This is a genomic window from Candidatus Deferrimicrobiaceae bacterium, from assembly GCA_036504035.1.
Taxonomy (GTDB): Bacteria; Desulfobacterota; Deferrimicrobia; order Deferrimicrobiales; family Deferrimicrobiaceae; genus JANXPS01.
The window spans coordinates 115344-172844 of the sequence record DASXVV010000009.1 but is presented as its reverse complement, the minus strand read 5'-3'; the positions used below and the strand labels follow the sequence as shown (position 1 = coordinate 172844).

Here is a 57501-nt window from a genome sequence, read left to right as displayed (position 1 = left end):
AGCCGCCCCCCGGATCATCCGGGGGGCGGCTTGCCGATCTCGGTCGTTTTCCCCGTTACGGAGTCGACACGACCAGGAGTTGCGTCTGGCTGCTCGAGCTGTTCTTCCAGCGGTAAGGCGTGTTGCTCCGCAGGTAGAGGCTGTCGCCCGCCTCGAGCTTCTCTTCCCGGCCCATCATCTCGACCACGAGCGAACCGTCCACGACGTAGAAGAAATCTTCGCCGCGGTGGTTGATGTAGTCGGTGCCGCTGCCGGCGCCGGGCTTCAGCACGCTGAGCATGGGCTGGAACCGCTGCCCGGGGATGCCGGAAGCGAGGCTGCTGAAGTCGACGTCCCGGATCTCGGTCGCCAGCCGTTCACGCTGGTTTCCGCGGGTCACGACGTACTCGATGTCGCTCTCGCCGAGAAGCGAGGAGAGCGATTCGCCGAGCGCCCGCCCGATGCCTGCGAGCGTCGTCACGGTCGGCGAGGACACGTTCCGCTCGATGGCGCTGATGGCCGTTGCGGAGATTCCGCTCTTCTCTGCAAGTTCCTGTAGCGTAAGGCCCTTGCGTTTCCGGATGCTCTTGATTCTCTTGCCGACGTCAATATTTTCCAAAGTTATATCTCCTTTTCTCTTGTTGGCAAAAGAATACCGCGATTACTCGGGGACTGTAAAGGGAAAATACACTATAGTGAAATAAGTAATACAATAAGGCAAAGCATAACCTTTTGATGTAGTCCAATAACTTATAAAAATGTAGGAAATAACCTTCATGTGCGGTTTTCTGCGCTGCACTGATGTCCTCTTGCCGTCGCCTTATGCGCCTGTTTTATCCCCGGTGCATCGGATTGTTGATTTGATCCGGCATGGCGCTTAAAATACCGTGTCCCGATATCAGACAAGGAGGCTTTATGCCGTCGACCCTGACCCCGAGTGAAAGCTACAGCATCACGATGCGCGTGGAGATCGAGAACAAGCCCGGCATGCTTGGCAAGCTGACGACGGCCATCGGCGAAGTCGGGGGCGATATCGGCGCAGTCGACCTTTCGGGACACGGCAAGGGAACGCTCACCCGCGACATCACGGTGCGCGCCCGCGACGTCGAACACGCCCAGGAGATCATCGAGGGAGTCAAGGCCGTCGAGCACGTCAAGATCATCAACGTTTCCGATCGCACCTTCCTTAAACATCTCGGCGGCAAGATCGCCATCGTCAACAAGATTCCGGTCAAGACGCGCGCCGACCTTTCTATCGCCTACACCCCCGGCGTCGCACGCGTCTGCATGGCGATCCACCACGATGTCAAAAAGGCCCAAAACCTGACGATCAAGGGCAACACGGTCGCGATCGTCTCCGACGGCACTGCCGTTCTCGGCCTGGGCGACATCGGCCCCGAGGCGGCCATGCCCGTCATGGAAGGCAAGGCGATGCTGTTCAAGGAATTCGGCGACATCGATGCCTGGCCGATCTGCATCAACACGAAGGACCCCGAAGAGATCATCAAGATCGTCAAGGCGCTCGAGCCCACGTTCGGCGGCATCAACCTCGAGGACATCTCCGCCCCCCGCTGTTTCGAGATCGAAGAACGCCTCAAGAAGGAGATGGGCATCCCCGTCTTCCACGACGACCAGCACGGCACCGCGGTGGTCGTCCTCGCGGCGTTGCTCAACGCGCTCAAGATCGTCAAGAAGCGGCTCGAAGACATGAAGATCGTCGTGGCCGGCGTCGGCGCCTCGGGTGTCGCCTGCTCCAAGATCATCATGAACGCCGGGGCGAAGAACATCATCGGTGTCGACCGGACGGGCGCGATCTACAAGGGCCGCAAGACGCACATGAACTTCATGAAGGACTGGTACGCCGAGCACACCAATCCCAACAACGAGCAGGGGCGGCTCTCCGACGTTATCAAGGGCGCCGATATGTTCATGGGACTGGCCGGCCCGGGACTCATCAGCGTCGCCGACCTCAAGAAGATGGCGAAGGACCCGATTGTCTTCGCCATGGCCAATCCCGATCCCGAGATCATGCCCGAGGAGGCGGCGCCCTACGTCCGCATCATGGCGACCGGTCGCTCCGACTACCCGAACCAGATCAACAACGTCCTCGCGTTCCCCGGCATCTTCCGCGGGGCGCTCGATTCCCACGCGGTGTCGATCAACGAGGAAATGAAACTGGCGGCCGCCTACGCGATCGCTGCCTGCGTCGGCAAGGAAGAACTGTCCGAGGACTACATCATCCCGTCGGTGTTCAATCGCAAGGTTGCGCCCGCCGTCGCGAGGGAAGTTGCCAAGGCGGCCCAGCGTACCAAGGTCGCGCGCCGTGCCGCCAAGGAATACGCCGAGATCAACCTCGACTAAGGGACATGGTAAGGACCAAAATGCCATCTCGCATCCCGTCTTCGGGCCATCTTTCGCCGCGCTTCGATCGCCAAATCCTCGACGTAGCGCTGCTACGCCTCCGGTTTGGCTCAATCGTTGCGGCAAAATCTGACCCAAATCCGGGCGCGATCCCGGCATCATGGTCCTTACCATGTCCCTGCCAATGGGAGCGGATATGATCAATCCTCACATCTTTCGGGAATACGACGTCCGGGGGCTGGTCGGCACAGACCTCACCCCCGAGACCGTGACGCTGCTCGGAAAAGGGTTCGGCACTTATGCCTTGCGGCAGGGAATCCGTTCGATCACCCTGGGGCGCGACTGCCGGCTGAGCTCCCCGGGCTTTCGCGACGCGATGGTCGAAGGGCTGCTGTCGACGGGGCTAGACGTCATCGACGTGGGGGTCGTCCCGACGCCGCTTCTTTACTACTCCATCCACAAGACCGGCGCCGGCGGCGGCGTGATGATCACCGGAAGCCACAACCCGCCCGACTTCAACGGCTTCAAGCTTTGCATCGGGCCGTCGTCGATCTACGGCGAGACGATCCAGGAGCTTCGTCGGCTGATCGAGCGTGGCGAATTCGCCACTGGGGAAGGCAAGGTCACGGAACTGTCCGTCGAACAGGACTACAAGGACTATGTCCTGTCCGTGCTGCACGTTCCCCGCAAGCTCAAGGTGGTCGTCGATGCCGGCAACGGCACCGCCAGCCGCGTCGCGCCCGACCTGTTCCGGGCGCTGGGGATCGAGGTGGTCGAACTGTTCTGCGAGATGGACGGCCGCTTTCCCAACCACTTCCCCGACCCGACCGTCCCCGAGAATCTCCGCGCCCTGATCCAGACGGTCAAGGACAACGGCGCCGACCTCGGCGTCGGCTTCGACGGCGACGCCGATCGCATCGGGGCGGTCGACGAGCTGGGCAACGTCATCTACGGCGATTACCTCCTGGTGCTGTTCGCCCGCGAGATCCTTTCCCGGAAGCCGGGCTCGGCCGTCATCTCCGAGGTCAAGGCGTCGCAGAACCTGTACGACGACGTGGCACGTCGGGGCGGAAGGCCCGTCATGTGGAAGGCGGGTCATTCCCTCATCAAGCAGAAGATGAAGGAGGAGCATGCCGAGATCGCCGGCGAGATGAGCGGCCACATCTTCTTCAAGGACCGCTTCCTCGGGTTCGATGACGCGATCTACGCGTCGGGGCGGCTGTTCGAAATCGTCGCGTCGGCCGACCGGCCGCTTTCCGCGCTGCTCGCCGACTTGCCGCCCGTGGTCTCGACGCCCGAGATCCGGGTCGATTGCCCCGACGACCGGAAGTTCGACGTCGTCACGCGGGTCGCGGCGATCGTCGCCCCGAAAGCGAACGAGGTGATCTCCGTCGACGGCGTCCGGGCGCTGTTCGACGGCGGATGGGGGCTCGTGCGCGCCTCCAACACGCAGCCGGTCCTGGTGCTCCGGTTCGAGGGGAAGGACCAGGCCACGGTCGACGGGATCCGGGCCATCATGGAAGCCGCGGTACGGGCTTCGATATGACGATCCTGCAGGCGATCATCCTGGGGCTCCTTCAGGGGGCGACCGAATTCCTTCCCGTCAGCAGCTCCGGGCACCTGTTCCTCACCCAGAAGCTGCTCGGGCTCAACGAACCCGAACTGGCCTTCGATACCCTCCTGCACCTGGGGACTCTCGGAGCGGTCCTCTTCTTCCTCCGCCGAGAGATCGCCGACATGGCGGGATCGCTCTTCGACCGTCGAAAATTCTTCCCGAAGCGCGCGTGGGGGCGGCGCGAGATCGGCCTTATCCTGCTCGCTACCCTCCCGACCGGCATCATCGGCCTCGCCTTTCACAAAGTGGTCGAGACGCAACTCACGGTTTTGGGGATCGGCCTTCGCTACCTGGTGCTGACCGGATTGCTGATCGTCAGCGGAATGCGGCTCCGCGACAAGTGGGATCCCGAGCGGATCGACTGGTGGGAGGCCCTCGCGATCGGCACCCTCCAGGGACTCGCCGTCTTCCCCGGCCTTTCCCGGTCCGGGTCCACGATCGTGCTGGCGCTCCTGCTGGGCATCGGCTCCGTGCGCGCCGCCCGATTTTCCTTCCTCATCTCGCTTCCCGCCATCTTGGGCGCCGCGCTGATGAATCTTCGCAAGGGGGCGGGTGTGTCCGTGCTTCCCGACATGATCCCTTCCGTCATCGGATTCGGGCTGGCGCTGGTGGTGGGCTACCTGTCGTTGCTTTTGGTCGAGCGGCTGGTCGTCCAGGGCCGCTTCAAATGGTTCGCGCCCTATACCGCGTTTCTTGCCGTACTCTGTTTCTACCTATATCGGCAAGGCTGACCCATTGTCCGCGATCGCCTGGAACGACTGGGGGGCGGAAGCCTTCGCGCGCGCCGGCTCCGAGGGAAAGCTGCTGTTCCTCCTGATCTCGGCCGGGTGGTGTCCCGGATGCCGCGATCTCGAGGGCGTTTCGCTCTCCGATCCACGTATCCGGGCGCGGCTTTCGGAGTCCTACGTCTGCATCCGGGTCGATTCCGACCTGCGACCCGACCTCAACGACCGCTACAACCAGGGAGGATGGCCGAGCGTGGCGGTTCTGTTCCCCGATGGCCGGATCCTGACCGGGGCAACCCGCCTTCCGCCCGACCCGCTGCTCGCCGTGCTCGACCGCTGCGCTGCGTTCTATCGAAATGACCGGGAACGGATCGATGCCTGGCTGGCGATTCCCCCAAGGGTTCCCGAGGCATCCGATTCGACGGATTCGTCTGCATCCGATTCCGGCGACGTTCCCGGCGAAGATCTGCTCCCGCTGGTCCGGCAGGCCGTGATCTCGCAGGTCGACCCTGTGCACCCCGGCTTTTTCGGCGAGCCGAAGCACCTGATGGTCGACGCGCTCGCGTTCCTGCGCGACCTCTGGTTGTTCGAGCCCGGGGCCGAGCCGGGGGAGACGTTCCTTTCCATCCTGCGCCGCATGGTGCAATCCGAGGTGCACGACACGGACGGCGGGGGCTTCTTCCGCTATGCCGAGCGGCGAGACTGGACCGGGGCCGTTCCCGAGAAAAGGCTGGAAGACAACGCCGGCATGCTGTCGCTTTGCGCTTCGGCCTTCGAACTTTCCGGTGATCCGCTTTTTGCCGACGCGGCCCGCGGAACGCTTCGATTTCTGTTGCTTTCGCTGCGCGACGCGGAAAGCGGCGCCTTCTTTTCCGGCCCGGATGCCGATGCTGCGACTGGTCGGCGGATCATCGTCTCCGAATACAATGCTCTCGCCGTCTCTGCGTTGATCGTCGCGGCCCGGGCCTTCCCCGAGAGCGGAGAGGGTACTTCGGGAGACGGCCTCTTGCAGCGCGCCATCCAGGTGGGGCGCTTCCTTTCGGAGAAGCTGTACCCGGGATATCTCGCCGATCAGGTGGCGGCGGTTACCGCTTACCTCGACCTTCGGGATGCCACGCAGGATTCGGGTTGGCTCGACCGGGCGACGGATGTGATCGACCGGGTGCGGCTGACGCTGTTCGACCCCCGCGTCGGCCTGTTTTCCGATCGGGTCGGGAGGCCCGACGACCAGGGACTGCTCCGGGTTCCCCGATATCCCTTCGGGGCAAATTCAGGGGCCGCGGCGGCTTTGATCCGTTGTGCGGAGCTGACGGGACGGGAAGATCTTCTAGTGGCGGGGAGGCGATTGCTGGTCCGGCTTTCGGAAGTATTCGACGAGCGGAGCGGGCCCTTCAACGCGTCCTACGGGAGCGCCCTGTTGCGTGACCGGCACGGGAAGGCCGGGAAGGAAGCCCTCCCCGGCGATCCCGCCTGATCGTCTTTCAGTCTCGGGCGAGCTTCGTGGCGATCGAGGCCACGTGTTTGCCCTGGAACCGTGCCGCCGCGAGCTCGTTGGCCGAGGGAAGCCGCTCTCCCTGCGTGCCCGCGATCGTCGAGGCGCCGTAGGGCGACCCCCCGGTAATCTCGTCGTTCCGCATCTGCCCCTGAAACGCATAGGGCAGCCCCACTACGACAAAACCCTGGTGAAGCAGCGTGATGTGGAAGCTCAGGATGGTCGATTCCTGGCCGCCGTGCTGCGTGGCGCTGCTTGCGAAAACGCTGCCGACTTTCCCGACGAGGGCGCCCGTGGCCCAGAGCCCGCCCGTGGCGTCGAGGAACTGGCGCATCTGGCCGCACATGTTTCCGAAGCGGGTCGGGGTTCCGAACAGGATCGCATCGTAGCCGGGCAGCTCGTCGACCGTGACGATCGGGACGTGCGCAAACGCCTTCCGGGCCTCGAGGGCGCCCATCTTGGCGAGGATCTCGTCGCTCAATGTCTCGGGGACGCGCCGGAGGACGACTTCGGCGCCCGGAACCTCCCGGGCTCCTTCCGCAACGGCTTCCGCCATCCGGTAAACGTGGCCGTAAGTCGAGTGGAACAGGACGAGAACCTTCATGTCGTACCTCCTGATTGAGCGATTGAATTGCCGGCTCGCGGTTAGATGCCAATTCGGAGGAATGGTTATGGGGGGGAACCCAGGTTGATGCTCAAGCGTCTTTGCGCCGTGAGGACGGCGCCCCGGACCGCTTCGCCCCGCCCCAGGACGGCTCCGGGCCAGACGACCGCATCGGAGACGCGCGCCCCGGTCTCGATCGAGGCGTCGGCCTCGATCACGGCGTTGGGGCCGATCGTCGCCCCGGACGCGATGCGCGCCCGGGGAGAAATCCAGGCCGGCTGGATGACCTCGACCCCGGGGGCCGAGAAGACGGGGGCGGGATCGCGTTCGGCCGGCTCGCCGAGCAGGGCGAGCGTCTCGCGAAGATAATCGGACGGCGTTCCGAACTCGCGGAACGATCCCTTGGTCAGGAAGCCGTGGATCGGTGCGCCCCGCGCGATCAGCGGGATGTAGATGTCGCGGATGATGCATGACGGCTTGCCTTGCGGGATCAGGTCGAGCAGCTCGGGCTCGATGATCTGGACGCCGGTGTAGAAGCCGGAGAGACGCCCGTCGCCGGCGTCGGTCCCGAAGCCGGCGAGCCGGCCGTGGGGTCGGATCCAGACCGGCGTGTACCGCTTGTCGCGATTGGGAAAGAGGACCAGCGTGGCCAGCGATTTCTTTCGCCGGTGGTATGCGAGCGCCTGCGCAAAGTTGAAGTTCACGATCGTGTCGCCGTTGGCGGTGACGAAAGTGCCGCCCTTGAGGTGGTTGCGGGCGTTGCCGATGCCGCCGCCCGTGCCCAGGATATCGGGCTCGATCGTGAACTGGACCGGCGTGCGTTTCCCTGCCCAGCCCAGGACGGCCTGCTGGATCAGGCGCGGATGCTGGTGCAGGTTGAGCACGAACGATTTCACGCCGCTGCGGGCGAGAAACGCCATCGTCCAGGCGCACAGGGGCCGACCGAGCACCGGCACGACCGGTTTCGGCATTTCGTAGGAGAGCGGATGCAACCGGGTTCCGAGCCCCGCAGCCAGGATCATCCCTTTCATGCCGATGCCTCGCCGGATGCTTTTTGTGACAAAGCGGTCAGGATCGGGAGCAGGCGCCCGGCCAGGGTGCGCAGCTCGGGGTTGCGCGCGAAATTGCGCGCAAGGTGGGCGACCGTCGGCGGAATGAACTGCAGGTAGAGACGCTTGCCGCGAACGTGCGCCTGGTTGCCGAAGGTGCCGATCGCCTTGATGTTGCGCTGGAGCGCCATAAGGTCGAGAAGGTAGCCGAAGGCTGACGGATCGCCGGCTGCGCGCCGGAGGTCGGCGGATGCGGCGCTCTGCCATCCGTAAACGAGATCAGCCTCCATCGTCTCCGGAAGGGTGACGTAGGAATCGCGCAGCAGCGACGCCAGGTCGTAATAAACGTTGCCCATCCGGGCATCCTGGAAATCGAGCAGGACGAGATCGCCGTTCTCCCGCACCATGAAGTTTCGACTGTGGAAATCCCGGTGCGTGAGGACCCGGGGGAGCGCGGCCAACCGTTCGAGGTGCGGAAGCAGCAGGTCCTCGATCGCACGCTCATCGCGCACGGATAGCGGGATGCCTCCGAAGCCGCGGACGGCATGCTCGAAGAAGAAGTCGATCTCCCAGGCGAATTTCGGAACGTTGAAGGCGAGGCCGGCCGGGATGGCGTCGCGGTCGAGGATTCGCGTCCCGTCGGACTGGATCCGGACGAGGATCTCGATGCATCGCTCGTAAAACGGAAGACACGCGGCGACCCCGTCGGCCTTGACCTGGTCCTCGAGCATCGTGTCGCCGAGATCCTCGAGCCAGAGCGCCCGGTCCTCGGGAAAATGGGCCAGGACGGCGGGGACGGGGATGTTCGCTTTCACGAAGTAACGGCGGACGTTGAGGAAGGGAAGCTCGGTCCCGGCGGGAATCTCGTCGGGATATCGCATGAGGATGACGGAGTCGCGGCCGGATTCGGGAGGGAGGAGGACACGGTAGTATCGACGGGTCGAAGCATCGCCTGCCAGCGCCCGGATTTCGCGAGGCCGGACCGGGCGGCGGAAGATCGCGGAAAGGGCGTGCTCGACTGCGGGCAGGTCGGCGTCGGCGGTCATCGGGCCTCCCCGAACAGCCGGTCGAGTGCGGACCGGCACTCGGTCAGCAGCGCTTCGAAGGAGCGATACGGGGCGTCATCGCCGATCGTGTAGTCGCGCAGCTCCAGCGTGAACATCCCGTCGAACGCAACCTCCCCGAGGGCCGAGAGGACCGGCTCCCACGCGATGGTCCCCTTGCCGGGCACCAGGTGATCGTCGTGGACACCGTGATTGTCGGAGGCATGCACATGGATAAGCCTGGGGCCTGCGGTCCGGATCGCGTTCAGCACACTTCCCTGCATGTGGGCATGCGCAAGGTCAAGACAGATTCCAACCCGTTCGGCGGGATAGCGGTCGACGAGCTCGAGTATCCGCTCCGTGCGGGTGGACTCGCCGGGGGTGTTCTCGACCGCGAAGCGCACGGTGTCGGGAAGGGCCGCGCTGAGCGCATCGAGCGAGGAAAGGAACGCTTTCCACCGGTGCGGATACCAGTGCTCGGCCGGGAAGCCGGTGTGCAGGACGAGGACTCCACCGCCGTGACGGGCCAGGTAATCGGCGGACCGAAGCGTCGCCGCAACCGATTCCGCGCGGTGCGCCCCGTCTTCGGTGCTGAGGGAATACCACCGTTCCTTCCGGTAATTCCGCACATCGGGATAAAGCGGAGAATGGACGCTGGCGGCCGTGACACCGTGTCGTTCGAGCAGGCTTGCCAGGGCGTCGCCGGCGACGGGATCGCCCGCCGGGAAATGGGGCGGCATCCCCCAGAGTTCGGCCTTCGAGAACCCGAACTGCGGAAACAGGCGGATGATCCGCTCCGCGAGCGGGTGAAACACGAACAGATGCGTAGACAACGAGAGTTCCATGGGCCCCGCTTGCCTTGAGTCGTAAAAGTTCCCGTGATAATATCATGACTTAGCCGTTCCTGTTGAGCGCCTACCGGAGATTGTCTTTTGAAGATCAACATCACTTTTGCCTCGTTCGTCCTGCTTTCCTGCATCCTTTTCGTGGTCCCCGCGTCCGCCGAGCGCACGCTTTCCCCCCCCGACCAGGCGCTCCGCGAGGGTTGGAAGCTGCTCCTGGCCGAAAAATACCCGCTCGCCCGCGAAAAGTTCAGGGAAGTGCCGATGGAGGGCTACGGATTATCCGATTACGCGGTCCTCTTCACCGGGATGTCCTATGCCCGGGAAGGCCGCCTCCCCGAGGCGGTCGCGTCGTACGACAACCTGGCGACCCATGATCCCGCATCGCCGCTGCTCCCGCTCCTGGCGGTCGACCTGGCGTTCCTGTCCACCGTGGAGGACAACCTGGTGGTCGCGGCACGCTGGCTGGCCCTCGCCGAGCGGGGGCGCGTTCCGGACGCGGTGCGAAAGGCGAGGGAAGGATACGTCAAGGCGCGGCTGCTGGAAGCCGGCGATCCCGTTGGCGCCGCCGAGACGCATCTGGGCAATTTCGTTTCCTATAGCGCCCAGGAGGGCGGAACGCTTTCCGCGGAACGGCTGTCGGCCCGCCATGCGGACGGCAGCTTCAGCACATGGAACCTGCCGGTCTCGTTCTATTCCCGGTTCGCCAAGGCGTTGTCCCGGGCCGGCGACATCGACCAGGCGCGCCTGCTCTACCGGGAGGCTTTGCGCAAGTTCCCGCCCAACGACGATTACTATTCGCTGGTCTACGACTTTTCCGAGCTGCTTCGCCGGCAGGGAGATACGCAGGCGGCGCGCGCCATGCTCGACCAGGCAATCTCGGCATCGCCCGCCGGGCGGTGCAGCGAGGCCTCGTTCCTGCTGTCGCGCGTCCAGTGGAAGGCGGGGAAGCTGGCCGAGGCACGCCGGATGCTCGACAACATCGCCACCGGGGGAATCTGCCGGTCCGCCGTCGCGGAACGGGCGCTTCACTTGGAGGCCTGGGTCGCCGAGGAGCAGGGAGATCTCCCGTGGCTGACCGAGGCCTTCGGAAAGCTGCGCGCCGCCTCCGACGAGGCGATCCGGCAGGAGTCGGCCTTCCGACATGCCTACGGGCTCTATCGGATGAAACGGTTTCCCGAGGCGGTAACGGCATTCGACGCGGGGACGAGAAGCGGGAACACGGCGGTCGAGCGGGCACGCCACCGGTTCTGGAAGGGCAGGTCGCAGGAGGCGCTCGGCCAGAAGGAAACGGCCGAATCCGGATACCGGCAGGTCGCGTCCGATGCCGACGCAGGCATCTATGCGATCTTCGCGCTCGGGCGGCTGGGCCGGGATCCGTATGCCATGTTCAACGCGCCCTCCTCGATGGAAACGCTCTCGTTCGCGGCCGATCGCGAGACGCTCTGGGGCAGGGTGCTCGGCGCCGACTGGGGAAAGGGAGACGCGGAAAAGCTGCTTCGTGCCGAACGGCTGACCCGGTTGGGGATGCTCGAATATGCGATCCTCGAAGCCGACCGGATCGACCGGGGGAAGGTCCGCAAGGTCGTGGGGATTTCCGAGGGGGCTACGGCCGGATTCTTCCGGTACCTGGCGGGAGATCTCCGCGGGGCATTGCGGGAAGCCGACCGGCAGCCCACCGACCCGGAGAGGGCGGGACTGCTCGAAAAGATCCAGTATCCGCTGGCGCCCGAAATGGTGGGCGATTGCGACAGCAAGAAATCGGGGATCGACCCGCTCGTGCTCCATTCGGTCATCCGGCAGGAGTCGCAGTTTGCACCGGCGATCCTCTCGCCGGCCGGGGCGGTCGGGCTCATGCAGTTGATGCCGGCGACGGCATCGGACGTGGCGCGCAGGCTCGGCCGAAGCCGGCCGAAGCGGATGGATCTGGTCAACCCGCAGCTCAACGTGGAGCTGGGTGCGGCCTACCTGTCGCGGCTGGTCCGCGGCTTCGACGGCGATTACATCCGTGCCGTGGCGGCCTACAACGCCGGAGAGACCGCAGTCTCGCGATGGTGGGAGCGCAGCGCCGGAGATCCGGCGACATTCCTGGAAACCGTCTCCTACCGCGAGACGCGTGTCTACGTCCGGCGCGTGTTTCTCAATCTTCTCCAATATTACCGGATCTACCGGCCGCAGATGTTTTCCCGCTACCTTGCCATCGTTCCGAAAGGAGCTGCGCCAACGCCCGATGCGCCCGGCACCCCACCTGCCGCAGGGAGGACCGGGCCGACCCCGGCAGCGTTACCTTCTTCGTCAGGCGATTGACGCGTCGGAGCGATTCCGCAGTTCGACGCCGGAAGGCGGGCGAACGCGCACACTCGACCGCCAGCGCCTCGGCCGCGGCCTCCTGATCGGTTTCCCCCCGGCAGACGAGCACGGCGTCGCACCCGGCGGCGACAGCGAGCACGGCCGCTTCCCCGGCGGAGTATCGATCGGCGATCGCCTTCATCTCGAGCGCATCCGAAAAAACCGCCCCCCGGAACCGCATCTCCGTCCGCAGCAGGTCGACCAGGATCGAAGGGCTCAGCGTGGCGACCCGTTTACGGTCGAGCGCGGGGTAGAGGACGTGCGCGGTCATCAGCGCCGGAATCCCGGCGCTGATCGCCTCCCGGAAGGGGAGGAGGTCGCGTGCATCCAGAACGCTTCGCGCGCTTCGGACGACGGGAAGCGCGAGGTGGGAGTCGGTTTCCGTGTTGCCATGGCCCGGGAAATGTTTCCCGACCGGGATCACGCCTGCGGCGATCGTACCGCGGGTAAAAGCATTCCCGAGGCACGCCGCTTCCTCGGGCCGGTCCGAAAACGCGCGGTCGCCGATGACGGGGTTTCGCGGGTTGCTGTCGACGTCGAAGACAGGGGAAAAGGTGATGTCGATCCCGACGGCCCGAAGCTCGCACCCCATCGCGCGTCCGGTTTCTTCCGCGATCGTTTCGCCCCCGCCTTCGAACAGGGCGCAGGCGCGCGCAGGCGGAAAACGGGTGAAGTCGGGGTGGGAGAGCCGGACCACACGGCCTCCTTCGTGGTCGATGGCGATCAGCGGGGCCGGTCGCTCGACTCCCGCCGCTCCCCGGATCTTCCGGCACAACTCCCGGACCTGCCGCGCATCGCCCACGTTGCGCGAAAAGAGGACGACGCCCCCCACGGTCCCATCCGCGAGGCGTGCGCGGAGCCAAGGCGGGACGTCTGTTCCCTCGAAGCCGACCATGAGATACGGGTTGGCGATCTTGCTTCCTGCGGCCATTCGGACCCTCCCGGCTTAAAATGGTAATCTTATAGCACCATGCAGGTGATGAGCGAAAAACAGGGGTTGCCGGCTCTTCTCGGAGGCGTTCGCGACGCTACGGCGACCGTCGTGACGGTGGGCGATCAGGGGCAGCTCCTCCAGCAGGGATGCGGGTTCTTCGCCGATGCGCGGGGGGACGTCGTCACCACCCGACAGCTGCTTCGGGGGGGCGCCAGAGCATCGGTCCGGTGCGCTGACGGGCGGGAATTCGAAGTGATATCGGTGGTATCCGAGCATCGGGACGGCGACCTGGTACGCCTGCGGATCGCCCCGGGGGTGGCCAGGCCGCGCGCCGTGCGCTTCGCGGCCGACACGCCAGAGGTGGGCGACCACGTGATGGTGGTCGGCGGTCCCGACGATCTGCCGCCGGGCGTCACCGCAGGCATCGTTTCCGGGGTTCGCGAAGTGCCGCTTCTCGGGACGATTCTCCAGATCACGGCGTTCGTCTCTCCGGCTACGAACGGGTGCCCCGTCGTCAACCAGCGGGGAGAGGTCGTGGGGGTTTCGCTCAGCCATTCCCACAGGGGGCGGCAATACGGATTCGCCGTTCCTGCCGCAAACCTGTTCCTCCCCGGCAATGCGGCGCTTCCGGCCGCCCCCGTCGGCCTGGCGGAATGGTCGGCCCGGGAAGGCGACACGATGCTCGGGACCGGAGAGTACCTTTACGGGCTCGCGCTTCGGTGCCTCTGGGCCGAGGAGTTCGAGGAGGCGCTTCCCCGATTCCTCGAGGTCGCGGCGCTGTCGATGGGGAACGCCGATGCATGGTTTCTCGCAGGCTACTGCAGCGACGCCCTCGGAAGGTTCGAGGAGGCCGTCGGATACTATGTGCGGGCGGTCGCCCTCCGACCTGATTTCCACCAGGCGCTCCGGGCGCTTGCGGAGACGCACTCCCAGTTGCGCCACTACCGGGAGTCGGCCGATGTTTCCAGGCGGCTTGTCGCCCTGCGCCCCGAGGATGCCGACGCCCAGTTCCAGCTGGGCGACGCGTGCGCGCGTCTGGAGCGCTGGCTGGAAGCGGCCGCGGCGTATCGGCGCGCGGCCCGGTTGCGCCCCGATTTCGCGATGGCGTGGTACAACCTGGGCGAGGCGTGCGGACAGCTGGGCCTTGTCCGGGAGGAGGCAGACGCGTTTCGCCGCGTCACGCTCCTGGCTCCGGACATCGCAGTGGCGCACAACAACCTCGGTTTTGCCTTTTATCGGATGGGGAAATACCGGGAGGCGGTAACGTCCTACAACGAGGCGGTCCGGATTGCCCCCGACTTCGCCGTGGCCTACGACAACCTGGGATTCGCCTGGTACAAGCTGAACCGTCCCGAGGATGCGATCGGCGCTTTTCGCGAGGCCATCCGGATCATGCCTGACTTTTCGGAGGCGCACAGCAACCTGGGGGCCGTGCTGGTCGAAGGCAGGCGATACCGGGAAGCGGTTTCCGCCTATCGGCAGGCCGTCCGCATCCGTCCGAACTACGCCGAGGCGCACTACAACCTCGGGACGGCGCTTTCGGCGATGGGGCGCGTGCAAGACGCGACGCGGGCGCTGCTCAATGCGATCCGTCTCGCGCCCGAGCACGCAGAGGCCCGCCTCGCGCTGGGGCGTTGCTGGCTGCTGCTGCGCAATCGCCGCCTCGCGCTCGACGAATACCGGGTGCTGAAGAGCATCGACCCCGCCGTGGCCGACCGGTTGATGGCGATGATCAGCGGCCGTCGCGAGCCGAGGTAGCCGTTCCCTCGACCCCCGGATCGCGAACGTCCATCGCATCCCGAAGCCCGTCCCCCACGAAATTGAATGCCATCACAGTGAGCATGATCGCCAGCCCGGGCGCCAGCGTCAGGTGCGGCGCGATGAAGAGGAAATGGCGCCCCTCGGCGATCATCGCGCCCCACGACGGCGTCGGCGGCGAGACTCCCAGCCCGAGGAAGCTCAGACCCGCCTCGGACACGACGGCGCGGCCGATCCCGAACGTCGCCTCGACGATCAACGGCGACAAGGCGTTCGGGAGGACGTGCCGGACGAGCTGTCGGCCCGGGGAAACGCCGACCGACCGCGCGGCCTGGACGAACTCGGACTCCCGCACCTTGCGCACCTGCCCGCGGATCAGCCGGGCATAACCGACCCAGCCCAGAATCGACAACGCCAGGATCACATGCCACGGGGACGGGCCGAGCACCGCCGTGATCGCGATGGCAAGGAGCAGGCCGGGGAAGGCGAGCAACAGGTCGCACAGGCGCATGAAGAGGGCGTCCACCTTTCCACCGGCGAAGCCCGATATCGCCCCGATGAACAGGCCGGGGACGATCGAAAGCGCGACGGTGCCGAGCCCCACGGCGAGCGAGATTCGGGAGCCGTAGAGCAGCCGCGAAAGGATGTCGCGTCCGAGGCGGTCCTGCCCGAGCCAGTGGACGGCGGAGGCGCGCGACAGCCCCGCCCCGAGCGATTGCGCCGCCGGGTCGAACGCCGCGAGGCGCGGCGCCAGGACCGCCGCGAGGGAGAGCAGGGCTAGGAACGCCAAGCCGGCCGCGGCGCCCCGGTGCTTGAGAAGGCGAGGGAGCGTCCCGTCAGTCATGCCGGAGCCTCGGGTCGAGCCGGGCATAAAGCAGGTCTACGGCCAGGTTGACCCCCACCGTGATGAGGGCGATGAACAGCACGCACCCCTGCACGAGGGGATAGTCGCGCGCATCGATCGCCTGCACCATCAGCCGGCCGATGCCGGGCCAGGAGAAAAGCGTCTCGGTGATGACGCTTCCCGCGAGCAACGCCCCGAACTGGAGCCCGAGTACGGTGACGACGGGAATGAGCGCGTTGGGCAGCGCGTGCCGCAGGACCGCGCCCAGGGGCGACCTTCCCTTGGCCACGGCCGTGCGAACGTAATCCTGGCGGGTTTCCTCGAGCAGCGACGACCGGAGCATCCGCATCAGGATGGCCGACATGCCGCTCCCGAGCGTGAGCGCCGGCAGAACGAGGTGGCGCCATCCGCCGTATCCCGAAACGGGGAAGATCCCGAGCTGGATCGAGAAGAGCAGAACGAGCAGCGGGCCGATGACGAAGTTGGGCGTCGACAGGCCGAGCATGGCGGTCGTGCCGCACAGCAGGTCGATCCAGGAGCGGGGGCGCATCGCCGCGGCGATCCCGAGGGGGACGGCGATCAATAGCGACACGGCGAGCGAAGCGCATGCCAGCAGCAACGTTGCGGGAAAGCGGGAAAGGATCTCCCGGGACACCGGCTCGCGGCTACGGAACGAGACGCCGAGATCGCCGCGCGCGAGCCCGCCCATGAAATCCGCATACTGGGAGAGGAGCGGCCGGTCCAGCTTCAGCGCGTGCCGGAGCTCGGTCTTGTCGGCCCCCACGGCGCTCTCGCCGAGCATCACGTCCACCGGGTCGCCGGGCACGAGATGGATCAGCAGGAACACGATCGTGGCGACGCCCAGGACGACGGGGAGCGTATGGCGCAGCCGGGATAGGATCATCGGGATCATCGGGCGGCGGCCTCCCGGGGAGGCGGGTCGACCTTCATGGAGCGGACGCTGGTGTAATCCTCCTCGGGCGTGACCGTGAACCCGGTTACCCGGCGGTCGCGCACCAGCACGTTCCGATTTGCCCAGAGGGGAAAGACGGGGAGGTCGCGCGCGAGGATCCGCTGGACCCGGTCGTAGATCGCTTTCCTTCGGGCCGGGTCCGTCTCCCGCTGCCCCGCTTCCGTCAGCCGGTCGACCTCGGCGTTCTCGTACCGGTTCCGGTTGGCGCCGTCGGGGGGCATCTGCTTCGAGTGGAAGGCGAGGTGAAAGATGTCCGGGTCGCGCAGCCCCACCCAGGTCAGGCTGTAAAGCTGGAAGTTCCCCTTCCGGATGTCGCCGAAGAAGGTGCCCCACTCGTAGGACCGGATGTCGAGGGCGATGCCGACCTGCCGGAGCTGGTCCTGGATCGCGGTCGCGATTCGGAGCCGCAGCGCATTCTGGGACGTCTTGTAGGTCAGCGTGAACCTCGGGGCCGGGCCTTCCCCGTCGGGGTCGGGGTGTCCCGCCTGGTCCAGCAGCCGCCTTGCCTGGACGGGATCGTACGGCACGTCCGGCAATCCGTCGGCGTGCGCCCGGATGCCGGGCGCCAGGATGGAATCGGCAGGGTCGGCCTTCCCTTTCCATAAGGCGCGGATGATCGCTCCCCGGTCGATGGCCAGAGCGATGGCGCGCCGCACCCGGATATCGGCGAGCACCGGGTCCCGGAGATTGAACCCGAGATAAGACACGTTGCCTCCCGCCGACTCCTCGGTGACGAGGTTGGGATTCTTCCCGGCCTCGGGGAGCATTTCCGGATCGATCCCGTTGAGGACGAAGTTGACGCTCCCCATCTTGAGCTCGAGGAAGCGCAGCGTGCTGTCGGGGATGAACTTCACGACGATGCGCGGCACTGCGGGAGGGCCGCCGAAGAAGCCGTCGAAGCGCGCAAGCGACACGGAGTCGCCGGGCTCCACGTCCTCGACCTTGAACGGGCCGGCCCCGATCGGCGGGGCGTAGCCGCGGGCCGGAGTGCCCGAGGGGACGATCCCGCGCGTCATCTCGGCGAGGAAGGGGGCGTAAGGGCTTTTCAGGCGGAAGACCACGGTGTGCCGGTCGGGGGTATCGATTCCGGCCAGTATGTCGAAGGCCGACTTGTGCGGGGAACGATTACCGGAGTCTAGGATCCACACGAAGGTATCGCGTACGTCCGTGGCGGTGACCTCCCGCCCGTCGTGAAACCGGAGGTCGGGGCGCAGGTGGAAGGCGATCTCGACGGGAGAGTGCATCTCGAAGTCTTGCGCCAGGTCGGGAACGAGGTCGCCGTGGGTGTCGCGCCGCATCAGCCCCGCATGGGTCATCTGGAGGAGCTGCTCGGAATAGGCGTCGGTCGCGAGCCGGGGGTCGAACGACGATGGTGCCCCGGACAGCGCGATGACGACGGTTCTCTCATCGACGGGCAATCGCTGGCGGCAGCCGGATATCGCGAGGATTCCGGCGAGCAGCAAGGCCCCCATCGGGAGGATCCGGAGGCGGGCCTCCGTCGGCGGAAATAGGCGCATGGCGAAATGGTAGCGCGAAACGAATATAATCCGTCCATAAACCACATCCCGGAGGAAAAATGAAAAACGTAGAAATGACCGTGGAAGGGAACATCCTTACGATCAAGGTCGACCTGAAGAAGGAATTCGGGCCCTCGTCTTCGGGGAAGACGATTATTATCGCCTCGACGGAAGGCAACGCAACGCTCGAGGGGCGCGAGGAAAAGATCGGGCTGAACGTATACAAGAAGAAACCGTAGCCGTGGAGCCGCAGCTCGACGCTATCGAAACGCGTGTGCTCGGCGCCCTGATCGAGAAGGAGCTGGCGACGCCCGAATACTACCCGCTGTCGCTCAACGCGCTTGTCAACGCCTGCAACCAGAAGTCGAACCGCGACCCCGTCACCGACCTGTGCGAGGCCGACGTCTCGCGGGCTCTCGGGACGCTCGGGCGCAAGCAGCTTGCGATTCTTTCCGGGGACAGCGGCCGGGTCTCGAAATACCGGCATTTCATGGTCGAGAAGCTCGATCTCGGGCGCCCCGAGCTGGCGATCCTGTGCGAGCTGATGCTCCGGGGCCCTCAGACGCCGGGCGAGCTGCGGACCCGCGCCGGCCGGATGTGCGACCTGCCAGACCTCGCCTGCGTGGGGGCGATTCTTCAGAAACTTGGTGGCGAGACGCCTCCGATGGTCGCCATCCTTCCCCGCCAGCCCGGGCGCAAGGAGCAGCGGTACGCCCAGCTGTTCGGCGGGATGCCGGCCGCCGAGCCGGCGTCCCCGGCTTTTCCGGCGGCGGCCCCGGAGGAAGGCCCGAGCGACGAAGCCGCCCGGACCGGCCGGGACGCGCGCATCGAGGCGCTCGAGGCCGAAGTCGCGGCGCTCCGGGAGGAGGCCCGTGCGCTTCGGTCCGAGGTGGCCGAGCTGACCCGCCTGGTCGTCGGGGAGTCGTGACGCGAATGTTGCATGACGCGCCACTTGTCCACGGCGAAGCCATGGTTTAGAATATCCCGATGCAAACGCTCCTTTTGAAGTCGACCACCATCCTCTACCTGGTCGGCGCCCTCCTTTACCTCTACTTCATCGTCACGCTCAGGGAGCGGGGCGCGCGGCTGGGCCGCATGTTCCTGCTCATCGGCGGTTTCCTGCACCTTCTCGGCTTCTGCATGCGCTTCGTCGAGGCGGGACACACCCCCATCACCAACCTGTTCGAGTCGCTGTCCTTCTTTGCCCTCGTCATCGTCGGGGTGTTCCTGCTGACCGAAATCCGGTACAAGCTGCGGGTGCTGGGCGCTTTCGTCGCGCCGCTGGCCTTCCTTTTCAGCCTGCTTTCGGCTTTCCAGCAGTCCGAGATCCAGAAGCTCAATCCGGCGCTCAACTCCTCCTGGCTTCCCGTACACGTCATAGTGCTGTTCATTGCCTACGCGTTCTTCGCCGTGGCGTTCGCCGCGGGCCTCATGTACCTGATGCAGGAGCGGCAGGTCAAGGGGAAGCGCATGGGCGCCATCTTCCAGCGGCTTCCGTCGCTCGATGTGCTCGACGAGATCAACTATCGGTGCCTGACGATCGGGTTCCCGATGCTCACCATCGGGATCATCACCGGGTCGCTCTGGGCCCAGAACGCTTGGGGCACCTACTGGAGCTGGGACCCGAAAGAGACCGCGTCGCTTGCCACATGGCTGGTCTACGCCGCGCTGCTCCACGGCCGGTTGACCGTCGGCTGGCGCGGGCGCAAGGCCGCCATCCTCGCCATCGTCGGGTTTCTCCTGGTCGTCTTCACCTTCCTCGGCATCAACCTGCTGCCTGCGGGCAAGCACACATACGCAGCTCTCAACGGTTAAACGAAGGGACGTTTCTTTTCCGATGGGCCATATCGTCATAGTCGGTTTGAATCACAGGTCGGCGCCGGTCGAGATCCGCGAGCGTCTCGCTTTTCCCGCCGACACGATCGGCGACGCGCTGCGCTCGCTTCTGTCGCTGCCGTCCGTCTCCGAAGGCGTCATCATCTCGACCTGCAACCGGGTCGAGGTTTGCGTATTGGCCGACGAGGGTTATCGGGGAACCGGCGAAGTCAAGGCGTTCCTGGCCGACCATCACGGGTTGGCGCTTCCCGACGTCGAGGGCCACCTCTACCATCACATCGACGAAGATGCCGTTCATCACCTGTTCCGCGTCTCCTCGAGCCTCGACTCGATGGTCCTCGGCGAGCCGCAGATCCTGGGGCAGGTCAAGGACGCCTACGGCTACGCGGGCGAGTTCAAGTCGATCGGCCCGGTACTCGACAAGTTCTTCTCCAAGGCATTCTCGGTTGCCAAGCGGGTCCGCACCGAGACCAAGGTCGCCAGCTCCGCGGTCTCGATCTCGTACGCGGGCGTCGAACTCGCGCGCAAGATCTTCGGCGACCTGAAAGACAAGACGGTCATGCTGATCGGGGCCGGCGAGATGTGCGAGCTCGCGGCGCGCCACCTGCTCAACGCAGGCGTCAAGGGCATCATGGTCACAAACCGCACCTTCGAGCGTGCGGTCAAGCTGGCCGAGGAGTTCGAGGGCACCGCCATCCGCTTCGAGGAGATGGTGTCTCACCTCAAGACTGCCGACATCGTCATCTCTTCCACGGGATCGCCCACGTTCATCCTCCGGCGGCAGGATGTCGAGGAAGTCATCCGCATCCGGCGCAACCGCCCGATGTTCTTCGTCGACATGGCGGTGCCGCGCGACATCGACCCCGACATCAACGACATCGACAATGTCTACGTCTACGATATCGACGACCTCAACAATGTCATCGAGACCAACCTCGAGGAGCGTCACAAGGAAGCGGGGATCGCCGAAGATATCGTGGTGTCCGAGGTCGCGTCGTTCCGCAAGTGGCTCGACGCCCAGCAGGTGACGCCCACCATCATCTCGCTGCGGCGCAAGTTCGACGAGATCCGCGCGCACGAGGTCGCCAAGGCGCTGTCGATCCTTGGAACCGACGACCCGAAAACGTGCAAGGTGGTCGAGGGGCTGGCCTCCTCGATCGTCAACAAGGTGCTTCACGCGCCGTTGATGGCGCTCAAAAACGACGGTGACGGACGCGACCCAATGGAACTGGTACCCGTGGTCCGGGAACTGTTCGACCTGACCGACGGAGGGAAAGACCGTGAATAGACCGGACGGCGTCATCATCCTGGGGAGCCGGGGCAGCCTGCTCGCGCTGTGGCAGGCCGAACACATCAAGGCGCTTGTCGAGGAGAAGACCGGCCGGAAGGTCGAGATCTTCAAGATCAAGACCACGGGCGACATGATCCTCGATGTCCCGCTGGCCAAGGTGGGCGGCAAGGGACTGTTCGTGAAGGAGATCGAGGACGCGCTGCTGACCGGGAAGATCGATTTCGCCGTCCACTCGATGAAAGACGTGCCGACCGAGTTGCCCGCCGGCCTCGAGATCTCGTGCACCACCAAGCGCGAAGATCCGCGCGACGCATTTCTTTCGAACAAGGCGAAGACGTTCGACACGCTCCCGAAGGGCGCCAAGGTGGGCACCAGTTCCCTTCGCCGGCAGACGCAGCTCCTCGCCGCCCGCCCCGACCTGCAGATCGACCAGCTCCGCGGCAACCTCGACACCCGCATCCGCAAGATGGACGAAGGTCAGTATGACGCGATCATCCTCGCGGCGGCCGGCTTGCGGAGGCTTGGCTGGGCCGACCGGATCTCGTCACTGATCGATCCCGAAGTCTCGCTTCCCGCTGTCGGGCAGGGAGCGCTGGGCATCGAGATCCGGAGCGACGATGCCGATACGCGCGGGGCGGTCGCCTTCCTCGACGATCCCGAGACATCGGTCGCGGTGCGCGCCGAGCGCGCCTTCCTGACCCGGCTCGAGGGGGGGTGCCAGGTGCCCATCGGCGCTTTCGGCCGCATCGAGGGGAACGAATTGCGATTCAACGGCCTGGTCGGTCGCCCCGACGGGACCGAGATCATCCGGGGAGAGCGTCGCGGTTCCCGGAACGATCCCGAAGCCATGGGCGTCTCGCTGGCCGAAGAGCTGCTGTCGCGCGGCGCCAAGGCCATCCTCGACGAAGTCTACGCCGCGTCGAAGGGCTGAACGGCAGCCATGCCCCTTCGCGGGATTCGCGTGCTGGTCACCCGCGGCGAGGGGCAGGCGAGGGAATTCGCCGACCTGATCCGCGGCCGAGGCGGGGTCCCCGTCCTTTTCCCCACGGTTCGGATCGTCGCAGTCGACGACCCGGGGCCGCTCGATGCCGCGATCTCGGCGCTTCCCTCCTTCGACTGGCTGCTCTTTTCCAGCGCAAACGGCGTCAGATATTTTGCGCCGCGCGCAACTGCGGCGATCGCCGCCGGGCTTCCGCCGGGGCTTCGCATCGGATCGGTCGGGCCCGGCACGACGCGCGCGGTTTCCGATGCCGGCATGACGGTCTTCCTCGAGGCGGGAACGCATACGGCGGAAGGCCTGCTCGACGCCCTCGCCAAAGAGGGTATATCCGGGAAGCGCTTCCTGGTTCCCCGAGCGGCCGAGGGGCGCGAAGCGCTCGTCGACGGCCTCGTCGTTCAGGGTGGCATCGTTGTCGCGCCCGTCACCTACCGCACAGGGCTGCCCGATCTCGACGAAGGCGCCGCGCGGGCTATTGCGGAAACCCCCCCCGACGTTTGCGCCTTCGCCTCCCCGTCGGCCTTCCGGAACTTTATCCTGCTTCTGGGGGAGGATCGCGCCCGATCCATCCTTTCCAGCAGCACGATCGCCGTCATCGGCGAGGTGACCGCCCGATCCGTCGAAAACAGAGACATGTCCGTCGGGATCATGCCTGATCAATACACGATCGCCGGCATGCTCGACGCCATCGAGGTCCATTTCCGCCAAAAAGGAGCCGCCCGATGAACTTTCCCGAATATCGCCCCCGCCGGATGCGTCGCACCGAGACGCTGCGCCGGATGGTCCGCGAGACCCGCCTTTCCGTCGACAACCTGATCTATCCGCTCTTCGTGACGCACGAGAAGAACGCGATGCACGAGATTCCTTCCATGCCGGGGATCTTCCAGATGAGCGTCGACAACCTCGTCAAGGAGGCGAAAGCCGTCAAGAAGCTCGGCATTCCAGCCGTCCTCCTGTTCGGCATCCCCGAAAAGAAGGACGCGGTCGGCTCCGACGCCTGCTCCGACAAGGGCATCATCCAGACCGCCGTCCGGGCGATCAAGAACGCGGTTCCCGACCTCGTCGTCGTTACCGACGTCTGCTTCTGCGAATACACCGACCATGGCCATTGCGGCATCCTGACGAAGTCCGGCGAGGTCGACAACGATGCCACGCTCGAGATCCTGGCGCAGAGCGCGGTGACGCACGCACGGGCAGGCGCCGATATCATCGCTCCGTCCGACATGATGGACGGCCGGGTCGGCCGCATCCGCGAGGCGCTCGACGACGAGGGCTTCAGCGGGATCCCGATCATGGCCTATGCGGCCAAGTACGCCAGCGGCTTCTACGGCCCGTTCCGCGACGCGGCCGAGAGCACGCCGTCGTTCGGCGACCGACGCTCCTACCAGATGGACCCCGGGAACGGACTCGAGGCGCTCCGCGAGGTCGCGCTCGACATCCAGGAGGGTGCCGACATCGTGATGGTCAAGCCGGCGCTCGCATATCTCGACGTGATCCGCGCCGTCCGGGAAGAATTCGACTATCCCGTCGCCGCCTACAGCGTCAGCGGCGAATACTCGATCGTCAAGGCGGGCGAAAAACTCGACTGGATCGACGGTCCGCGCGTGATGATGGAGATCCTCACCGCCATCCGGCGCGCCGGCGCCGAGATGATCATCACCTACGCCGCCAAGGACGCGGCGAAGCTGATCGCGGGCTGACGAAACGTGCCGACCCCCGTCGAAAACGCCCCATACCGGGTGATCGAGTTGAGCGAGGTCTCCGATCGCGCGATCGAGCAGGCGCTCAACGCCGCGATGGCCGACGGGTACCGATTCGAATCTATCAACTTCGTCACCCAGCACGGGAGTCGCCGCCCGACGATGGCGTTCCTGTTCTTCACCCGAGCCGCGACCGGGGACGGGGGCTGAGGCGATGGCCACCCGCTGGGAAGAGAAACGCGCGTACTTCCGCGATGCACGGCGGGCGCGCTACCTGGCGCGGATGGTCGGCAAGGCGGCTGACCTGATCGTGGCGCTCTGCCTCTGGCGGATCGAGGGAGCGGCCGGCGCATTCGCGGCGCTGTTCTACCTGCTGATGGCCGATGCTTTCCCCGGCGGCCGGAGCGCCGGCAAGTGGCTGGCCGGCCTCAAGGTCGTGCGCGTCGACGGGGAGCCGATGGATTTCTCCGCATCCCTCCTGCGAAACGGAACGATCGTCGTCCCGTTCCTGCTCTATCTCGTCCCGGCGGTCGGTCCCTTCCTTGCCTACACGGTGGGGCTGGCCGTGCTGCTCGTCGAGACGTATCTCGGTTTCTACGATCCCGACGGCCAGCGGGCGGGCGATACCCTCGCCGAGACGCTGGTGGTCGAGCAAAGGCAGCCCTCCCATGAAATCTCTTTATCTGATCGACGGACATAACGTCCTCTACCGGACGTTTTACGGGGTGCCCCGGCTCACGGCGCCCGACGGCACACCGACCAACGCGGTACTCGGAACCGCGCGCATCCTCCTGAAGATCCTCCGACAGGAAAATCCCGACGCCATCGCCGCCGTGTTCGACACGCCCGAGCCGACCCCGCGGCACCTGCTGTATCCGGAGTACAAGGCCAACCGCCTCAAGGTGCCCGAGGATCTCTCGGTGCAGTTCCCGCTGGTCGAGGAGGTGATCGACGCCCTGGGGGTCCCGCGCGTGGCGATTCCGGGGGCCGAGGCCGACGATGTCATCGGGACTCTTTCGCGCCTGGCCGACGAGGCCGGGATGCGAGTCGTCGTGATCTCCTCCGACAAGGACCTTTACCAGCTCGTCTCGCAGAACGTCCGGATTCGGGACGGCCTGAAGGATCGCGAGGTCGGGCCCGAGCAGGTGCGCGAGACGTTCGGCGTCGACGCGGGGCAAGTCGTCGACCTGCTCGCGCTTGCGGGAGATCCCTCCGACAACATTCCCGGCGTGCCCGGCATCGGCGAAAAGACGGCAGCCGAGTTGCTGCGCGAATTCGGGTCGCTCGATGCGCTATTGGCCGGCACCGACCGGCTCAAGGGCGCCAGGCGGGAAAAGATCGAGAAAAACGCGGACCAGGCGCGCCTCTGCCGGCAGCTCGCCGCGATCGATCGCGACGTCCCGCTTGACGTCGGCCTCGCCGACCTGGCGCCTCGCGGAATCAGCGTGGGGCGGGCCACACCTCTTTTCAAAAAACTCGGCTTCCGGAAGCTGGTCGACGATCTCGAGCTCGAGCAACGGAACGCGATGCCGCTTTTCAGGCCCGGAGGATCGGGCGGGGCGGAAGCGGCCGCACCGAAATCGTCCGAGGCGGTCTCGTGGCGCGCAATCGATAGCGCCAAGGCGCTGGCATCGGCGCTCGGTACGCCTTTTCCGAAGCGGGCGGGGCTGCATCCGGGCGACGGAACCGGTGCTGCCGCCGCACTTGCGATCCCGGACGGCGAGACGTTCCTCTTCCCGCCCGAGGAAGTGGACGCGGTCGTCTCCCGGTTCCTGGAGCACGGCGGGCGGGTGTACGTGTTCGACGGGAAGCGGCTTCTCCGCTTGCGGCCGGGCCTGTCCGCCCTCGACGCCCTGCCGCTGATCGACCTTCTTGTCGCGGGATACCTGCTTTCGCCGGACGAAGGGTCGCCGACGCCGACGAAACTGTTCGCACGATACCTGCCCGGATCGGTCGCAGCCGGGGAGGAGGGCACCCCCGAGGCGCGCGCGGCGGAGATCGCCAGGAGTCTGGCGGGTCTGGGAGGCGCCCTCGAGGAAAAGCTGGCCGAAGCCGAGCTGACGTCGGTCAGCGACGACATCGACATGCCGCTCCTTCCGGTCCTCTTCCGGATGGAGCGCGCGGGCATCAAAATCGACACCGGCATCTTCGCGCAGCTATCCGCCGAGCTGGACGAGGGGACGAAGGCGATCGAACGGAAGGTCGCAAACATCGCCGGAGGCGATTTCAACATCAATTCGCCGAAGCAGCTCGCCTTCCTGCTTTTCGAAAAGCTCGGCCTGCCCCCCGTCAAGAAAACGAAGACCGGCTACTCGACCGATGTCGAAGTGCTGGAGCAGCTCCGGGATACCCATGAGATCCCCGCGCTTATCCTCGAATATCGCACCTTGGCGAAGCTCAAGTCGACCTACGTCGACGTCCTGCCGGGATTGATCGATCCGCGGGACGGGCGGCTCCATACGACTTTCAATTCGATCCAGGCCGGAACCGGGCGGCTGTCCTCGTCCGACCCGAACCTCCAGAACATTCCCGTGCGTACGCCCTTGGGGCAACGGATCCGGTGCGGCTTCATTCCCGAGCCGGGGTGCCTCTTCGTCGGCGCCGACTACTCCCAGGTCGAGCTCCGGCTGCTCGCCCATCTGTCAGGCGATGCTACGCTGGTCCGGGGGTTCCGCGAAGGGGAGGACATCCACCAGTCCACCGCCATGTCCGTGTTCAACGTGAAGGCCGCCGACGTGACGCCCGAGCTCAGGCGCCGGGCCAAGGTGATCAATTTCGGCATCCTCTACGGGATGAGCCCCTATGGGCTATCCCGGGAGCTTGGCATCGCGCCCAAGGAAGCGAAGCCGCTGATCGACGGCTACTTCGAGCGATTCCCGGGCGTCAGGGAATACCTCGAGGAGGTCAAGGTCCGGGCCCGCCGCGACGGGTACGTCACGACGATCTTCGGGCGCCGTCGCTACATTCGCGACATCGTTTCCCAGAACCGCATAATGCGGGATGCGGCAGACCGGATGGCCGTCAATGCGCCGATCCAGGGGAGCGCCGCCGACATCATCAAGATCGCCATGATCCGGGCAGACCGCGCCTTTAGAACCCGGGGGATGAAGGCCCGCTTGCTGCTCCAGGTGCACGACGAGCTGCTGGCCGAGGCGCCGAAGGACGAGGCGGCCGAGGCCAGGTCGATCCTCGTCGAGACGATGGAGGGGGCGGTCAAGCTTTCCGTCCCGCTCACGGTCACGGCCGGAACCGGGAAAAACTGGGGCGAGGTTCATTAACCTCGTGAAAATCGGGATGAATATATTGGACTCCAGGCTCGTCACATGAAAAAGGAAGAGACGAGTCCGGTTCCCGAAGCCGAGCTGGTGAAGGCGGCGGCGGGCGGCGACCAGGAGGCGTTCCGCGAGATCATGGAACGATACAAGGGGCGGGCATACGGCGTGGCGTTCGGCATCCTGGGCGACCCCGACGAGGCTGTCGACGCGGTTCAGGATGCCTTCATCAAGGCGTTCTACAGCCTCAAGGACTTCCGCGGCGGATCCAGTTTCTTCACCTGGTTCTACCGGATGCTGGTCAACGGCTCGATCGATCGCTGGCGGAAGACCGGCCGCAAGGGAGAGGTGGCGTTCGACGAGACGCAGGGGACCGAGGATGAATGCCAAGCCGAGACGGGGAACTATCCCCGCACCCCCGAGGAACTTGCCGGGAACCGGCAGCTGGCCGACGCGCTGGCCGCGGCTATTGCGGCGCTGCCCGAGTACCATCGGGCCGTGATCATCCTGCGCGAGGTCGACGGCCTGTCCTACGACGAGATCGCCGAATCGCTCGGGTGCTCGGTCGGCACCGTGATGTCGCGGCTACACTATGCACGCGGGCGGCTCAAGGAAACCCTCAAGAAGTTCCGGGAAGCGTAGGCGCGCCATGGATTGCAAAAAAGACGATAAACTGCTTCACGAATGGATCGACAACCGGCTGACCGGCCCCGAGGCCGAAAGGGTGCGCGCCCATGTTGCGGGTTGCCCCCGATGCGCGGACACGGTCAAAGCGTACCGGGCCTCGGGTGACCTGCTCCGCGCTTGGGCCGCGGGCGGGGCGCGCGAACGCTCGCCGCAGCTCGACGCCATGTGGACCCGTGTCCGCGCCGGAATCGCCGAGAAGCAGGAGGCGAAACGGACGGCCCGGCGTTGGCGTCACTGGCTCTGGCTGCCCGCTGCGGCGGCACTTGCCGTTTTCACGCTGATGGTCTATCCTTCCGTTGTCGGTCGGGGACCCATCAGCCCGGGCGATTTCCGGGTCGAGGTCGAGACGCTCGATTCCGAGACTTCCACCGTGGCGCTGCTCGATCGCGGCGCAGATTTTCCACAGGTGATCTGGATCAGTGACGATGACGACAACCACGGCTGACCGCTCCGGAAAGACAGTTTCCCTCGCCTTATCCCTCCTGCTGGTCCTGGCGATGTTTCTGCCTGCCACGGCCCTTGCCGGCCCGACGGTGTCCATCGAGGTCGCCATTGCGCACGCGTCGCACGAGGGCAAATCGATCGATCCGGCGCTCTCCAAGCTCAAATCCAAGCTTCAGTCGATGTTCAACTATTCTTCCTACAAGATGCTCGACCGTCAGAAGCGCAGCCTCGGGGTCGGCGAGACCGGCGAGATCCCGCTGCCCGGCAACCGCATCCTCAAGGCTACGCCAGCCTCGATCGAAGGCAGCAAGATCAAGCTCGACGTCCAGATCCTCGAAGGGGGCAAGAACAAGCTGACGACCGCGCTTGGGCTTAACCGTGGCGGAATGGTGCTCGTCGGCGGCCCCACCTACCAGAACGGCGTCCTCATCCTCGTCATCTCTGCCGAATAAGCGTAAAAGTAATCGCCGATCCTCCCTGCGACAGGAACTTTTCCCTTTGGACCGGGTTCAAAAGGATAAGAAGCGACTGGAACGGAGGGCAACGACAATGAAAAAGATCATGGCGGTCATCCTGGCGGCAGCGATGTTGGCGACCACGGTTCCGAAGCCAGCATTGGCAGGCGATCGAGGCTGGGCCACGGCGGGCAAGATCATGACCGGAATCCTGGGGCTTCAGATTCTCGGAAACATCATCGAAAATTCGCAACCGGCCAGGGTTTACGTCCCCGAGACGCGCTACTACGCCCCGGAGCCCCGATACTACGCCCCGCCCCGAGACCGCGTCTGGATCGAAGGGCATTACGAGTCCCGGATCGAGCGTCAATGGGTGCCGGGGCATTGGGAGATGGCGCGGGGGGGTAGAGATGCCGACGACGAATTCGGCGACGACGGCGGCGGTCGCGACCGGGGCAGGGCATGGGTCGCCGGCCACTATCTCACCGTCGAGCGGCAGGTCTGGATGCCGGGACATTGGGAAGACCGGGGTTGATCAGGTTTTTTCGAAGGTCGGGTTCAGGATATCGGTGCGGCGCAGTTTGAACAGTGCTTCGACGATCTGGGCACCGTCATCGACGACGGTGACCAGATCGAGGCTTTTCCGGCGAACCATCTGCAATTCAACCGCTTTTTCGAAATAAGCCAAGACCGGATCGAACCAGCCCCCCGTATTCGCGACGACGATCGGGCGGGCGTGCAGCCGAAGTTGTTTCCAGGTCAAAACCTCGAAAAATTCCTCGAGCGTTCCGAAGCCGCCCGGAAGGACGGCGAACGCGTCGGCCCGGCGGCTCATCTCCTGTTTCCGTTCGTGCATCGTCTCGGTCAGGACCAGCTCGGTCAGGCGCCCGTGCGCCAACTCCTTGTCCGCCAGGAATCGAGGGATCACACCGACCACCCGTCCTCCGCGCGACAAGACCCGATCCGCAAGCACCCCCATCAGTCCCACCGACCCGCCGCCATAGACCAGGCTGATGTCCGCGGCGACCAGGCGGTCTGCCAGCGCTTCGGCATCGCTCCGGAAGGCGGCGGGAAGGTGGTTGCTCGAGCTGCAAAAGACGCAGAGACTACGGGTCTGCACGGATTCGGGTTTCCCTCAGGGCGCCGCGGGACGCGTGCCGACGTAAAGCGTGGCGATACCGAACGTCAGGGGCCTCGTGTCGACGGAGGCGCACCCGGCATCGAGCATCATCTTCCGGAATGCTTCAGGGGAAGGGAAAGCATGCACCGATTCAGGAAGATAGACATAGGCGCTTTTATTTGAAAAAAGCCCACCGATCCGGGGTAGTAGCGTATTGAAGTAAAAGTTGTAGATCATGGCGAAAAAGCGATTCTCGGGGAGAGAAAATTCGAGGATCACGATGCGTCCCCCCGGCCGGACGATCCGGCACATCTCGGACAGCCCCCGTGCGCGATCCACGACGTTACGGATGCCGAAAGCGATGGAGGCGGAATCGAAGGCTCCATCGCGGAACGGGAGCGATTCGCACGGCGCCTGGACGAAGGCCATCCGGCCAGAGAGGCCACTCATGGAAACTTTTTGCTGTCCGAAGCGCATCATCCCCATCGAGATGTCGGCGCCGGTGACCCTCGCCTCATCGCCCTTTTGCCGGAAGATCTCGAGGGCAACGTCGGCCGTGCCGGTGGCGACGTCAAGGTACCGGCCGCCGCGGGCCGGCAGGAGCGCGCGGACGGCCAGCTTCCGCCAGCGACGGTCGATCCCGGCCGAAAGCAGGCGGTTGAGGAAATCGTAGCGGGGGGCGATGGCGGAAAACATCTCGCCGATCGAACGATTCTTGGCATCCATGCGGTACATGGGGATGATTTTATCGCAAATCGGGGAACCCTACGCGGGAAATGGTGTTCAATAAGGTAGGGAGGAACGAACATGAAGAAGCGAATGGCCACTAAATTATGTTTCGCCGGGATCCTGGCGCTTCTGGTCTTCCCGATTGCGAGCCGTGCGGAAATCGCCGATGACGAAAGCGCCGTAGGCGGCGAAAGCGTCCCGGCCTGGTCCGTGGCGCGACTCCGGGTCATCGACGGGTCTGCGTGGGTGATCGGGCCAGGAGAGAGCGACTGGCAGGAATTCGAGGGCAACGCCCCGCTCTCGAGCGGCTCACGCGTCCGGATTCCCGAAGGCAGCTCGGCGGAAGTCGTGCTCAACGGGGAAGACCGGATCCGCCTTGGCGAGGGCTCCGATCTCGAACTGCGCGACCTGCGCGAAGATCGGGCGAGCCTGACCCTCCACGAGGGTGCGGCGAATTTTCTCCTTCCGGACGACGAATTCTTCGAACCGGTCAATGTCGCGCTCGAAGACGGGCAGATCGTCCGCTTTCCGAAGGCGGGACGCTACCGGATCGTCGCCACCGGTGCGGACGAGGAAAGCACCGTGCAAGTCCGGGAAGGGGAGGCGCGCATCAAGGCTGGCGATGCCAAGTACCGGGTCCGTGCAGGCGAGGAGGCGTATGTCGGTGACGGGGTGACGATCGGCAGGCTGGCCGACAGCGGCCCGATCGACGAAGAGGGGCCGCCGCCCGAGATGAGCGAAGTCGAGCGGTCCGTCGAGGCTCCGCCGGCAGTCGTCAACGAGTTGAGCGACTACGGGGAGTGGGTCACCGTACCCGACTACGGCGCCGTCTGGCGGCCGCGCGTGGCGGCCGGCTGGAGTCCGTATTATTTCGGTCGATGGGTCTGGGTCGCCTCGTTCGGATGGACCTGGATCTCCGATGAGCCTTGGGGCTGGTATCCGTATCGGTGCGGAAATTGGGTGAACTCGCCGGCTTTCGGCTGGTGCTGGTCCCCTTACGGGTCGTTCATCAGCGTTTCCTTCGGATCGGGGCGCCACCACTTTCGCCCAGCCGGATATTTCCCGGCGAGGGTACGTTTTGTTCGTGAGGGCGGGAACACGCGATGGGTTCCGCTGCGCCCGGGCGAGCGGTTCACCCGTCCGGCCATTCCCCGCAACGCACAGGCTCTGACCTCGTGGCGGCAGCCGCTTCCACGCCAGACCGTCTTCGTGCGTGAGCCCGCCCGACAGGGCGCCCCGGGCTGGCGCGACGTGCACGTCGATCGCTCCAACCCGCGGCCGTCCGTCCGTCCGGCGCCGGTCGTCCGCACCCCACGCGCTACGGGCCCGAACACGTTCCAGCGACCGACGCCCGAGATCCGCAGGCCGGCGGTCACTTCCCCCGGCCGCGAAGGGGTGAGGACCCCGCCGGGAAACTACGGACGCAGTCCCGGCGCCACGCCCTCGTTCCGGACCGGTCCGGCACCGGAGCGCAGGACCATGCCGGCGCGACCCTCTCCGGCACGCGTCGCGCCAACTCCGGAATTTCGCACACAGCCGAGGCCCACGCCCGAACGGGTCGCCCCGGTCGTTCCGACGCCGGTAGCTCCCCCGCCGGTCGAGCGCGAACGAATCCAGCCCCCAGCGGCTCCGCCTCGTTCCTTCGCACCGGTCGATCGTTCCCAGGGGACCGATCAAGGCAACCGCGATCAAAACAACCGCGATCAAAGGCCCGGCCGTGATCCCGACCCGGGGCGCGGCTGGCGCGGAGGTCGATAATTAGCGGCTTGTCAAGCCATAAACGGGTATAAAACTGAAAGTTGCGTCAAATCCCCCACCTCGAGGACCAAGTATCCCGGGGTGGGGGATCAGTTGAAAGAATTGTAACACATCGATAATGCAATCATATTTATACCAGGCTCCCTCAAGTGGGGCACTTGGCACCCCAATTGCTAAGGTAAAGTTCATCAAGTTCTGGAGGTTGCAGCATGTTGTCCCCCTTGTTCCGGAAACTCTCGATCCTGGCTTCACTCATGGTGATGCTCACGGTGGCGGTTCCCGCCCGGGCGACCGCGCTGATCGCCGGTGAACCTGCCCCCAATTTCTCCCTGAAGAATCTCGAGGGGAAACGGGTCACGCTGGAACAGTTCAAAGGGAAGACGGTCGTGATCGCATTCTGGTCGACCTGGTGTTCCCGCTGCGAGGAGGAGTTGACCTTCCTGCGCGATCAATTCGGCACCCGCACCGACGTGGCCGTCCTTCTGATCAACCAGGACTCCGAAAAAGGGGTCGTCCTCGCCAAGGTCCAGCGCCTTCGCGACAAGTTGGGCATCGCTTTCCCGATCCTGATCGACGAAGGGCTCCGTACCTGGGAAGACTACGGGATCAACGCGTTGCCCACCTCGGTCGTCGTCGACAAGACCGGCGCGATCAAGTTCATCGAGCCCAATTTCTACTGGGCTTCCCCCGACAAGCTGCTGAATGCGGTGGGCAAGGGCTGACAGGCACCGAATACAAGACTTTCACACAAACGATGCACATGACGCCCCGGGGGATTTCCCCGGGGCTTTTTTTATTTGCCCTGCGATTCCCGGCAACTTTATCCCGAGGTCGTCATCCATATCCTAGACGGAGGATCGGTATGACGGGAGACCGGCTGGACGAACAGGCGATCGAAATGAGCCTCTCCGAAGGTGTCGCGTTGGCGGATTCCGGCAAGTACCAGGAAGCCGTGGATCGCTTCGACGACCTGCTTGCCGTTTCCCCCTGCAATATCGAGGCGTTGTACCAGCGTGGCGTCGCATCGGGAAGGATGGGGCGCCATCTCGAAGCGGACGATTGTTTCGACCGGGTGCTGGCGATCGTTCCCGGGCATGCGCGGGCATGGGTCGGGAAGGGGGTCGCTGCCCAGGCCATGGGCAACGCTGCACAGGCGATTTTGCTCTTCGATCGGGCCATTGCCTGCGATATCGCTTGTGGCGCGGCATGGTTCGACAAGGGGCTCCTCCACAAATCCGCCGGGCTGGATCGCGAAGCGATCGGCTGTTTCGGGAAAGCCGTTGCCATCGATTCCGGGAACGCGCCCGCCTGGATGAACAAGGGGATCTGCCACAGTCTGCTGGCCGAATTCAAGGAAGCCGTTGGCTGCTTCGAGATCGTCGTCCGGGTCGAGCCCGCGTACGCGAACGCCTGGTTGAATGCCGGCATCTGCTACGTTGCTCTGGGGCGCTATTCCGAGGCTATCGCCTGCACGCGCCGGGCAAGGGAGCTTGTGCCCGAGAGCGGGGCCGCCTGGAAGTTCGAGGGCGATGCCCACCTCAAGCTGGGGGAACACACGCAGGCTGTCGCCTGTTACGCGGAGGCGATCGCGCGGGACGAAGGTCAGGTTTCCGCCAGGATCGGCTGGGGGATGGCCAAAGCGGCGCAAGGCCACACCGGCGAGGCGCTGGCGATGCTCGACGAGGTGCTCGCGATCGATCCGGCGTGTGCCTACGCGTGGTTCGACAAGGGAACGATCCTCGAAAAGGCGGACCGGTTTGCAGAAGCCGTCCGGGCGTTCGACCAGGCGCTCGGACTCGAACCGGGGAACCTGTTCGCTTGGATGGGGAAGGGCGCCGCGCTCGACAGACTGGGCCGTATCGATGATGCCTTGGCCTGCTACGAACGGGCGCTCGCGCTGTCCCCCGGGAATGCGGTCGTGTTGCTAGCCATGGGGTGGGAGATCCTTAAGGTCAGGCACGATCCGAGGATGGCGATCGATTGCTTCGACCGGGTGATCGCGATCACCCCGCTAGCTCCGCTGGCCTGGCTCGGGAAAGTTATATCGCTCGAGTTATGCGGCCAGGAAGCGGAGGCTCGGATGGTCGCTTCCAGGGGGGCCAGGCTTGATCGTTCGATCGCGGCGGTGCTCGAGCGGATCGGGAGTCCCTAGCGTTTCCGTTTCTATTGTTGCAACATCGTATGGTAATAGTCGTACTTACTGTTTAATCGTATGTGGGGGAGGAACTGTTGGTTCTTCGAATATCGGGGGGAAGATTCGGCTTTTTCCTGGTCGACTTGACGGCCTCGATTCCGGCGGAAAGAGGAAACTGCGGCCTGTTCATGCAGTTACGCGCCGATGAAGAGGAGTATATCGTCCTGTCGACGCGCGATGCGACGCATTCCGCGGTGGTCGAGCGGTTTTGTGGCCGGATGGAACTCCCGTTTGAGACCGTCTACGGGAAAGGCTGCTGTTCCCACGGGGTCGGAAAGCCGGGGTGGGTCATCGTCGGTGGGGGGGAGTGGCGCCGAGATCCCGAGGGACGATGGGTCGAACTCCGGGGGACCGCTCCCGACTTCGGGATGTTCGACCCCGACGGCCTTCAGGAAAATCTGCGCGCGATCCCCGGATGGGCGCATGTCGACGTCCGGCTGGCCTGAGCTTCTCCCTTGCCCATGTCCATCGAAAGCGTGATCGGGCGACTCCCCGCCGAAGGTGCCGTCCTGTTGTCCGCCGATGCGATTCCTTTCGACGATCCCGCGACCTATCGGCTCTTCTCCGCCGGGGACACCGCAGGGATTCCCCGCTTCGACCATGAAGACGCCCTCGACTACCTGCGACGCCTGGACCCCGTCCGTTTCGCCCACCTGGTCGCTTTCCAGGCACTCTACCGGATGTCGACGTTGACCGCCGGCCTCCTCGACCGCTATATCGATCGGCGGCATGGGCGGGAGCGCTCCGACTGCGAGGTTCCCGCGCTTACGCCTTACTTTGCCGAGACGCACGGCCTTCCGTTGTACGAAGAACAGTTGGCCCGAATCGGTACCGAGGTGGCCCGCTTTACGCCCGATGATGCCGTTCGTTTCGCCCGCGCTTATTCCCGCTACGACGAACCGGCGATGTTCGCCGTTGCTGTGCGCTTTTCCGAGGGGGCTTCAGCCAACGGAATCTCCGGGTCGGCGGCGAAGGAGATGCTCGACTTCCTGCGGCGCACGGGCGCATTTACCCTCCCCGAGACGCGCCTGGCCGGTTTCGCGACCGAGGGATATCGCCTCGCCTGGCTCAAGGCGCATTACCGGGACGCGTTCGAGGCCGCCCGCTGTGCGGCGGAAAGTGCCCTTGCGCCTTCCCTTGCTTGACATTTCGGGTGTGCCGAAATAGATTATCCCTCTTCGATTTCCGTCCGTTTCCAGACGGGCCGATGTAGCTCAGTGGTAGAGCAGCTGATTCGTAATCAGCAGGTCGTCGGTTCAATCCCGACCATCGGCTCCATAACAATCAAAGGGTCAGGCCTTGCGGGGCCTGCCCCTTTTTTTGTGCCGGCTCAGCTAGAATAAACGCATGAACCAGGCCGACGGAGGGAATGGCATGTCCGATTCCTTGGAAGAGAGATCCGTGCTCAAGGTCGACTGCCCCTGTTGCGGGGCGCAGCTGGTCGTCGATACCGTGCGCGGTGTCGTGGTCGAGAAAGTCGATCCGGCAAGCGCCGCGCGGAAGGCGACCGAATTGAAGGAAGCGGAGCGCGTGCTGGCCGAGGAGGCGTCCCGCATTGAGGACAAGTACCGGCAGAGCGTCGAGGCCGAAAAGGGGCGCGGGGCGGCGATGGAGAAGTTGTTCAAGACGTTCATGGAGAAGGCCAAGGACGCGCCGGTCGAGAAGCCGGTGAAGGACATCGACCTGGATTAGCGGGCGTTCCGCGTGATCCAGAGAAGCTCTTCCCCCGCTTCGCGCAGCAGTTCCTCGTACTTGTCGAGGTCGGGCGACTCGCTGCCGTCGAGGAAGCCCATGGCGCGGCCGCCGGGAAGCGATGCAGGCCTGGCCGGGCGTCGCACTCTGCCCGGCTTCCCTCCTTCGGCGACCAGCAGGTAGCGGATCTTTGCTCCCGGCTGCAGCGCCACCCCCCTCCCGCACAATTCGCGCGTGACCGACGCCGCCGCCGTATTGGCGACGTACTGGTCGGGCGCCTTCGAGAGCCGCCGCGCGATGGCCAGTGCCTCGGGCTGCACGCGGCCGTCGCGCAGCGCGCGCACCGCTTCCTCGACCATCGCTTCGAGCGCGGGCCGCAAGCCCCGCAAGGCCGCGAGATCGTGCGCGCCGCCCATCGCGTCGAGCATCGACCGCTGCAGCGCGGCGACGAAAGGCGACGTATCGGAACGGCGAAGCGCGATGCCGCGCACCTTCATCTCGCCGTGGCGGAACGCGCCGACGAAGCGGTTCGGCACGGCGACTGCCGGATTTTGCCGAGACGGCAGGAAGGCGATCCAGTCGTAGACTCCCTCGAGCGCGATCGGCATCTCCGTCTCCCGGGTGATGTCGTCGCCCAGCGCCAGGTAGTCGTCCCCGGCAGCGCCGTCCCGTGTGACCCAGATCGCGTCGGTCAGCCCGTGGAGGAAGGAATAGCCGCTGCGCTCGGCGGTCTCCTTCGCCATCAGCAGCTTTTCGCGTCCCCAGGCCGTGACCGCCTCGTGCGCCTCGATGCGGCCGAAGCGGGCGTTGCGGTAGCCGAGGAAGCCGAACGAGACGACGAGCAGCCACTTGAGCGCCGTTTGGCGGCGGCGGAACGGCTCTTTCTCGTCGGGCGTCGCGGCCGCCTTCTGCCGGATTTTGAGCTGCCGCCGTTTCTCTAGAATCGGCGCCAGCGTGTCGGGGATGATGCCGCGGCGCCGCGTGCAGGTGTGGGCGCCGATGCCGGGCACGGGCAGCCCCGGATCGCAGCAGTCGCAGTTGATCGTCTCGGGCGAGATGTTGTAGCGGTTCATCAGCGACGGGTACATCGAGGCGAAATCGAGCTCGGCCACGTTGGTTCGGACGCCCGGGCGCGGCAGGTAGGTCAGCCCCCCTTTATCGGTCTCGACCAGCGCCAGCCCCGTCTTGAATTCTTCGGGCTCGCGCTTCTTGAACGGGACGAGCACGCCGCGCGACATCGCGAGCGCGACCTCCATCGCCGAGATGGCGGTGCCGGGCGAGGAGCGCGCGAGCCGCTGGAGCGGGATGCCCGACAGGCGCGACAGCTCGATGAGCCCGGGCAGCCCCGTGTCGCCGAACAGGAACGAGTTGCGGGCGTCGACGTGCCAGCGGCCGAAGGCGGTGTGGGTGGCCGCGCGGTAGACGACCTTGCCGTAGGACATGTAGGAGCGGGGGGGAAGAGGGCGGCGCGCGCCGTCGCCTCCCCCGGCTCGGGAGAGCGGGCGGTCGAGCGAGAAGGGGACGCGGCAGCGCTCGGCCAGTGCGTGCAGCGATGGCACGAGGTGGTCGTCGCCGTACTCGGTGACGAGCAGGTCGGGGTCGGCCTCGCGCAGCCGGCGCGACAGGTCGTGCAGCAGGCCGGCGCCGTCGGTCCACTCGAACAGGTCGGTGCGGCCGTCGAAGGAGAACAGCAGCGGCCGGGCTTGGCCGTGCGCCGGATGGCCGCGGCCGTCGACCCGCAGCGTCGCCACCGTCAGCTCGGGCAGCGGCGCATCGACATCCCACGGGTCGTCGAGCAGCTCATGGCCGCAGACGGCGCCGTCGGCGTCGATCGTGACGCGGGCGCGCGCCAGCGGATACAGGCCGGTGGCATAGGCGAACTGCTGCTCGGGCGCGATGTCGGCGTTGAAGAGCGCCTCGGGGGTGAACTCGGCCTCGGCCATCCGGACGATGCGGGCAAACAGGCCCGAGGCCGGGACGCGGAGGCGCCAGGCGGGAATCGGCTGCCCCGAGAAGATCTCGGTGCCCTCGCCGCGCCCCACGCGACAGCCCCACGCGCGCGCGGCCGCCAGCACCGCCTCGCGCCGGACGTCGCGCCCGGCCACGACGAACGACGGCAGGAAGGGGGCGGACAGGGCGTGCGTCGCGCCGCCGTCGGTGCGGAAGACGAGGTCGACGGACGCGGGCCGCGCGACGAGGTCGAGCAGCCAGCCGGTCAGCGTTCGGTTGCGCACGGGTCGGGCCGGCTGCCGGCGGCGGCCTCGAGCGCGGCGACCCGCAGCGAGAGGTCGCGTACGGCGCGCCGCGCTTCGAGGAGGATGCTCATCAGTACCGCCTCGAACGGCACCGGGCGCCCCGAGCAGGCGCAGGCGGTGGTGTGGTAGCGGGCATCCGAAAACAGGGCGTCGAACAACTCGCGGTCTTCCTTGCGAAGCGCCCGGCGGAATTCCTTCCACGACGCTTCTTCCTGGTGGAGCGTCTGGGTGAAAGGAAGGACGGTGCGGCCCACGGCTTTGCTACTTCCCTGACAGAAGCGGGATGGGCGCGCGCTTTTCGTCGAGCCAAAGCGTGCCGCCCCACGCACCGCCCTCGCGCCGGACGAGCAGCATCGGGCGCGCTTCCCGCGCGAGGTGCATGAAGAAGCCGGCCCGGTCGCCGGACGCCGGATGGCTTGCCAGCACCACGCGCACGCCGGAGGTCGCGATCTTCCGGAGGGCGGCGACGCTCTTGCGGAAGAGGGCGCAGGCCTCGCGATAGGGGACGTCGGCGTCGCGAAAGGACTCGTGCAGGCCGAGCACCAGCGCCAGCCGCGCCCGGCGGCGCGACAGCTCGGGGGCGAGACGCTCGGACAGCAGCCGCTCGAGCTGGTGGCAGGTGAAGGCGCGCGACAGACGGATGCGGGAAAGCGCCGCCCGGGCATCGCCGCCGAGGGCGGAAGCCGACCGGCTGATGGCATAGGGGTCGAACCGGTTTCCGGCGTCGACGGCCACCACGGTTTCGCCCGCGAGCAGCGGGGCCGCGAGCGCCCGCAGCGCGAGCGCACAGGCGTCTTCGCCGAAGATGCCCGCCATGCGGCCCGGCGGCGGCGCCAGGCAAAGGGCGGAGGCATCGTAGAGGTCGAGCGGCGCGGCGCGCATCACAGCTTGCGGTAGACGCCGACCACCTTGCCGGCGATGCGGAAGGACGACGCGTCGGCGGGCACGGCGATGGGCGGGTAGGCGGGGTTGGACGGTTCGAGCACGATGGCGCCGCCCTGCCGGCGCAGCCGCTTGACGGTGGCGTCGCCCGAGAGCACGGCGACCACGATGTCGCCGTCGGCGGCATCGGGCTGGCAGTGCACCAGCACGTAGTCGCCGTCGGCGATGTGGTCGCCGGTCATGCTGTCGCCCGCGACGCGCAGCGAGAACACGTCGCCGTCGCCGGCCAACGAGGCGTCGAACAGAAGCTCTTCCTGCACGAGCTCGATCGCCTCGCGCGGGCTGCCGGCGGGAACGCTGCCCAGCACCGGGACCCGGACGGGGAGAGAGGGCGCGCCGGCGCCCGGAAACGCGATCTGCCGGTGCCGGTTGGGCGTGCGGCGGATGTGTCCCTTGCGCTCGAGCAGGTCGAGGTAGTAATAGCCGTTCTTGACGGCGATGCCGAACCGCTCGGCGATCTCCTGGGCCGTCGGGGCGAAGCGGTTGCGTGCCATGAAGTCGTGGATGAACGACAGGACATGCTGTTGCTGGGGGGTGAGCGGCATCGTCATGGTATGTATAAAAATATACATACCGGGTAATGAAGTCAAGCGGGTCGCTTCTGGAAAGTCCCGCTTGCTTGCGGCCGAAAACGTGATACGTTGTTTTATAATATGAGCAGGAAGCATGTCCCTACCCGGATGGTCGAACGCCGCGCGTCGGACCGACGCCGTTCGGAGGTTTTTCGCCTCGACCGGATCCTCCTCGACAACCTGCCGTGCCCGGCACTGCTGATCCGCCCCGGAAGCCGCGAGATCGTCGCCGCAAACAGGACGGCCATGCGCGTGGGAGCCGAGCCCGGGCTGACCTGCTACGCGGGATGGCGCAAGCGCGCGAGCCCGTGCCCCTGGTGCCGGGCTCCGGAGCTCTGGGCGTCGGGCGAGCCGCAAAAGCGGACCATCGAAATCGATGAACGGGTTGAGGACGCCTGCTGGGCACCGCTGGACGGGGAACTCTACCTGCACTATGCCTTCGACGTCACGGAGCACCGCCGGATGGAGAGGTCGCTGCGCGACAGCGAGCGGCAGTTCGAGGACACCTTCCGCTTCGCGGCGGCAGGCATCGTCCACATCGCCCCGGGGGGGCGCTTCCTGAAGGCGAACCCGCGCTACTGCGAGATCACCGGCTACACGGCCGACGAGTTGCTCGGGATGACCTTCCAGGAGATCACGCATCCGGACGACCTGGCGAACGACCTGGCGGTGTCCCGGCGGATATTCCGCGGCGAGGTCGACACGGTGTCCAACGAAAAACGGTACGTGCGCAAGGACGGGCGCGTGGTCTGGGTCAACCGGATCACCAGCGCGGTCCGGTCGGCGGCGGGCGGGCGGGTGAACTACCTCGTCGTGGTGGTCGAGGAGATCGAGGCGCGCAAGCGGGCGGAGCAGGCGTTAAGGCAGTCGCTCGACCAGCTTCGCAAGCTCTCCACGCACATCCAGGAAGCCGTCGAGGCCGAGCGGAAACGGATCGCGCGGGAGATCCACGACATCCTGGGGCAGGGGCTGATGGGGCTTCGGCTGGACACGTCCTGGGTTTCGGACAACCTCGGCGGTGCGCACCCGTTTCTTCGGGAGCGGTTGACGGACATGCTGGCGTTGATCGATTCGACCATCGGGACGGTGAAGCGGATCTCGACCGAACTGCGACCTGTCATGCTCGACGATCTCGGCCTCGGGCCGGCGATCGAATGGCAGGCCGGCGAGTTCCAGCGGAAGTGCGGAATCGCCTGCAAGACGCTGGTCTCCCCGCGCGACATCGTCCTCGACCAGGGGCAGTCGACCGCCCTGTTCAGGATATTCCGGGAGGCGCTGGCCAACATCGGGCTGCACGCCCGCGCGACGCGGGTTTCCGTGCGCCTTGCCGAGACGAAGCGCGCCGTCACGCTGACGGTCCGGGACGACGGCATCGGGATCCCTGCCGAAAAGATCTGCGATCCCGCGTCGCTCGGGCTGATCGGCATGCGCGAGCGGCTTCATCATTTTGGCGGGACGCTCGAGATCGGGGCGGCGCACGGCGGCGGAACCGCCCTCCGCGCGCGTCTCCCGCGGGACGGGGCGCCGCGGGCATGACGATCCGGACGCTCCTCGTCGACGATCATCGGATCGTCCTGCGGGGGATCGAGGAGATCCTCCTCAAGACCCATGACATCCGGGTGGTCGCGGGCGTGTCGACGGCCCGCGAGGCGCTTGACAGGATCGCCCGCGACGTGCTCGACATCGTCCTGCTCGACATCTCGATGCCCGATCGCAACGGGCTTGAACTGCTCAGGCTCATCAAGGAGCGCAAGCCCCGGCTTCCGGTGCTCATCCTCAGCATGCACCCGGAGGAGCAATACGCCGTGCGGGCGCTGCGGGCCGGGGCAGCCGGATATCTCACCAAGGAAAGCGCGCAGGAGGAGCTGATCGAAGCAATTCGGCGTGTCGCGCAGGGGCGCAAATATGTCAGCACGACGCTGGCGGAGAAGCTGGCCTTCGAGCTTGAGCCGAACGTCGAAAAGGCAGCCCATGAGAAGTTGTCCGACCGGGAATACCAGGTCATGCGGCTGATCGGCGCCGGCCGGAAGAACAACGAGATCGCGGGAGAGCTGTGCGTGAGTCCGAAGACGGTCACGACCTACAAGAGCCGCATCCTGCAGAAGCTGGGGATGAAGAACAGCGCGGAAGTGATCCGGTACCTGATGGACCACGGGTTGACGGACTGATCCCCACCCGGACGATCGCCGAAGTAGTGTAAGTAAAGTCTCACGCAGCAAATGCGCGATATCTTACCGCGAACTCGGTTTATCCCTCCATATAATCGCCTGCTCGAAACCGAATAATAATGGAATGACGTTTGTAGCTGGAAAGACGTGATCTTCAGGCGAACCATCGAGAACACGATCCTGCGCAACTGGGTCGTCGGCGCCTTTGCGGCGATGCTGCTGGTGGGTGGCGCCTGGCTCCGTTCCGAGTCCGAGCACTTCCGGAAGGACGAGAAGGAGATCCGTGCGGATCTCGTCGCGCAGCGGAAAACCGAGCTCAGGGAGCAGGTCGAACGGACGATCGATCTCGTCGGGTTCCTGCGGACGCAAACCGAATCGCACGCAAGGGAATCTGCGCAGGCGACCGTCAGGCAGGCGCACGCGACCGCGAACTATCTCTGGAACAAGCACAAGGGAAGCAAAAGCGACGCCGAGATCCAGGGGATGATCCTGGATGCGCTGCGCCCCGTCCGTTTCAACCGGGCGCGCGGGTACTGTTTCGCCTTCACCTTCGACGGGCTCCAGCTCCTGAACGCCGACCGGCCGGCAATGGAAGGGCAGGGGCTGATCGATCGCCGCGATGCGCGCGGCGCCTTTCTCTTTCGCGACATGATCTCCATCGCCCGCGACAAGGGAGAGGGGTTCTATGCCTATCACTGGTCGAAGCCCCGCGCAGATGGAAGCGATTTCGCGAAGATCTCGTACGTCAAGCGATTCCGGCCCTACGACTGGGTCATCGGCGCGGGCGAATATATCGACGCCGCCGACCAGGAGATCCGCGAGGAAGCGCTCGCCAGGATTGCGCGCACCCGGTTCGGGGACGGGGGGCGGTTGTTCGCCGGGACGCCCCAGGGCGAATCGCTGTCCCGATCCCCGATCGACGGCAAGGGCGGAACGACCTGCGACCTGGAAGACGGGGAGGTGATCCGGAAGCTGGCGGACGGCGGAACCGGCGGAAGCTTTGTCTTCCGGCCCGCAAGCGACCCGGGCGGGGCCGCGATCTGCTATGCGCGCAAGGTCGCGCCGTGGGGCTGGATCGTGGGCGGCAGCGTCGGGCTGTCCGACATCGACGCACGCGTCGAGCAAGCCAGGTCCGCGATGACGGGACGCTTCTGGCGGACCATGGGCGGGATCTGCGCGCTGCTCGCGATCCTGTTTCTCGGGGCCGTCGGCGTGGCCCGCTACACCGCGCACCGGATGCAGAGCACCTTCGACCGCTTCTCCGCTTTTTTCCGGAGGGCCGCCGTCGACACGGCCTCGATCGAGCTTGAAGGGCTGGTCTTCGACGAGTTCAAGGATCTCGCCGCCATGGCGAACGACATGATCGCGGCCCGGCATGCCTCGGAACAGCGGGTGACACGCCTTGCGGCCGCGGTCGAGCAGGCCGCGGAAGATGTAATCATCACCGGCCCGGACGGCACCATCGAGTACGTGAATCCCTCCTTCGAGGCCACGACCGGCTATGCGCGGGATGAGGCCGTAGGCCGCAATTGCCGGATCCTCAACGGGGGGGCGGACGATGCGGCGTTCTACAAGGATCTCTGGGACACGATCCGCTCCGGGAACAGTTGGAAAGGGCGCTTCCGAAACCGGACGAAGGACGGCCGCCTGATCCTGCAGGATGCCAATATCTCGCCGATCCGCGACCAGTCCGGGGCGATCGCCGGGTACGTCTCCGTCCGGCGTGACGTGACCGAGCACGTCGAGATCGAGTCGCGACTGGCGGATTCCCAGCGCCTGGAGGCCATCGGCATGCTGGCCGGCGGGATCGCCCACGACTTCAACAACATCCTGACGGCCATCGTCGGTTATACAGAGATGGCGATGGCGTCCATCCCCGAGAGATCGTCGCTGCGTGACAACCTGTCGCAGGTCCTCCTCGGAGCCAGGCGCGCCACCGAGCTGGTGAAGCAGATCCTGGCCTTCAGCAGGCGGAACCAGCAGGAGAAACGGCCGGTTCGAATCGATGACCTTCTCAAGGAGACGCTGAAGCTCCTTCGGGCCGCGGTTCCTTCCACCGTGCGGATCGTCTCCGAGATCGATTCCGCGTCGCGGGCGATGGCCAATCCAACGAAGATCTACCAGGTCGTCATGAACCTATGCACAAATGCGTCGGCGGCGATGTCGGAAGGCGGGGGAACACTCACCGTCCGGCTGACGGATGCGACGGTCGATGCCCGGTTCGCCGCGTCCCACCCCGGCATCGCGCCGGGCCCATTCATCCGGCTGACGGTCGAGGACACAGGCTGCGGCATGCCCCCCGAGCTCCTGGATCACATCTTCGAGCCGTTCTTCACGACCCGTGCGAAAGGCGGCGGCACGGGGATGGGGCTGGCGGTCGTCCATGGGATCGTCTTATCCCACAGGGGAACGATCGACGTATCGAGCGAGGTCGGAAACGGCTCTTCCTTCGATGTCTACCTTCCGGCTGAAAGCGAGCCCGAGCCCGCGATGCCGCCCCGCGAAACCGCGCTCCGGCCGGGGAGCGAGCATATCCTTCTCGTCGATGACGAAGCCGCGATCCTGCACCTGATCGGATCCCGCCTACGGAAACTCGGGTACTCCGTGAAGGATTGCGACGACGGGCAGGCCGCGCTCGAGCTGTTCATGGCATCCCCGGGAGACTTCGACCTCGTCGTCAGCGACGTGACCATGCCCGGCATGACGGGCGACCGTCTCGTGCGCGAGATTCGCAGGATCCGCCCGGAAATCCCGGTCATCCTCTGTTCCGGCTACACCGAGCGGATGACGGAGGAAAGGGCGATCGAAATGAGGATAAACGCCTTCATTGCAAAGCCGGTTCCGTTTGCCTCCCTCGCCGCAGCGATTCGCACCGCGCTGGACGGGGGGAGAACCATGAATTAAGAGGAGGCCGTCGATGTTCGAACGCATGAAGCTTGGGACGAAACTGATGAGCGCGTTCCTGTTGTCTTCCGTGGTCATGGCCGTCGTCGGCTACGTGGGAGTGACGAGGATCCGGCAGGTTGCCGAGGCCGGGGCGGGACTTTACACCCGGGTGACGATTCCCCAGGGGATCATCGCCGACATCGCGGTCCATTACCAACAGATGCGGGCCTATACGATCTATTACATCAAGGGGACGGACGACGACACGCTGAATGCCCAGCGGAAAGGCATCGCCGAACGGCGCGCCGACCTGGCGAAAGGATTCGAGGAGATCGAGAAAGCCGACATCGGCGCCGAGGAAAGGGCGCTGGTCGGGAAGCTGAAAGAGAACTTCGGGAAGTACTATGCGAGCCAGGAAAAGGTGTTCGCGCTCTCGGGGAAGGACCAGTACGCGGCGCGCCAGACGGTCTTCACCGGCGATGCCATGAAGGTCTCCTCCGAGATCCAGTCGATCATCGACCGCCTCTTCGAACGGTCGATCGCGCGGGCGAAGCAAACGGCGGAATCCAATGAAAAAACCGCCCGTACCGCGACCATCGGGATGATCTCGATGGTCGTCCTCGGGGTGTTCGGCTCCCTCGCGATGGGATTTCTGATTTCCCGGAGGATCAGCGGCGCCCTGGTCCGCGTCGTCGATTCGCTGGTCGACGGTTCCGGCCAGGTCACCTCCGCCTCCACGCAGCTTTCCTCCACAGCCCAGGGGATGGCGGAGGGCTCTTCCGAACAGGCCGCCTCGCTCGAGGAAACCTCGTCGGCGATGGAGCAGATGTCGGCGATGACCCGTCAGAATGCCGACAATGCGGGACAGGCAAAGTCGCTCGCCGACCGGGCGGGAACGAGCGTCGGAAAGGCCAACGATTCCATGAGGCAAATGGTGGGAAAGATGGGCGAAATCTCATCGAAGGGGCAGGAGGTCGGGAAAATCATCAAATCGATCGACGAGATCGCCTTCCAGACCAACCTGCTGGCGCTGAACGCCGCCGTCGAGGCGGCGCGCGCGGGCGAAGCGGGGGCCGGCTTCGCGGTCGTGGCCGACGAAGTGCGCAACCTGGCCCAGCGTGCGGCCTCTTCGGCAAAGAGCACATCCGACCTTATCGAGGGGACGATCCGGAATATCCTCGAGGGCACCACGCTCGTCGAAAATACCAACATGGACTTCCAGGATGTCGCCGCCGCGGTGAGCAAGGTGACGGAACTGGTAGGCGAAATCTCGGCGGCTTCCTCGGAGCAGGCGCGCGGGATCACCGAGGTGTCCAGCGCCATCAGCCAGATGGACAAGGTGACGCAGTCGAACGCGGCGGGCGCGGAGGAGATCGCCGCCTCGTCCGAGGAACTGTCCGCCCAGGCCGGTTCCCTGACCGACATTGTCCGACGGCTCCAGGAGGTCGTCCACGGGGAAGGCGCCTACGACGGATACGGCGCGTTGTCTCCGCGGAGGGGCTCTGCCGCTCTTTCACGCGGATTGCCGCCGGGTATATAATTCCTCCAGCGCCCGGAGGCGGCGCATCATGCCTGGAGGATCCCGATGGAAGGTCCGATCGAGTTTGCCCGCAGCCTGTTCCCGCCGCGGATGCACGACCGGATCTTTCTCGTCGGCGGCGTCGTTCGCGACCGGGTTCTCGGCCTCGAGGGCGAGGATCTCGACCTGCTCGCCGCGATCCCGCCCGACGAGCTTGTCCGTTCCGGCTTCCGTCTCGTCGAGGCGAAAAGCGCGACGCCCATCTACTTTCGCCATCTCCCGCCGATCGGAAAGATCGAGGTCGCGCCGCTCGACTCTCCCGATTCGATTCCCGTCGACCTTCGCCGCCGCGACTTCACCGCCAACGCGATGGCGATGGATCTCTGCGGCACGCTCATCGATCCGCTCGGCGGCAAGCCCGACGCGCTGGCCCTAAGGCTGCGCGCCTGTTCTCCCGGCGCCTTTCTCGACGATTCGGTCCGCGTGTTCCGGGCTTTCCGGTTCGAGGCTTCCGGCTGGCGGATGATGCCGGAAACCGAGGCGCTCCTTCGCGAGAGCGTGCAGGCCGTGCCCGATGTCTTTTCCGGCATCCCCAACGAGCGGTTTTCGCGCGAGATGGTCAAGGCGCTCGGCGCCGCCGACCCGGCGCGTTTTTTCCTGCAAATGGTCGCGTTCGGCGCCGGCACCGAGTTTTTGCCGGAGCTGTTCCGCATGCCTCGGGTCCCGGCGGGATCGCTCACTCACCATCCCGAAGGCGACCTGTTCACCCATTCGAGCCAGGTTCTGCAACGGATGGCCGGCCGCTCGTCCGACCCCCTCGCCCGTTTCTGCGCCTTTTTTCACGACCTCGGAAAACTTTCCACCGACCCGATGCTTCACCCGAAGCACCATGGCCACGAAGAGGCCGGCGCGGAAGCCTCCATTCGCTTTTGCAACCGACTGAGGCTTCCCGCGGAGTGGCGGCGCGCCCTTTTGGCGGTGTGCCGGCACCACGGCAGCGGTCATCGATGGCGCGAGCTGCGCGACGCGACCCGGGTGACGATCGCCCAACAGGCCCTCGCCGCGGGGGCGGAATCGATCCTGCCGCTGGTGTGCGATGCGGACCGGGACGGGGAAAGCGCGATGGCAGGCTGGTCCGATGCGCTGCGCGTCGCCCGCATGGGAGCGGCCGAATTGGGCATCCCGCCCGAACAGATCGAGTCTCTGGCGCCGGCCGATCGTGGGCCCTTCATCCTGCAACGACGCGTCGAGGCGCTGCGACAGACGCGTCCGGCGACCTGAAGCAAATCATCATTTCCGGAGGAGATTCATGCGGAATCGACTGAACCGGGTCCTGTCGCTCGCGGCCGTTCTGGCCGTTGCGTGCCTGGCGTCCGGGTGCCTGAAGCTTTCGGACCTGTCCGAGATGGAGCGGCTCTTTCCCGAATCGGCCCTGAGCGGGGCCGTGGCGCGGGCGACCGTGCGGGACGTCATCGCATCGAAGGGGGCCAAGGGGCAGGAGATCGCCGCGAACGCGATCATCCCCGAAAATCCGAAGACGGAGCAGCTCAAGCCGACCGGGCTGACCCTCCTGCGGCGGATGAAGGAAAAATATCCCGACGCCGCGAAGGTGACGGTGTCGATCTACGACGACGAGCGGGCCATCCCGCTGGGGTTGACGGTCGCGAATGCGGACTATCGGGCCGGGTCGGTCTCGATCACGGGGGGGCTTCCCACAGAGGCCGAGGTGACGGCGCTCAACTCGGGTCGACCCGCGGGCGGGAAGCTCGGGCCGTTCGCCCAGCCGCGCGAGGAAGATTTCAACATTGCACAGAAGGTGCTGGAACTTGCGGGCACCGCGTCGTCATCGGAGGCGACGCCCGGATTGCCGCCCGGCGGAGGCGCGCCGGACGAGTCGGTCGAAAGGAAGGCCGCCGCGTTCTTTCACGTCCCGCTGGAGCGGGTCAAGACGGCCCGCTTCAACCTGGCGAACTGGTACGGCATGCACAAGGAAGGGAAGCTGCTCGAGAAGCGGTAGGCGATCAGCTCGGCTCCATCCGGTACTGTTCCATGTGCAGCTTGTCGGAAGCCGAGATGTTGACGGTCATCCGGAAGCGCTGTTCGAGCGTCTCGATGTATTTCCGGTCGTCGCCGAACAGCTCCTCGGCGAGCGCAGGGTGCACTTGCAGCGAGAGCTGCTTTCCCGACAGCGAGGGGCCCTGGCGCTCGATCGCCCGGAAGATCTCGTAGCAGATCGTCTTGCGCGACTTGATGACGCCTTCGCCCGAGCAATAGGGGCACGCTTCGGAGGTCGAGCGGGAGAGGCTCTCGCGCACCCGCTTGCGCGTCATCTCGACCAGGCCCAGCTCGGAGATCTTGCAGATGGTCGTCTTGCTCTTGTCCGCCCGCAGCGCCTCGATCAAGGCCTGGTAGACCTTGTCCCGGTTTTCTTCGCTCTTCATGTCGATGAAGTCGATGATGATGATCCCGCCGATGTTGCGCAGCCGGAGCTGGTAGACGATCTCGCGGACCGCCTCGAGGTTGATCTTGACCGTCGTCTCCTCGAGCGAGGTTCGCCCGACGTATTTTCCCGTGTTGACGTCGATGACCGTGAGCGCCTCGGTCTGCTCGATGACGATGTAGCCGCCGCTCTTCAGCCATACCTTCTTGTCGAGCGCGCGCGCCAGCTCGATCTCGATGCCGTAGTGCTCGAAGATCGGCTGCGTGCCGGAGTAAAGCTCGATCCGGTCCTGGATGCGCGGGAAGAACTGCGCCGCGAAGTTGCAGACGCGCCGGTACTCCTCCTCGTCGTCGACGACGATCCGGTCCATGTCGTCGGTGAAAAGATCGCGGACCGCGCGGAGCGACAGCGACAGGTCGCGATGGATGAGCGCCGGGGCGCTCGAGCTGTCGGTCTTCTTCTGGATCGCATCCCAAAGGCAGGCGAGGTAGTCGATGTCGGCCTTGAGCTCGGCCTCGGTCTTTCCCTCGGCCGCCGTGCGGACGATGGCGCCCATCCCTTCGGGGTGGATCCGCTCGACCAGGTGGTTGAGGCGGTCGCGCTCGACGGCGTCTTCGATCCGGCGCGAGATCCCCACGTGGTCGGACCAGGTGAGAAGCACGAGGTAGCGGCCGGCCAGCGTGATGTGGCTGGTGATCCGCGCGCCCTTCGTCCCCAGCGGTTCCTTGGACACCTGCACGAGCAGGTGCTGGCCCTCCCGGATCAGTCCTTCGATCGGCGGCAGGAAATGGTCTTGCGGGTATCGTGCCTGCCGTATGCCGAGATCGTCGCCCAACACGGGGTCTTCGGGCGTCTCGTTCTCGAACTCGAAGTGCGGCGTGACGAAATCGCCCGCGAACAGGAAGCCGGCCTTTTCCATCCCGATGTCGACGAACGCGGCCTGCATCCCGGGGAGCACCCGGATCACCTTTCCCTTGTATATGTTGCCGACGAGATTCCGGTCGTCGCCCCGCTCGACCAGCAGATCGACGAGAATGCCGGACTCGAGCGTGGCCACGCGCGTCTCGTAGGAGGCGGCGTTGATGACGATGAGCTTGTTGGTCTTCTGCACGTTAATTTATCAGCCGCGGGCGGGGCTCCGCGGACACCTTCCTGATGGAGTGGTTCGCTGGGGACAAGCCGGCGCCGAGCAGTGCGGAGACCGCGTCGAGCGGGCGGACGCCCTTGCCTGTTCCATGGACGATTGTAATGGAGAGTTCGCCGCCGATCATCCGGAAATCGGCCACGAGCTTCCGCAGGTCGACCTCGGAGCGCTTGCCTTCCTTTTCAAGGACCAGCGGGAAGACGTCGGCGGCGTGGAACGCGCTCCTTGCGCGCTCCACAGAGGGTTCGTCGGTCCCCGGATAAGGGGGGAGGCCGGCGTCGGGGATGATCCGGTATTCGCAGACGAGGTCGAAGTCGGAAAGAAAGGGTCCGAGCGGGGGCACGCGACTTGCCTCGATGATCGAGATCCCTTCGGGGAGCCCGGAGGACAGCGCCTCCGTGATGCGCTCGATGGGGACTGGTTGCGGGAATTCGGCCTCGACGAACTCGGCCGTGCTTTCGGTGCCGACCGGCAGTGCAGGCGAGAACGACAGGCGGGGCTGCGGATGGAAGCCTCGGCTGTAGGCGACGGGAATGCCGGCGCGTCGAAGGACGCGCGCCCAGATCGACTGCAGTTCGAGGCCGCTGATGTAACGCGCCGGGCCCTCTTTCGCGAAGCGGATCCGGACGATGTAGCGCTGCTCGGGGGGAAGGACGGGCCCCGCATCGGGCGCTTGCCGGTCATCGTCGGATCCGGATGGGACCGGGGGCTCGGGGTCTTGCGACGAGGAACGGTAGGTGACATTGGCGATGTCCCCCCCGCAGACGCCGCAGGCCGAGCAGGCGTCGTTCCGGCAATCGGGCGTCGACTCGCCGGTCAGCGACTTTGCCCGCTCCGAAATCAGGAATGCGCGGTTCAGCCCCGCCTCGACGAAATCCCACGGTAGCGGCGCCCCGTCCGGGTCGCGCCCCTCCAGGTAGCGCAGGTGGTCGATGCCGCAAGCGGCGAAGGCGTCGCGCCAGCGCTGGACCGAGAACCGCTCGGTCCAGGCGTCGAACCGGGCGCCGTCACGATACGCGCGCTCGATGGCGTCGGCCAGGCGGGCATCGCCCCGGGAGAAGACCCCCTCGAGCTCGGACACCTCGGGTGAATTGTATTTGACCTCGGCGTTCCGGTCGCGCCCGACCGTTCCCTTGACGACCGCCACGCGCCGCTGGGATTCGGCGGGACTGATCTGCGGCTCCCACTGGAACGGGGTGTGGGGCTTCGGGATGAAGGTCGAGAGGCTGGCGGTGACGTTGTTGCGCTTGCCGTGCTTGCGGGCGACGGCGGCGACGCGCTTGACCAGCTCGCCGATCGCCTGGACGTCCTCGGCCGTTTCCCCGGGCAATCCGAGCATGAAGTAGAGCTTGATCGTCTGCCACCCGTTCCCGTAGATCGTGTCCGCGACGCGCAGCAGCTCGTCGTCGGTGATCCCCTTGTTGATGGCGCGGCGAAGCCGGTCGGTGCCGGCCTCCGGGGCAAGCGTGAAGCCGGTCTTCCGCACTTTCCGGATCTGGCGGACCGTGTTTTCCCGGAGGGCGTCGAGACGGATCGAGGGGAGCGAGACGGAGATCCGCGCTGCGGAAAGCGTTTCCATGGCCTCGGTGATGAGGCGGTCGATGCAGCCGTAGTCCGCGGCGGAGAGCGAAAGGAGTCCGACTTCGTCATACCCGGTCCGCGTGGCGACTTCCTGCAGGTAGCGAAGCAGCGTCTGCGGATCGCGCTCGCGGACGGGGCGGTAGACATAGCCGGCCTGGCAGAAGCGGCATCCGCGCGTGCAACCGCGCGAGATCTCGATGCTCAGGCGGTCGTGCACCACGCGCATGGCGGGCAGGATGGGAGACGGGAGCAGCGGGGACCGCGACATGTCGGGCAGGATCCGGCGGGTGACCTTTCCGGAGATCCCCGGGACGTAGACCCCGTCGATGGCGGCCAGGCGGCGAAGGAGCGCTTCGCGCGGGCCGCCCTCCGATTTCCAGGCTTCGTGGGCCGAGACGATCTCGATCACCGCCTCCTCGCCGTCACCGACGAGGAGCGCGTCGAAGAAGGGGGCGATCGGCGCGGGGTTCAGCGTGCAGACGCCCCCGCCGATCACCAGCGGGTCGCCTTCGCCTCGCGCTTCGCTGCGCAGGGGGATTCCCGAGAGATCGAGCATCATCAGCACGTTCGTGTAGGTCAGCTCGTAGCAGAGCGAGAAGCCGACGATATCAAAGGCGCGCGCCGGGGTGCCGGATTCGAGCGAGGCAAGCAGGGCGCCGCTCTCCCGGAGCTGCGACTCCATGTCGTTCCATGGTGCGAAGACCCGTTCGGCCAGCGTGCCCGGGCGGTCGTTGAGAATGTCGTATAAAAGCTGGATTCCGAGGTGCGACATCCCGATCTCGTAGACGTCGGGAAACGCCAGCAGGACGCGGGTTTGCGCCGCGTCGGGAGAGAGCAGGGAGCGACGGACCTCGCACCCGCTGTATCGGGACGGCTTCTGGACGGAAGGGGGAATGCGATTCATCGTTTTCAAGGGCACCTTGCATGGAATGATTTTGTAATCCGTTGCATAAAGAGATACATTGCGTTGACGAACGGCATGACCAGAATAACGGTATGACCAGAAGAACGGGAAGGGGACGATCGCCGTCTTGAACCTGTTCCGCCACCATGGCCCCGCGAGCTATTCCGCGCCCGAGCTCTTTTTCGGACGCGAGGCGGAGTTGTCGGTGCTTCTTCGGACCTGCCTGGACGGAAGCCGCGGCATCGGGGCGGCCGTGATGCTCTACGGGCCCCCGGAAGCCGGGAAGACTTCGCTGCTCCTCAAGCTCGGATCGGCGCTGCGAGACCTGTCGACGGCTGCGCCTCCCCGCCCCTTTCCGCTCTATTTCGCCTTCAGCAAGATCCTGACTCAGCCGATCGCGCTGGCGGATCATTTCCTGCGCGAATATCTCGGGCAACTCCTGGCGTTCCACAAGGCCGCCCCCTCCGATGCGTCCAGCGAGGAAAACGCGTGCGACCGGCTGGATGCGCTCGGTTTCACGTCCTGCCGGGAACGGCTTGCCGCGCATCGCCGATACGTTTCGTCAGGTGACGGGCTTTCGGCGCTGATCAACGCGTTCGGTGCGCCCTTTTCGGGGCCGGTCGATACAGTATACCCCGTGATCCTGTTCGACGACTTCCAGTTCGCATCGAAAATCGAAGGGGTGCCGGACGGGGCCCTGCTGTCCATCTTGCGGCCGTTCATCAAATCGGGCCGTTTCCCGATCGTCCTTTCGGGCTCGACGCCGGGGCGGATCCTCGCAGGGATCAAGAGGGAAGGATTGTACGGTACTTTCCGGATAATGGAAACCGGCCCGCTCGGCCCCGAGGCCGCCGGCCGGATGTGGGATTCGCAATGCGAGCGTCGCGGGCTTTCGGTTCCGACAGCGGTGCGGACAAGAATCGTCTCGCGTCTCGGCGGCATTCCTGCCTACCTCAGGTTGTTCGCCGAAGAGCTTGCATTCGACGGAAGCGCCGTCCCCGACGAGATTGCTTTCGAGAATGTTTACGCCGCATCGGTGACCGAAGGCGGGCTGAACCGCTACTGGAAGGCGCTGTTCGAAAGCGTGCTGCCGGATCGCACCCGCCGTGCCCGGGCGGTCCGGTTCCTCAAGAGAGTCCTTTGCGACGGTTTCCCGCTCGATTCGGTCGAGGGTGCGCTCACGTTGTACGGAGGGGTTCCCGCCGAGGGCGAAGAGGCGCTGGCCGCGCTCGAACTAAAGGGGCTCGTCCGCACCGAGCTCGAGCACATCGAATTCCGTCATGACCCGGTCCTGGAAGACTTCCTGCTTTGGGGCGTCGAACGGGGCGTCATGGGGCGCAGCGCGTCCCAGGTAGCCTCCGGCATCGTCCAGTCGCGGCTTTCAGATGCCGCGATGACGTTGCCCGGCAACGAGCGCGAGGCGATCAAGGACACGGTCAAGCTCCTCATGCGGCGCTGGGATTGTCGGGAAGTGCCCGCGATGCTGTTCGACTTCGAAAGCTTTCGCGATCGCTATGGCGGCAAGGGGCTGCTCGAGATCATGGTGGGCCTCGAGGAAGCGTCCGATCGGATCCGGCTGCCCAGGATCAGCGCCGTGTCCAGGGGGTATCGGACGGAGGGAGCGGGTTCCCGCTTCGACTTCGACCTCGTCGGTTACGGCTTCCAGGACGGGGAATACTCCGAAGAAAAGATGGTCGCGTGGGCGGTCGACGTTTCGCCGGGCAGGACGCTGACGCGCGACGCCGTCGCGCATTTCGAAAACCGGTGCCGGCTGCTGGCGCTCGAGAAGGCGCTCCCCTCCGACCGGGTCAGGAAATGGCTCCTGTTCGGTGAGCACGTCGAACCCGGCGCCGTCGAGCTGGCGGCCGCCTCAGGCATCCTGCTCACGCACCAATCGCAACTTCGACTCTTTCTGAACCTTTTCGGCATGGACGAATCGCGGCAGCCGGGCGCGTCCGCTCCGCCGAATCCACCCCAGCCCGCCGCGACGCCGGCCGGTCCCCCCCCCCGCCAAGGGGCATCCGATGACACGGTGGAATTCACGCTGGTGCTGCCGATGAAGGCCGACACCGAGATCGTTGCCGCGCGCGTCGTCGAAGAGGTCGCGGGATGGGCGTCGCTCGACGCCGATGCGATCGACCGGCTCAAGATGGCGATCATCGAAGCGTGCATCAACGCCTTCGAGCACAGCGGCTCCGAGTCGGGTCGCGTCCAGCTCCGTTACATCCTCTCTCCGTCCAAGATCGAGATCTTCGTGCAGGACGAGGGGAAGGGGTTCCGTCCGGGGGCGTCCCGGGCGGCGGGAAATCATCGCGGTTGGGGGCTCAAGCTGATGCGCGAGCTGGTCGATGACGTCGAGATCGATACCGGCGAACGGGGAACCGTCGTCCGGCTGGTCAAGTATTTCGACCGGCCCGCTCCCGTTGCCGCCGAATCCGTAGACGCGGGTTGAATTGATGATGCAGGGGCACGCCGAGATCGAGTCGGAACAGGTCGGCCGGACCCTCGTGATCCGGGTGTTCGGCTACCTCAACAGCCGGACCGGATCCAACGTCGGAGAGGCTGTCGATGCGCTGCTCGATTCCGGGGGGCGCCGCCTGCTGCTCAACTTCGAGCGGACGAAGATGATGAACAGCGTCGGCATCTCCTCGATCACCGCGATGGTCGAAAAGGTGGCAGGATGCGAAGGCCGCGCGGCTTTCTGCTCCCTTGCGGGGATGAGCGCCGAGATCTTCGTGACGATGGGGGCGACGCGCGGCGTCAGGCTGTTCGAGAGCGAGTCCGAGGCGCTGGCCTGGTTCGATGCGCAAGAATGATCATCACCGTTTCGGTTTCCGGAAGGTATACTGTATACCTCCGACGTGCCCGGGGAACGGGACGTGAAGGGGGGCGGTTGAACAAGCTCGATCTTCACATCGACACCAAGACGACGCTTCGAGAGCGGATCGCCGACGGAATCCGGAATGCCATCGTCAACGGCACCATTCCTTCCGGTTCCCACATGGCCGAGCCCGAGCTCGCAGAACGGTTCGGCATCAGCCGAACGCCGGTCCGGGAGGCGCTCCGGCAGCTCGAGTCCGAAGGGTTCATCGTCGTCGTCCCGCGCAAGGGAGCGATCGTCGCCTCGATGTCGGCCAAGGATATTTCCGATTTCTACGATCTCAAGATGGTGCTCGAGGGGTTCGCGGCGCGACAGGCAACCCATCTGCTGACCGATGCCGACATCGACCTCATGGCCAAGATAAACGATGCGATGCTGGCCGCCAACGTCGCCCAGGACTGGCGCAAGGCGATCGAGCTGCACAACGAGTTCCACATGATCTTCGTGACCGCTTCAGGCAACGAGCGGCTGGCTGCGATCGACCGGAACCTGGTCCTGCAGTTCCAGCGATTTCGCCTGATTCTGGCCATGCACGGCAGTACCGAAGGGTCCGCGAGGCAGCATCGGGAGATCATCGAGGCTTTTCGCACCCGCGACGCCGAGTTGGCCGAATCGCTCGTTCGCAAGAACGCGGCCTACGGGAAGAAGCTGCTGCTCAAAGAGCTGGCCGCCGCCTGAGCGTCCGATATCGATGCCTTCCCACGACCGGCTCAGCGCCATTCCTTCCGTTTCGTCCTTCCTGCAGTCAGGGCCGGTTCGGGATCTGCTCCGTCTTCATCCCCGCGAGGTCGTGCTTTCCGCGCTCCGTTCCCTGGTCGACGATTGCCGCACCCTCCCCGAGATCGCCGAGGGAGGCGAGCTTCCCGAACGCGCGCGTCTGGTGTCCTCCGTTCTCGCCGCCCTGCCCGGTGCGATCTCCCGCCTCGAATCGATCACGCTTTCGCGCGTCATCAACGCCACCGGCGTGGTCGTCCATACCAACCTCGGCCGGTCGCCGCTCCCGGCCGCCGCGATCGACGCGATCACCGGGATTGCGGGCGGATATTCCAACCTCGAATACGACCTGGCGAAGGGCGAGCGCTCCTCCCGCATGCAACACGTCGAAAGGCGGTTGATTTCGCTCACGGGCGCCGAGTCGGCGCACGTCGTCAACAACAATGCCGCGGCGCTCATGCTGGCGCTGGCCGGGCTTGCCCGAGGTCGCGAAGTGATCGTCAGCCGGGGAGAGCTCGTCGAGATCGGCGGCTCTTTTCGAATTCCGGACGTGATGGCCGAAAGCGGCGCACGGCTGGTCGAGGTCGGCACGACCAATTGCACGCATCTCCGGGATTACGAGATGGCGATCACCGGCGACACCGCGCTGCTGCTCAAGGTCCACCGGTCCAACTTCACGATCAGCGGATTCACCGGCGAGGTCTCCGCCTCCGAGCTCGCGGCGCTCGGACGGCCGCACGGCATCCCTGTGCTCGAAGACCTCGGCTCAGGGGCCTTTTTCCCCTTCTCGACCGTCGGCATCCCCGGCACGCCGACCGTCCGCGAGGCGCTGGAAGCCGGGGCCGACGTCGTCACCGTCAGCGGCGACAAGTTGCTCGGGGGGCCCCAGGCGGGCATCATCGCCGGACGCCGCGATCTCGTCGAGCCGCTCCGCCGGCATCCGCTTTCGCGGGCGCTGCGCATCGACAAACTGTGCCTCGCGGCGCTCGCAGCCACGCTCGCTCTCTATGCCGATCCCGTCAACGCGGCCCGCGAGATCCCGACGCTGCGCATGTTGACTGAAAGCCCCGAGGTCGTCCGCGCCCGAGCCCTCCGCCTCGTCCGCAAGACGAGGGGGCTGCAAAGCCGGTTTTCCGATGCGGCAGCCGCGATTTCCATGGCCGTCGTTTCGGAGCTTTCTTCCCCCGGCGGGGGCGCGATGCCGGGGATCGAGATCCCGACGTCGTGCGTCGCGC

The 57501-nt window shown here is 65.6% G+C and carries 52 protein-coding genes, 1 tRNA gene and 1 pseudogene (1 of these 54 cut by a window edge); 37 read left to right on the top strand and 17 right to left on the bottom strand.

Features of this window, described 5'->3' with window-relative positions:
- Nucleotides 1-55: 55 nt before the first annotated feature.
- Nucleotides 56-598, bottom strand: coding sequence for an XRE family transcriptional regulator (locus VGK27_06575; protein HEY3489768.1), 543 nt, complete (start codon nucleotides 596-598; stop codon nucleotides 56-58).
- A gap of 296 nt (nucleotides 599-894) precedes the next feature.
- Between VGK27_06575 and VGK27_06570 the strand changes: the two genes are divergently transcribed.
- The 4 genes from VGK27_06570 to VGK27_06555 all read left to right on the top strand — a co-directional run bounded on the left by VGK27_06570 (nucleotide 895) and on the right by VGK27_06555 (nucleotide 6154).
- Complete coding sequence (locus tag VGK27_06570; GenBank protein HEY3489767.1) at nucleotides 895-2340, top strand: malic enzyme-like NAD(P)-binding protein; 1446 nt, start codon at nucleotides 895-897, stop codon at nucleotides 2338-2340.
- Between the two features lie 196 nt (nucleotides 2341-2536).
- Nucleotides 2537-3886, top strand: a complete 1350-nt coding sequence (locus VGK27_06565) for a phosphomannomutase/phosphoglucomutase (GenBank protein HEY3489766.1) — start codon at nucleotides 2537-2539, stop codon at nucleotides 3884-3886.
- Nucleotides 3883-4686, top strand: a complete 804-nt coding sequence (locus VGK27_06560) for an undecaprenyl-diphosphate phosphatase (GenBank protein ID HEY3489765.1) — start codon at nucleotides 3883-3885, stop codon at nucleotides 4684-4686. Before VGK27_06565 ends, VGK27_06560 begins: the two co-directional genes overlap by 4 nt.
- 4 nt (nucleotides 4687-4690) lie before the next feature.
- Nucleotides 4691-6154 (top strand): DUF255 domain-containing protein, encoded by a 1464-nt coding sequence (locus VGK27_06555; protein ID HEY3489764.1) that lies wholly within the window; start codon nucleotides 4691-4693, stop codon nucleotides 6152-6154.
- Between the two features lie 7 nt (nucleotides 6155-6161).
- Here the strand turns inward: VGK27_06555 and wrbA are convergent, their stop codons facing one another.
- The 4 genes from wrbA to VGK27_06535 all read right to left on the bottom strand — a co-directional run bounded on the left by wrbA (nucleotide 6162) and on the right by VGK27_06535 (nucleotide 9713).
- Nucleotides 6162-6776: an NAD(P)H:quinone oxidoreductase gene (gene wrbA, locus VGK27_06550; protein HEY3489763.1), complete on the bottom strand. Its 615-nt coding sequence runs from the start codon at nucleotides 6774-6776 to the stop codon at nucleotides 6162-6164.
- Between the two features lie 65 nt (nucleotides 6777-6841).
- A complete protein-coding gene (locus VGK27_06545; protein HEY3489762.1) occupies nucleotides 6842-7807 on the bottom strand; it encodes an NDP-sugar synthase in 966 nt (321 codons plus the stop codon).
- On the bottom strand, nucleotides 7804-8871 hold the full coding sequence (locus VGK27_06540; protein HEY3489761.1) for a phosphotransferase: 1068 nt from the start codon (nucleotides 8869-8871) through the stop codon (nucleotides 7804-7806). Before VGK27_06540 ends, VGK27_06545 begins: the two co-directional genes overlap by 4 nt.
- Nucleotides 8868-9713, bottom strand: coding sequence for a sugar phosphate isomerase/epimerase family protein (locus tag VGK27_06535; protein HEY3489760.1), 846 nt, complete (start codon nucleotides 9711-9713; stop codon nucleotides 8868-8870). The genes VGK27_06540 and VGK27_06535 overlap by 4 nt, the downstream gene beginning before the upstream one ends.
- Nucleotides 9714-9974: 261 nt before the next feature.
- On the opposite strand from VGK27_06535, the pseudogene VGK27_06530 reads away from it, so the two are divergent.
- Nucleotides 9975-11765, top strand: a pseudogene (locus VGK27_06530) (transglycosylase SLT domain-containing protein).
- Between the two features lie 85 nt (nucleotides 11766-11850).
- On the opposite strand, the gene nagZ reads toward VGK27_06530, so the two are convergent.
- Entirely contained in the window at nucleotides 11851-12990 is a 1140-nt protein-coding gene (nagZ, locus tag VGK27_06525; protein ID HEY3489759.1) for a beta-N-acetylhexosaminidase, read from the bottom strand.
- Between the two features lie 48 nt (nucleotides 12991-13038).
- Between nagZ and VGK27_06520 the strand changes: the two genes are divergently transcribed.
- Entirely contained in the window at nucleotides 13039-14751 is a 1713-nt protein-coding gene (locus VGK27_06520) for a tetratricopeptide repeat protein (protein ID HEY3489758.1), read from the top strand.
- On the opposite strand, the gene VGK27_06515 is transcribed toward VGK27_06520, so the two are convergent.
- The 3 genes from VGK27_06515 to VGK27_06505 are packed head-to-tail and all read right to left on the bottom strand — an operon-like array spanning nucleotide 14726 to nucleotide 18040.
- Entirely contained in the window at nucleotides 14726-15595 is an 870-nt protein-coding gene (locus VGK27_06515) for an ABC transporter permease (GenBank protein HEY3489757.1), read from the bottom strand. The two genes, VGK27_06520 and VGK27_06515, sit on opposite strands and share 26 nt — an antisense overlap.
- On the bottom strand, nucleotides 15588-16508 hold the full coding sequence (gene nikB / locus VGK27_06510; protein ID HEY3489756.1) for a nickel ABC transporter permease: 921 nt from the start codon (nucleotides 16506-16508) through the stop codon (nucleotides 15588-15590). Before nikB ends, VGK27_06515 begins: the two co-directional genes overlap by 8 nt.
- Entirely contained in the window at nucleotides 16505-18040 is a 1536-nt protein-coding gene (locus VGK27_06505; GenBank protein HEY3489755.1) for an ABC transporter substrate-binding protein, read from the bottom strand. Before VGK27_06505 ends, nikB begins: the two co-directional genes overlap by 4 nt.
- A gap of 104 nt (nucleotides 18041-18144) precedes the next feature.
- On the opposite strand from VGK27_06505, the gene VGK27_06500 reads away from it, so the two are divergent.
- The 14 genes from VGK27_06500 (at nucleotide 18145) to VGK27_06435 (ending at nucleotide 29302) form a co-directional block, all read left to right on the top strand.
- Nucleotides 18145-18324, top strand: a complete 180-nt coding sequence (locus VGK27_06500; protein ID HEY3489754.1) for a hypothetical protein — start codon at nucleotides 18145-18147, stop codon at nucleotides 18322-18324.
- 2 nt (nucleotides 18325-18326) lie between these two features.
- On the top strand, nucleotides 18327-19013 hold the full coding sequence (locus tag VGK27_06495) for a DUF480 domain-containing protein (GenBank protein ID HEY3489753.1): 687 nt from the start codon (nucleotides 18327-18329) through the stop codon (nucleotides 19011-19013).
- Between the two features lie 59 nt (nucleotides 19014-19072).
- A complete protein-coding gene (gene ccsB / locus VGK27_06490; GenBank protein ID HEY3489752.1) occupies nucleotides 19073-19900 on the top strand; it encodes a c-type cytochrome biogenesis protein CcsB in 828 nt (275 codons plus the stop codon).
- 22 nt (nucleotides 19901-19922) lie between these two features.
- Complete coding sequence (gene hemA, locus VGK27_06485; GenBank protein ID HEY3489751.1) at nucleotides 19923-21209, top strand: glutamyl-tRNA reductase; 1287 nt, start codon at nucleotides 19923-19925, stop codon at nucleotides 21207-21209.
- The gene (gene hemC, locus VGK27_06480; GenBank protein ID HEY3489750.1) at nucleotides 21202-22143 is read left to right on the top strand and encodes a hydroxymethylbilane synthase; all 942 of its coding nucleotides are present in this window, start codon (nucleotides 21202-21204) and stop codon (nucleotides 22141-22143) included. The genes hemA and hemC overlap by 8 nt, the downstream gene beginning before the upstream one ends.
- A 9-nt stretch (nucleotides 22144-22152) precedes the next feature.
- The gene (locus VGK27_06475; protein HEY3489749.1) at nucleotides 22153-22935 is read left to right on the top strand and encodes a uroporphyrinogen-III synthase; all 783 of its coding nucleotides are present in this window, start codon (nucleotides 22153-22155) and stop codon (nucleotides 22933-22935) included.
- Complete coding sequence (hemB, locus tag VGK27_06470; protein HEY3489748.1) at nucleotides 22932-23909, top strand: porphobilinogen synthase; 978 nt, start codon at nucleotides 22932-22934, stop codon at nucleotides 23907-23909. The genes VGK27_06475 and hemB overlap by 4 nt, the downstream gene beginning before the upstream one ends.
- A gap of 6 nt (nucleotides 23910-23915) precedes the next feature.
- Complete coding sequence (locus VGK27_06465; GenBank protein ID HEY3489747.1) at nucleotides 23916-24119, top strand: hypothetical protein; 204 nt, start codon at nucleotides 23916-23918, stop codon at nucleotides 24117-24119.
- A 4-nt stretch (nucleotides 24120-24123) separates the two neighbouring features.
- Nucleotides 24124-24609 carry an RDD family protein gene (locus tag VGK27_06460; protein ID HEY3489746.1) on the top strand — a complete coding sequence of 162 codons (486 nt, stop codon included), beginning with the start codon at nucleotides 24124-24126 and terminating at the stop codon, nucleotides 24607-24609.
- A complete protein-coding gene (gene polA / locus VGK27_06455) occupies nucleotides 24578-27187 on the top strand; it encodes a DNA polymerase I (GenBank protein ID HEY3489745.1) in 2610 nt (869 codons plus the stop codon). The genes VGK27_06460 and polA overlap by 32 nt, the downstream gene beginning before the upstream one ends.
- A 45-nt stretch (nucleotides 27188-27232) precedes the next feature.
- Nucleotides 27233-27823: a sigma-70 family RNA polymerase sigma factor gene (locus tag VGK27_06450; GenBank protein HEY3489744.1), complete on the top strand. Its 591-nt coding sequence runs from the start codon at nucleotides 27233-27235 to the stop codon at nucleotides 27821-27823.
- Between the two features lie 7 nt (nucleotides 27824-27830).
- Nucleotides 27831-28313, top strand: a complete 483-nt coding sequence (locus VGK27_06445) for a zf-HC2 domain-containing protein (GenBank protein ID HEY3489743.1) — start codon at nucleotides 27831-27833, stop codon at nucleotides 28311-28313.
- Entirely contained in the window at nucleotides 28294-28764 is a 471-nt protein-coding gene (locus VGK27_06440; GenBank protein ID HEY3489742.1) for a hypothetical protein, read from the top strand. Before VGK27_06445 ends, VGK27_06440 begins: the two co-directional genes overlap by 20 nt.
- Nucleotides 28765-28861: 97 nt before the next feature.
- On the top strand, nucleotides 28862-29302 hold the full coding sequence (locus tag VGK27_06435; GenBank protein ID HEY3489741.1) for a hypothetical protein: 441 nt from the start codon (nucleotides 28862-28864) through the stop codon (nucleotides 29300-29302).
- Here the strand turns inward: VGK27_06435 and VGK27_06430 are convergent, their stop codons facing one another.
- Complete coding sequence (locus tag VGK27_06430) at nucleotides 29303-29887, bottom strand: TIGR00730 family Rossman fold protein (GenBank protein ID HEY3489740.1); 585 nt, start codon at nucleotides 29885-29887, stop codon at nucleotides 29303-29305. It abuts the gene before it with no gap.
- A gap of 15 nt (nucleotides 29888-29902) precedes the next feature.
- Complete coding sequence (gene ubiE / locus VGK27_06425; GenBank protein ID HEY3489739.1) at nucleotides 29903-30622, bottom strand: bifunctional demethylmenaquinone methyltransferase/2-methoxy-6-polyprenyl-1,4-benzoquinol methylase UbiE; 720 nt, start codon at nucleotides 30620-30622, stop codon at nucleotides 29903-29905.
- Nucleotides 30623-30694: 72 nt separating this feature from the next.
- Between ubiE and VGK27_06420 the strand changes: the two genes are divergently transcribed.
- From VGK27_06420 to VGK27_06390, 7 genes are all read left to right on the top strand, one after another.
- Entirely contained in the window at nucleotides 30695-32374 is a 1680-nt protein-coding gene (locus VGK27_06420) for a DUF6600 domain-containing protein (GenBank protein HEY3489738.1), read from the top strand.
- 209 nt (nucleotides 32375-32583) lie between these two features.
- The gene (locus VGK27_06415) at nucleotides 32584-33096 is read left to right on the top strand and encodes a redoxin domain-containing protein (protein HEY3489737.1); all 513 of its coding nucleotides are present in this window, start codon (nucleotides 32584-32586) and stop codon (nucleotides 33094-33096) included.
- A gap of 140 nt (nucleotides 33097-33236) precedes the next feature.
- The gene (locus VGK27_06410) at nucleotides 33237-34526 is read left to right on the top strand and encodes a tetratricopeptide repeat protein (GenBank protein ID HEY3489736.1); all 1290 of its coding nucleotides are present in this window, start codon (nucleotides 33237-33239) and stop codon (nucleotides 34524-34526) included.
- A gap of 77 nt (nucleotides 34527-34603) precedes the next feature.
- Nucleotides 34604-35014, top strand: a complete 411-nt coding sequence (locus tag VGK27_06405) for a hypothetical protein (protein ID HEY3489735.1) — start codon at nucleotides 34604-34606, stop codon at nucleotides 35012-35014.
- Between the two features lie 15 nt (nucleotides 35015-35029).
- On the top strand, nucleotides 35030-35713 hold the full coding sequence (locus tag VGK27_06400; protein HEY3489734.1) for a hypothetical protein: 684 nt from the start codon (nucleotides 35030-35032) through the stop codon (nucleotides 35711-35713).
- A 58-nt stretch (nucleotides 35714-35771) separates the two neighbouring features.
- Nucleotides 35772-35846: transfer RNA gene (locus tag VGK27_06395), tRNA-Thr, on the top strand.
- Nucleotides 35847-35942: 96 nt separating this feature from the next.
- On the top strand, nucleotides 35943-36260 hold the full coding sequence (locus VGK27_06390; GenBank protein HEY3489733.1) for a hypothetical protein: 318 nt from the start codon (nucleotides 35943-35945) through the stop codon (nucleotides 36258-36260).
- Here the strand turns inward: VGK27_06390 and VGK27_06385 are convergent.
- The 4 genes from VGK27_06385 to lexA are packed head-to-tail and all read right to left on the bottom strand — an operon-like array spanning nucleotide 36257 to nucleotide 40008.
- Complete coding sequence (locus tag VGK27_06385) at nucleotides 36257-38494, bottom strand: DNA polymerase domain-containing protein (GenBank protein HEY3489732.1); 2238 nt, start codon at nucleotides 38492-38494, stop codon at nucleotides 36257-36259. The genes VGK27_06390 and VGK27_06385 overlap by 4 nt on opposite strands.
- Entirely contained in the window at nucleotides 38476-38769 is a 294-nt protein-coding gene (locus tag VGK27_06380) for a hypothetical protein (GenBank protein HEY3489731.1), read from the bottom strand. Before VGK27_06380 ends, VGK27_06385 begins: the two co-directional genes overlap by 19 nt.
- A gap of 7 nt (nucleotides 38770-38776) precedes the next feature.
- Nucleotides 38777-39397, bottom strand: coding sequence for a hypothetical protein (locus VGK27_06375; GenBank protein ID HEY3489730.1), 621 nt, complete (start codon nucleotides 39395-39397; stop codon nucleotides 38777-38779).
- Nucleotides 39397-40008: a transcriptional repressor LexA gene (gene lexA, locus VGK27_06370; protein HEY3489729.1), complete on the bottom strand. Its 612-nt coding sequence runs from the start codon at nucleotides 40006-40008 to the stop codon at nucleotides 39397-39399. Before lexA ends, VGK27_06375 begins: the two co-directional genes overlap by 1 nt.
- Nucleotides 40009-40137: 129 nt before the next feature.
- Between lexA and VGK27_06365 the strand changes: the two genes are divergently transcribed.
- The 6 genes from VGK27_06365 to VGK27_06340 all read left to right on the top strand — a co-directional run bounded on the left by VGK27_06365 (nucleotide 40138) and on the right by VGK27_06340 (nucleotide 48619).
- Nucleotides 40138-41565, top strand: coding sequence for a PAS domain S-box protein (locus VGK27_06365; GenBank protein HEY3489728.1), 1428 nt, complete (start codon nucleotides 40138-40140; stop codon nucleotides 41563-41565).
- Nucleotides 41562-42197 (top strand): response regulator transcription factor, encoded by a 636-nt coding sequence (locus tag VGK27_06360; protein HEY3489727.1) that lies wholly within the window; start codon nucleotides 41562-41564, stop codon nucleotides 42195-42197. The genes VGK27_06365 and VGK27_06360 overlap by 4 nt, the downstream gene beginning before the upstream one ends.
- 147 nt (nucleotides 42198-42344) lie before the next feature.
- Nucleotides 42345-45101, top strand: a complete 2757-nt coding sequence (locus VGK27_06355; GenBank protein ID HEY3489726.1) for a cache domain-containing protein — start codon at nucleotides 42345-42347, stop codon at nucleotides 45099-45101.
- A gap of 13 nt (nucleotides 45102-45114) precedes the next feature.
- Nucleotides 45115-46623 (top strand): methyl-accepting chemotaxis protein, encoded by a 1509-nt coding sequence (locus tag VGK27_06350; GenBank protein ID HEY3489725.1) that lies wholly within the window; start codon nucleotides 45115-45117, stop codon nucleotides 46621-46623.
- Between the two features lie 45 nt (nucleotides 46624-46668).
- On the top strand, nucleotides 46669-47883 hold the full coding sequence (locus VGK27_06345) for an HD domain-containing protein (protein HEY3489724.1): 1215 nt from the start codon (nucleotides 46669-46671) through the stop codon (nucleotides 47881-47883).
- 28 nt (nucleotides 47884-47911) lie between these two features.
- Entirely contained in the window at nucleotides 47912-48619 is a 708-nt protein-coding gene (locus VGK27_06340; GenBank protein ID HEY3489723.1) for a hypothetical protein, read from the top strand.
- Between the two features lie 4 nt (nucleotides 48620-48623).
- Here the strand turns inward: VGK27_06340 and VGK27_06335 are convergent, their stop codons facing one another.
- Entirely contained in the window at nucleotides 48624-50153 is a 1530-nt protein-coding gene (locus VGK27_06335) for an Rne/Rng family ribonuclease (GenBank protein HEY3489722.1), read from the bottom strand.
- 1 nt (nucleotide 50154) lies between these two features.
- Nucleotides 50155-52671: a TIGR03960 family B12-binding radical SAM protein gene (locus VGK27_06330; protein HEY3489721.1), complete on the bottom strand. Its 2517-nt coding sequence runs from the start codon at nucleotides 52669-52671 to the stop codon at nucleotides 50155-50157.
- A gap of 127 nt (nucleotides 52672-52798) precedes the next feature.
- On the opposite strand from VGK27_06330, the gene VGK27_06325 reads away from it, so the two are divergent.
- The 4 genes from VGK27_06325 to selA form a co-directional block, all read left to right on the top strand.
- A complete protein-coding gene (locus tag VGK27_06325) occupies nucleotides 52799-55123 on the top strand; it encodes an ATP-binding protein (GenBank protein ID HEY3489720.1) in 2325 nt (774 codons plus the stop codon).
- A gap of 4 nt (nucleotides 55124-55127) precedes the next feature.
- The gene (locus tag VGK27_06320; GenBank protein HEY3489719.1) at nucleotides 55128-55487 is read left to right on the top strand and encodes an STAS domain-containing protein; all 360 of its coding nucleotides are present in this window, start codon (nucleotides 55128-55130) and stop codon (nucleotides 55485-55487) included.
- A 77-nt stretch (nucleotides 55488-55564) separates the two neighbouring features.
- The gene (locus tag VGK27_06315; GenBank protein ID HEY3489718.1) at nucleotides 55565-56230 is read left to right on the top strand and encodes a GntR family transcriptional regulator; all 666 of its coding nucleotides are present in this window, start codon (nucleotides 55565-55567) and stop codon (nucleotides 56228-56230) included.
- Between the two features lie 13 nt (nucleotides 56231-56243).
- Nucleotides 56244-57501, top strand: the 5' portion of a protein-coding gene (gene selA / locus VGK27_06310; protein HEY3489717.1) for an L-seryl-tRNA(Sec) selenium transferase. 176 nt of this gene lie beyond the right edge of the window; only the first 1258 of its 1434 coding nucleotides appear in the window; the start codon lies at nucleotides 56244-56246; its stop codon lies beyond the right edge, outside the window.

Bases quoted from the DNA above. Each gene is read 5' to 3' on its own strand.
- VGK27_06475 (HEY3489749.1), top strand. From the start codon at position 22,153: ATGCCCCTTCGCGGGATTCGCGTGCTGGTCACCCGCGGCGAGGGGCAG.
- hemB (HEY3489748.1), top strand. From the start codon at position 22,932: ATGAACTTTCCCGAATATCGCCCCCGCCGGATGCGTCGCACCGAGACG.
- VGK27_06540 (HEY3489761.1), bottom strand. From the start codon at position 8,871: ATGACCGCCGACGCCGACCTGCCCGCAGTCGAGCACGCCCTTTCCGCG.
- lexA (HEY3489729.1), bottom strand. From the start codon at position 40,008: ATGACGATGCCGCTCACCCCCCAGCAACAGCATGTCCTGTCGTTCATC.
- VGK27_06390 (HEY3489733.1), top strand. From the start codon at position 35,943: ATGTCCGATTCCTTGGAAGAGAGATCCGTGCTCAAGGTCGACTGCCCC.
- VGK27_06560 (HEY3489765.1), top strand. From the start codon at position 3,883: ATGACGATCCTGCAGGCGATCATCCTGGGGCTCCTTCAGGGGGCGACC.
- VGK27_06345 (HEY3489724.1), top strand. From the start codon at position 46,669: ATGGAAGGTCCGATCGAGTTTGCCCGCAGCCTGTTCCCGCCGCGGATG.
- VGK27_06445 (HEY3489743.1), top strand. From the start codon at position 27,831: ATGGATTGCAAAAAAGACGATAAACTGCTTCACGAATGGATCGACAAC.
- VGK27_06360 (HEY3489727.1), top strand. From the start codon at position 41,562: ATGACGATCCGGACGCTCCTCGTCGACGATCATCGGATCGTCCTGCGG.
- VGK27_06570 (HEY3489767.1), top strand. From the start codon at position 895: ATGCCGTCGACCCTGACCCCGAGTGAAAGCTACAGCATCACGATGCGC.
- VGK27_06450 (HEY3489744.1), top strand. From the start codon at position 27,233: ATGAAAAAGGAAGAGACGAGTCCGGTTCCCGAAGCCGAGCTGGTGAAG.
- VGK27_06565 (HEY3489766.1), top strand. From the start codon at position 2,537: ATGATCAATCCTCACATCTTTCGGGAATACGACGTCCGGGGGCTGGTC.
- VGK27_06435 (HEY3489741.1), top strand. From the start codon at position 28,862: ATGAAAAAGATCATGGCGGTCATCCTGGCGGCAGCGATGTTGGCGACC.
- hemA (HEY3489751.1), top strand. From the start codon at position 19,923: ATGGGCCATATCGTCATAGTCGGTTTGAATCACAGGTCGGCGCCGGTC.
- VGK27_06545 (HEY3489762.1), bottom strand. From the start codon at position 7,807: ATGAAAGGGATGATCCTGGCTGCGGGGCTCGGAACCCGGTTGCATCCG.
- wrbA (HEY3489763.1), bottom strand. From the start codon at position 6,776: ATGAAGGTTCTCGTCCTGTTCCACTCGACTTACGGCCACGTTTACCGG.
- VGK27_06350 (HEY3489725.1), top strand. From the start codon at position 45,115: ATGTTCGAACGCATGAAGCTTGGGACGAAACTGATGAGCGCGTTCCTG.
- VGK27_06520 (HEY3489758.1), top strand. From the start codon at position 13,039: ATGAGCGAAAAACAGGGGTTGCCGGCTCTTCTCGGAGGCGTTCGCGAC.
- VGK27_06460 (HEY3489746.1), top strand. From the start codon at position 24,124: ATGGCCACCCGCTGGGAAGAGAAACGCGCGTACTTCCGCGATGCACGG.
- nikB (HEY3489756.1), bottom strand. From the start codon at position 16,508: ATGATCCCGATGATCCTATCCCGGCTGCGCCATACGCTCCCCGTCGTC.
- VGK27_06500 (HEY3489754.1), top strand. From the start codon at position 18,145: ATGAAAAACGTAGAAATGACCGTGGAAGGGAACATCCTTACGATCAAG.
- VGK27_06330 (HEY3489721.1), bottom strand. From the start codon at position 52,671: ATGAATCGCATTCCCCCTTCCGTCCAGAAGCCGTCCCGATACAGCGGG.
- nagZ (HEY3489759.1), bottom strand. From the start codon at position 12,990: ATGGCCGCAGGAAGCAAGATCGCCAACCCGTATCTCATGGTCGGCTTC.
- VGK27_06440 (HEY3489742.1), top strand. From the start codon at position 28,294: ATGACGACAACCACGGCTGACCGCTCCGGAAAGACAGTTTCCCTCGCC.
- VGK27_06420 (HEY3489738.1), top strand. From the start codon at position 30,695: ATGAAGAAGCGAATGGCCACTAAATTATGTTTCGCCGGGATCCTGGCG.
- VGK27_06410 (HEY3489736.1), top strand. From the start codon at position 33,237: ATGACGGGAGACCGGCTGGACGAACAGGCGATCGAAATGAGCCTCTCC.
- VGK27_06375 (HEY3489730.1), bottom strand. From the start codon at position 39,397: ATGCGCGCCGCGCCGCTCGACCTCTACGATGCCTCCGCCCTTTGCCTG.
- ubiE (HEY3489739.1), bottom strand. From the start codon at position 30,622: ATGTACCGCATGGATGCCAAGAATCGTTCGATCGGCGAGATGTTTTCC.
- polA (HEY3489745.1), top strand. From the start codon at position 24,578: ATGAAATCTCTTTATCTGATCGACGGACATAACGTCCTCTACCGGACG.
- VGK27_06415 (HEY3489737.1), top strand. From the start codon at position 32,584: ATGTTGTCCCCCTTGTTCCGGAAACTCTCGATCCTGGCTTCACTCATG.
- ccsB (HEY3489752.1), top strand. From the start codon at position 19,073: ATGCAAACGCTCCTTTTGAAGTCGACCACCATCCTCTACCTGGTCGGC.
- VGK27_06535 (HEY3489760.1), bottom strand. From the start codon at position 9,713: ATGGAACTCTCGTTGTCTACGCATCTGTTCGTGTTTCACCCGCTCGCG.
- VGK27_06340 (HEY3489723.1), top strand. From the start codon at position 47,912: ATGCGGAATCGACTGAACCGGGTCCTGTCGCTCGCGGCCGTTCTGGCC.
- VGK27_06320 (HEY3489719.1), top strand. From the start codon at position 55,128: ATGATGCAGGGGCACGCCGAGATCGAGTCGGAACAGGTCGGCCGGACC.
- VGK27_06400 (HEY3489734.1), top strand. From the start codon at position 35,030: ATGTCCATCGAAAGCGTGATCGGGCGACTCCCCGCCGAAGGTGCCGTC.
- VGK27_06365 (HEY3489728.1), top strand. From the start codon at position 40,138: ATGGTCGAACGCCGCGCGTCGGACCGACGCCGTTCGGAGGTTTTTCGC.
- VGK27_06515 (HEY3489757.1), bottom strand. From the start codon at position 15,595: ATGACTGACGGGACGCTCCCTCGCCTTCTCAAGCACCGGGGCGCCGCG.
- VGK27_06505 (HEY3489755.1), bottom strand. From the start codon at position 18,040: ATGGGGGCCTTGCTGCTCGCCGGAATCCTCGCGATATCCGGCTGCCGC.